This window comes from Cupriavidus sp. H18C1 (assembly GCF_049311595.1).
In the GTDB taxonomy this organism is placed as follows: domain Bacteria; phylum Pseudomonadota; class Gammaproteobacteria; order Burkholderiales; family Burkholderiaceae; genus Cupriavidus; species Cupriavidus cauae.
Map to the genome: position 1 here is coordinate 2,898,110 of NZ_CP186008.1, position 57,671 is coordinate 2,955,780.

Here is a 57,671-nt window from a genome sequence, read left to right on the forward strand (position 1 = left end):
TGATCGTCACCGAGGGACTACTGGCGGAGGACTTCATCGCGCAGCGCTGCGAGTCCAAGGCCTTCGGGCTGTGGCGCGAGTTCGTCGCCCGGCCGGAGAATTCCCCCGAGGCAATGGCCGAGGTCACCGGCGTGCCCGCGGACCAACTGCGCGGCGCCGCGCGGCTGTACGCGACCGGCGGCAATGCGGCGATCTACTACGGCCTGGGCGTCACCGAGCACGCGCAGGGCTCGACCGCGGTGATGGCCATCGCGAACCTCGCGATGGCGACCGGCAATATCGGCCGCGAGGGCGTCGGCGTCAATCCGCTGCGCGGGCAGAACAATGTGCAGGGGTCCTGCGATATCGGCTCGTTCCCGCACGAGCTGCCGGGCTATCGCCATGTCTCCGATTCGACCACGCGCGGCCTGTTCGAGCAGGCATGGCAGGTCGAGATCAGCCCCGAGCCGGGCCTGCGCATTCCCAATATGTTCGAGGCCGCGCTGGGCGGCAGCTTCAAGGGCCTGTACTGCCAGGGCGAGGACATCGTCCAGTCCGATCCAAATACGCAGCACGTGGCCGAGGCGCTGTCGTCGATGGAATGCATCGTGGTGCAGGACATCTTTCTGAACGAGACCGCGAAGTATGCGCACGTGTTCCTGCCCGGTTCCTCGTTCCTCGAGAAGGACGGCACCTTCACCAACGCGGAGCGCCGCATCTCGCGCGTGCGCAAGGTGATGCCGCCCAAGGCCGGCTATGCCGACTGGGAGGTGACGATGCTGCTGTCGAATGCGCTCGGCTATCCGATGGACTATCGCCATCCGTCCGAGATCATGGACGAAATCGCCCGGCTGACGCCGACGTTCTCCAGCGTCAGCTACGCGAAGCTCGACGAGCTCGGCAGCATCCAGTGGCCATGCAACGCGCAGGCGCCGGCCGGCACGCCGATCATGCATATCGACACCTTCGTGCGCGGCAAGGGCAAGTTCATCATCACGCAGTTCGTGCCGACCGAGGAGAAGGTGAACCGCCGGTTCCCGCTGATCCTGACCACCGGCCGCATCCTGTCGCAGTACAACGTCGGCGCGCAGACGCGGCGGACCGAGAACGTGCGCTGGCACGACGAGGACCGGCTCGAGATCCATCCGCACGACGCGCAGGAGCGCGGCATCGCCGACGGCGACTGGGTCGGCATCGTCAGCCGCGCCGGCGAGACGGTGCTGCGCGCGCGGGTCAGCGAGCGCATGCAGCCGGGCGTGGTCTATACGACGTTCCACTTCCCCGAGTCGGGCGCCAACGTGATCACCACCGACAACTCGGACTGGGCCACCAATTGCCCGGAGTACAAGGTCACCGCGGTGCAGGTGCTGCCGGTCGCGCAGCCATCCGAATGGCAGCAGCGCTATCGGGACTTCCATGCCGAGCAGTTGCGGCTGCTGCGGGCGGCCGGTGCGGTCGTGGAAGGCGAGAAGGCGGAGGCGGGCCATGCTGGTCTGTGAGCGCGGCGTGGTCGCGCGCGACGAGGCGTCTCTGTACGAGGCCGATCGGTATGAGGCCGCTTGGTACGAGGGGTGGTCGGTATGAGGACGATGGCGATCTGCCGATGCCGTACGCCACCGTCGAGGTCGCGCGTCCGGAAGGCGAGGGCGACGAGTTGGCGCTCGCCTTCGACGATGTCGCCGAGGAAGTGCCCGTCGCGCTCGAATACAACGGCATCTCGCACGCGGTGATGCTGGCCACGCCGGCCGACCTCGAGGACTTCGCGCTGGGCTTCAGCCTGACCGAAGGCATCGTCGCGAGCGCGCGCGACGTGTTCGAGATCGACACGCAGGTCGGCACGCAAGGGATCGCGGTGCAGCTGCGCATTGCCGGCGACGCCTTCGCGCGGATGAAGACGCGGCGCCGCGCCATGACGGGCCGCACCGGCTGCGGACTGTGCGGCGTGGAGTCGCTGTCGCAGGTGGCGCGCATGCCGGCGCCGGTGGCAAGCACCGCGCGCTTCGACGGCGCGCGCCTGCATGCGGGCTTTGCCGAGCTGCAGCGCCGCCAGGCGCTGCAGCGTCGTACCGGCGCGACCCATGCCGCCGCCTGGCTGCGGGCCGACGGCAGCGTGGCCTTGGTGCGCGAGGACGTCGGCCGCCACAACGCGCTCGACAAGCTGATCGGCGCGCTGGCGCGCACCGGCGAGCCGGTCGCCGACGGCGCGGCGCTGGTGACCAGCCGCGCCAGCTATGAGATGGTGGTCAAGGCCGCCAGCGCCGGCATCGGTGTGCTGGCCGCCGTCTCCGGTCCCACCGCGATGGCGGTCCGGCTCGCCGAACAGGCCGGCGTCACGCTGGCGGGGTTCGTCCGCCCCGGCCGCCATGTCGTCTACACCCATTCCGCGCGGCTGCTGCCGCCACGCTGCTGATCATGAATCTCGACAACCTGGTCAAGATGGCCAACCAGATCGGTACTTTCTTCGCCGCGATGCCGGACCGCGACGAGGCCTTGGCCGACATCGCCACCCACCTGCGCCGCTTCTGGGCGCCGCCGATGCGCCGGGCCTTGCTGGAGGGGGGTGGACAACGGTCGCGCGGATGCGGTCGCGCCGATCGTGCTGGCGGCGCTGGAGCGCCATCGGGGGGAGTTATAGGAAGCGGTCCGGCGCACCCGGACCGCATGGATGTCAGCGGACGACCTGCCGTCCGTTACGCTGCCTTGGCGTTGCGCGGCGCGACTTCCGCGCGAATGGTGTCGCCGACCCGCTGTTCGACGGTCTTCAAGTCGTAGGCTTGCTGCAGATTCAGCCAGGTCTCGGCGTCGCCGCCAAAATAGCGCGCCAGGCGCAGGCGATCTCGCTGGACACACCGGCATCGCCGCGTACGATCGCATCCATCTGTGCCGCCTCGATGCGCAATGCCTTCGCCAATTCCGCGATGGAAAGATCGAAGGGGGAGCAGATACTCCTCCCGCAGGATCTCGCCCGGATGAATCGGGCGCATGCCGTTGTGGAAACGGGCCATAGCGAGCTCCTCGCCTAGTCGTGGATCGATGGCCCGCATGGTAGTGTCTCTTGACGGCGCGCAGGCACGCGTTACTTCACCCGCTGCAAAATCTCCAAAATCACCAGCGTAAAAATCGTGGCGAGCAGCGCGGTGGCCTCGCGGCCCATGCCGGCGGCGACGCCGATGGCGGACACCATCCAGATGCTGGCGGCGGTGGTCAGGCCCTTGATGCTTTCTTCGCTGTTGAGCTTGATGATGGCGCCGGCGCCGAGGAAGCCGATGCCGGAGGCGATGCCCTGCAGCACGCGGCTCATGTCGGCCAGCGGCACGCCGGCCTGCAGCGGTACCAGCACGAACATCGCCGAGCCGAGCGCGACCAGCATATGGGTGCGCAGGCCGGCCGCCTTGCCGGCGGCTTCGCGCTCGTAGCCGATCATCGCGCCGAGCAGCATCGCCATGCCGAGCCGGACCACGACGCGGGTCGCTTCCTCGATGTCCGGAATGTCGGCGAACTCCGTGCGCAGCGCGCTCAGCATGTCTGACCAGATGCCATCCATCGTTGCCTCCCCGAGAGTCCGCCGTTGCGGCGTGGTGAACGGGTTCGGCGCAGGCGGAACCCGGCTGCCAGCAGGCTAGCATGGCGCGCCGGGCGGCGCCGTCGGGTGGGCGCTGACAGCGGTGCCGGAAGGGGGGAAACCCGTAGCTATCTCAGCCGTGCGAGCAGCGCGGGCAAGGAGAAAGACCTAGCGCAGCCGCAGCGGCTCGAGCAGCGCGGCATCGTACTGGTGCCGGTCGATGCGGCCCAGTTCCAGCATGCGCAGCAGGATATAGGCTTGCCGCTGCCGCGCGCGGCGGGGATTGACGACCGGGTTGTTGGCCGACGGCGCCTTGGGCAGGCCGGCCAGCATCGCGGATTCGGCCAGCGTCAGCTCGGCCAGCGGCTTGCCGAAATAGGTCCGCGCCGCCTGCGCGAAGCCATAGGCGCCTTCGCCGAGATAGACCTTGTTCATGTACAGCTCGAGGATCTCGTCCTTGCTGAAGGCCCCCTCGATGCGGTAGGCCAGCAGCGCCTCGTAGAGCTTGCGGGTATAGGTCTTTTCGCGCGACAGGAAGAAGTTGCGGGCGACCTGCATCGTGATGGTCGACGCGCCCTGAGACAGGTCGTCCGACAGATTGGCCAGGCCTGCGCGGATCACGCCGACGTAGTCGATGCCGTCATGCAGATAGAAGCGTTCGTCTTCGATGGCGACCACGGCTTGCGTCAGCGCGGGCGGCATCTTGTCCAGCGGCACGTAGCCGGCCGAGTGGCGGAACGCGGCGATGGCATCGAGCGGGGGCAATTGGCGGCCGGCGACCACCACCGCGAGCGTGCCGAGCAGCGCGCAGGTTGCCACCACCAGCACGAGCAAGCCGAGAAGATGCGACCAGAGACGTTTCATGGGCCGCTATTTTGCCAGCCTTGTGTGATGGAAACCGCGATGTGGGGTCGCCGGCCCAGTCTCGCTCGCGGGAGAGGGCCGGAGAGAGGGCGCGGGAGAGGACCCGTCGCCGCCGTCACCGCTTGAGCAATGCCGCCAGCAGGTCCGACTGCGTGATCAGCCCCAGCAGTCGCCGCTGCTCGTCGACCACCGGCATCAGGTGCCAGCCGCCGTCGGACATCGCGCCGGCCAGCTCGACGATGGGCTGGTCGGCGCGCGCGGTCGGCAGTTCGGTCAGCATCGCGTCGCGCACCAGGCCATCGGGGCGGCGTTGGCCCTTGGCGGGGTCGCCGACGAACAGGTCCGGCAGCGCGACCAGGCCGACCAGCCGGCGTTGGCGCGGCGACACCACGGGCAGCGCCTGCAGCCGGTGGCGGGTCAGCAGCGTCCATGCCTCGCCGATGCGCTGATCGGCGTGGACCGCGACCACGTCGCGCGACATGATGTCGCCGCAGCGCACGTCGCCGAAGCGGCGGCCGAACGCGCGCAGCTCGGCCGCGACCAGGATCTCCTCGAGATCATCGCGATCGACGTCGAGGAATTCGCCGCGCGCGGCCAGCACTTCGTCCAGGTCCGCACGCGTGAAGCCGACGCGCTGGCCCGGAGGCGGATCGCTGGTGCCGTGTCCCGCCACCGGGGGCGGCGGCCGATGCGGATAGCGGCGGCCGGTCAGGTTGTTGAACGACAGCGCGATCAGCAGCATCAGCATCGAATTGAGCGCGACCGGGAACAGCACGAAGGCATAGCCGAGCTTGGCCACCGCCGGGCCGCCGAACACCGCGGTGATGGCGACCGCGCCGGCCGGCGGATGCACGCAATGCAGATGGAACATCAGGCCGATCGCCAAAGCGACTGCCACGGCCGCGGCCAACCCCGGATCCGGAATCCAGCGGGCGCAGGTCACGCCCACCAGCGCCGCCAGCAGATTGCCCCCGATCACCGACCACGGCTGCGCCAGCGGGCTGGACGGCACGGCGAACAGCAGCACCGCGGAGGCGCCCATCGGCGCGATGAACCAGGGGTTGTGCCCGCCCAGCATATGCCGGCTGATCCACTCCGTGCAGGCCAGCGCGAATACCGCGCCGAGGCAGCTCTTGAACCGCTCACGGCTGCTTGCCGCCACCGGCATCGGAACGAAGGCGGCCAGCCAGCCGCGCCAGCGCAGCCGGACTTCGCCGGCCAAGGCTAGAAGGGGAGAGGTTCGGGAGGACATGAAGGCGCCAGCGCGTGCCGCGACGCAGCAAAAAAAGCGTCGCGCAAAAAAGCCGTCAATGTATCACGTGATGACATACCTTGCCGGCAGCGCCGCGACCCGGCTTGGTTCGGCGTGGCCGGGCGTGGCTCGGCTCGGCTTGGCCCAGCGGCCCAGCCCAACCGAGCCCAACCCGGCCTGGCTTGGCTCGGCCAGCACCGCCCAACGCGTCCCAACGCGTCCCAGCGCGTCCCAGCGCGGCCCCGCCCGACCGGCGCGGTAACATAGCGCCGTTCCGACACCCTCGCGCCGCCCGTGGCGGCGCCACCCTCATGCTCGAACTACAGGGCAAGATCTGGTTCCGCGCCGGCAGCCAGGACCTCGGCGGCAAGGACCGCATCGCGCTGCTCGCGGCGATCGCCGAACACGGCTCGATCACGGCGGCCGCCAAGGCGGTCGGACTCAGCTACAAGGCGGCGTGGGACGCGGTCGACGCGATGAACAACAGCGCCGGCGAGCCGCTGGTGGTGCGCGCGGCAGGCGGCAAGGGCGGCGGCGGCACCATGCTGAGCGCCGCGCGGCGAGGGGCTGGTGCGCACCTACCGCGCGCTCGAGGCCGAGCACCGCGCCTTCGTCGCGCAGCTGTCGCGCGTCAGCGAGCGGCTCGACGCGACGGCGGCCGACGCGCTGCAACACGACATCCATCTGATCCGGCGACTGATGATCAAGACCAGTGCACGCAACCGGCTGTTCGGCACCGTGACCCAGGTGCGGACCGGCGCGGTGAACGACGAGGTCACCCTGGCGCTGCCCGGGGACAGCAGGTGGTCGCCACGGTCACGCACGAAAGCGTCGAGACGCTGGGCCTGGCGCCGGGCAGCGAGGCGTTCGCGCTGGTCAAGGCGTCGTCCGTGCTGATCGGCGTGCCGTCGCCGGGACTGCGGCTGTCGGCGCGCAACCAGCTGCCGGGCACGGTGGCGCGCATCGTGCCCGGTGCGGTCAATGCCGAGGTCGTGCTCGCGCTCGATGGCGGCGCCACCATCGCGGCCATCGTCACCCATGCCGGGCTGGACGAGCTGGGCCTGACCGAGGGCGCGCCGGCGCTGGCGATCTTCAAGGCGTCGAGCGTGATCCTGGGGACGATGGACTGAGGTCCACGGTTTGTCCGTTTCCCGCTTGGGGGGAAGGCTGGGGGGAGGGCAAGCGGCGCTCGTAGGGCCGCCGCGGTTCGAGACCGCCCCTCTCCCCACCACGCCACTAAGCGCTCAAGCCCTGCGGCGCAAAGATCCGGCCGTCCCGGATCTCCATCACATGGTCTGCCAGCGCCGCGACATCGTCGGGATCGTGCGAGATGACCAGCATCGGCACCTCCAGGCTGGTCTGCAGCGCGCGCAGCTCGGCCCGCATGCGCGCGCGCAGCGCCGGGTCCAGCGCGGAGAACGGTTCGTCGAGCAGCACGATATCGGGCCGGGTCGCCAGCGCGCGTGCCAACGCCACGCGCTGCTTCTGTCCGCCGGAGATCTCTGCCGGATAGTGGCCGCGAACCTCGCGCAGGCCGAAGGCGTCGATCCAGCGTTCGGCATCGTCATGGCTCTTGCCGCGCGGCGGATTGCGCCAGCCGCGCGCCAGACCAAAGGCGACGTTCTGCGCGACGGTCAGATGCGGGAACAGCGCATAGTCCTGGAACAGATACGCGACGCGCCGCTGCTGCGGCCGCACGTCGATCCCTGCCGCTTCGTCGAACAGCGTGCGTTCGCCGAGCACGATGCGCCCGCGGTCCGGCCGCAGCAGGCCCGCGATCGCGCGCAGCGTCAGCGTCTTGCCGGCGCCCGAGGGGCCGAACAGCGCGATGCGGCGGCTGCTGGACGAGAAGCCGATATCCAGCGCGAAATGCCGGTCGGCGGTATCCAGCCGCTTGCTGACTTCGACCTGGAGCGTCATGGCCCGAGGTGCGGTGATGGGCACGGAGGCAGGCTGGGAGGCGGGCGGGGAGGCAGGCATGGTGACGGGCATGGTGGCAGGCAGTCGGCCTCCGTTCAACGCACCGGCTGGCGCGTGCTCGGCACCAGTCGGCCGGCGATCACCAGCAGCAGCACGCAGGTCAGCGAGGTGACCAGCACCAGCAGATTGGCGGTGTCGTCGTCGCCGGCCTGCACCGCCTCGTAGATCGCCACCGACAGCGTCTGCGTGCGGCCGGGCAGATTGCCGGCCACCATCAGCGTCGCGCCGAACTCGCCGAGCGCCCGGGCAAAAGCGAGCAGCACGCCGGCGGCGATGCCGCGCACCGCCAGCGGCAGCGTCACGCGAAAGACGATGCCGGCCTCGCCGACGCCCAGCACGCGCGCGGCATGCTCGAGCTGCGGATCGACGCCCTCGATGGCCGCACGCGCGGACTTCAGTACCAGCGGAAAGGCGACGATGGTGGCGGCCAGCACCGCGCCCTGCCAGGTGAAGACCAGTTCGATGCCCAGCGACGACAGCCACTCGCCGAACACGCCGCGGCGCCCGACCAGCACCAGCAGGTAATAGCCGAGCACGGTCGGCGGCAGCACCAGCGGCAGCGTCAGCACCGCGTCGACCAGATCGCGCAGCGGCGAGCGCCAGCGCGACAGCGCCACCGCGGCGGCGACGCCGAGCACCGCATTGATCGCGGTGGCCCAGCCGGCCACCTTCAGCGACAGTGCCAGCGGGACCCAGATCGATTCCATCAGCGGCATCAGCGGACCGGCGAAGTCGACGTTCAGCGCGGCCGGAAGCCGTGGCGCGCGAGCAGCGCCTGGCCTTCGGTCGACAGCACGAACGCGACGAAGCGCGCCGCCTCGTCCTTCTGGCGCGAGCGGGCGGTCACGGCGATCGGGTAGGTGACCGCCGTGCGCGTCGGCACCTGCGCGACGACGCGGACCCTGCCCGGCATTACGGCCGCATCGGTGGCGAAGACGAAGCCGGCATCGACCTCGCCGCGCGCGACATAGTCCAGGGCCTGCCGCACGTTCTGCGCCGGCACGCCCTTGGCCGAGACCGCCTGCCACAGCCGTGCATCCTCCAGCGCGTCGCGCGTGTAGCGGCCCACCGGCACCGAGGCCGGATTGCCGAAGGCCACGCGCCGCACGTCGTCGCGCAGCAGGTCGCGCGGCGAGGCGAGCTTCAGCGTGCTGTCGGCCGGCTCGATCAACACCAGCGCATTGGCGGCGAAATCGCGGCGCGAGCCCGGCACGATCATGTGTTCGGCCTGCGCCTTGTCCATGGCCTGCTGGTCGGCCGAGGCGAACACGTCGGCCGGCGCGCCCTGCACGATCTGCTGCATCAGCACGTCGGAGGCGCCGAAATTGAGCACCAGCTTCGTTCCCGGATGCGCCTGCTCATAGGCGGTGGCGACCGCGCGAAAGGCATTGGTCAGGCTGGCCGCGGCGGACACCACCAGTTCGGCGGCCGCCGCGGGGCGGGCCGGCAGGATCGCCAGCACGGCCAGCGCCGCCGCGGCGAAGGCGCCGGACAGACCCGAGCGGGCGCGGGCCGGCGCGGAGGCAATGGCGGGAGAACGACGAGCGGGCATGGCAGGTGTTCCGGATTGGGGAGTCGGTCGGGACAGCGGGCCGGGCCATCGAAGGCGCCCCGGCGCAGGGCGGGGCGCGCGGGGGACACCCGAGTCACATCGAGCGCAATATACGGCGGTATATAGCGATGCGTCAATGCACGCGGACGCAGGGCAGCCGATACGCCGGACGCGGTCAATCGGGCCCGGCTCAGGGCAGCTCGGGCACCAGCAGGTCTTCGAGGAAGTAGGCCGCCAGTTCGTGCCGGCCGCGCAGGCCGGCCTTGGCGTAGATGTTGGTGGCGTGCTGGCGCACCGTCTTCGGCTTGCTGTCGCGCACGCCGGCGATCTCTTCCAGCGACAGCCCCTTGATCAGCAGATAGGCCACCTCGCGCTCGCTGGTGGTCAGGTTCCAGCGATCGAACTGGCTGCTGATCGCATGCCGCATCTGCAGGCCGGCCTGATGCGCGGCCGCGTCGCGCTGCGCCAGCGTCCGCTCGGCCTCGCCCAGCGAGGCGCGCAGCTGGCGGATCTCCTGATCGGTGCGCAGCCGCTCGCGCGCCAGCATGAAGACGCCGGCCAGTGTGATCGAGGTGCCGATCGCATCGACGATCACGTGCTGCAGCCCTTCGGCCTCGTCGTAGTCGAACACCAGGTCGAAGCAGGCGTACAGCGCGATAAAGACGAACAGGTAGACGAAATGCCGTGGCATGGCTGGCACGAGGGCAGGGCGTGGAATCGGGGGATCGGGAAACTCGGGAAATCGCGCGCCGCGGCGTCCCCGGGGAACGCCGCGCCGCGGCATCGGGCGGGGCGGCAAGCCCGCCGAGAGGGTCTTACACGATCGGCGTCAGCACCTTGCCGGTATCGAGGAATGCGCGCAGATTGTCGAGCATCAGCGCCTGCATCGCGCCGCGCGTCTCGACCGTGCCGCTCGCCATATGCGGGGCCAGCACGACGTTGTCCAGCCCGATCAGCGCCGGCGGCACGCGCGGTTCGTCGCGAAACACGTCGAGCCCGGCGGCGCCCAGGCGCCCATCGCGCAGCGCCTCGACCATCGCATCCTCGTCGATCACGCTGCCGCGCGCGACATTGACCAGCACGCCCTTCGGCCCGAGCGCCTCGATGACCTGGCGCGACACCAACCCTTCGGTTTCGGGGCCGCCGACGCAGGTCACCACCAGGAAGTCCGCCCATGCGGCCAGCGCCAGCAGGTCGGGCTCATGGCGCCACGGCGCGCCTTCGCGCGGACGCCGGTTGTTGTAGGCGATCTCCATGTCGAAGCCCTGGGCGCGGCGCGCGACCTTCTCGCCGATGCGGCCCAGGCCCAGGATGCCCAGGCGCTTGCCGGACACCTTGCTCGTCAGTGGGAACGGGCCCTGGTGCCAGCGGCCGTCGCGCACGAAGCGGTCGCCGTGCGAGATGCCGCGGGCGGCATCGATCATCAGGCCGAAGGCGAGGTCCGCCACGCAGTCGTTGAGCACGTCCGGCGTATTGCTGACCTGGATGCCGCGCGCGCGGGCGGCGTCCAGCGCGATGCTGTCGTAGCCGACGCCGAAGCTGACGATCGCGGCCAGTTGCGGCAGCGCGTCGATCACCGCGGCGCTGCAGCCGTGCCGGGCCGAGGTGACCACCACGCGTGCCTGCGCGCCATGCTCGCGCAGCCAGGCGGGCCAGTCGTCCTGCTCCCACAGCGCGGCGGCGCCGTGGCGCTCCTGCAGCGTGGCGTTGAGGTGCGGCGCGAGCGGGCCGATCTGGATCAGGTCGATGGCAGGCATGGTGTGCTGGATACGGGAAAAAGACAGCAGAGTGTATCCTGCCGGACGGCCTCTTGTCCGTGCCGGCGGCCTCGCCGACGGGCTTGCCGCGCAGCACCATGCCGTCGCTTCCGCGAAAGGGGGAATCCAGCGTCTTCAAGCGCCACCGGGTCCCCGTATTCGCGTAGACGACCACGTTTGTCGGCAAACTGCGTCTCTACCGCCTATCCCGAATCCGAACCCCATGCCCACCGTCTACCTCGCCGGCCCCGATGTGTTCCGTCCCGATGCGATGGCCCATGGCCAGGCCCTGAAGGATCTTTGTGCGCAGCACGGTTTTACCGGTCTGTTCCCGCTGGACCATCAACTGCCATCCGGCCTGGCCGGCGAGGCCGCGGCGCGCTGGATCTACCAGGCCAATGTCGCGCTGATCCGCCGCGCGGATCTGGTGATGGCCAACCTGGACGAGTTTCGCGGGCCGGCCGAGCCGGATTCCGGCACGGCGTTCGAGGTGGGCTTCGCGGTCGCGCTGGGCAAGCCGGTGTGGGCCTATACCGGCGACCGCGGCACCATCGTCGAGCGCGCCGCGGTGGGCCATGACGCCGAGGGCAGGCCGCTCGATGCGCGTGGCTTTCATGTCGAGGACTTCGGCCTGGGCAAGAACCTGATGCTGGCCTGCTCGGTGCAGCTGGTGCAGGGCGGGCCGGCGCAGTGCCTGGCGGCGATGGCCGCGGCGGGCGCGGGCGCCCAGCGCTGAAGCTGCTGAACGCGCTGAAGCCGTTGAAGCCGTTGAAGCCACTGAAGCCACTGAAGCGGCTGAAGCGGCTGAAGCCGCTAAAGCCGCTAAAGCCGCTAAAGCCGCTAAAGCCGCTGAAGCCGTAAAGCGACTGGAGCGCTAAAGGGACTGACGGCCCCGCAGCCTCAAGGCTTGCTGCTGACCGTCGCCGGCTCCGTGCGCAACGACGCCACGCCGGCCGCGATCTGCGTGGCGGTGTCGGCCACCACCTGCCGCATCGCCGCGACCACGCCGGCCACGTCGTCGCCGCTGCCCGTGGCGGGCAGTTCGGCCTGCGTGCGCCCGGCCAGCGTGCGGCCATCGGGCAGGCGGCGCACGGTCCAGTTGACGGTGGCGCCGACGCGCGCGCCGGGCTGCGCATCGAGCCGCACCACCTCGGTGGTGATCCGGTACAGCGGCTGCACGCCGCTCAATCCCTGCTGATAGACATCGACCGCGCCCAGCACGATCTGCAGCCGCTGCGACAGCGCATCGCGCCACTCGTCGGGCAGCGGCGCCGACCAGCGTGCCGTGTCGAGCGGCGTCACGCGGCCGTCGGCTCCACCGATCACGATCTGCTGGCGATTGAGCCGTTCGGGCACGCGCGCCGGCGCGACCTCGATCCACAGCGGCTGGCTGGCGGTGCTTGTGCCCGTGCCCGTGCCCGTGGGCGAATTCGCGCCGCTGACCACCGCGGTGGCGGCCATCGCCGCGCCGGCCGCGACGGCCTCGCCGCCGTGCGCCAGCGTGTAGTAGCGCGGCTCCGACGACGACGCGCAGCCGCCGAGCAGCAGGGCGCCGGCGCAGGCGGTGGCAAACGTCGCGGCGCGCAGCCGGCGGGACAGGATAAGCGGGCCCTTCATCGTTGAGTCTCCGTCTTGCCGCGCAGCAGCGCTTCGGGATGGCGTTCGAGATAGTCGGTCAGCGTGCGCAGCGAGACCGCGGTGCGCGTCAGTTCCTGCAGCATACGGCGCGTGTCCTGCTGCAGCGGCGCGTCCGAGGCCAGCGTGCCGTTGGCCGACTGGATGGTGCGGCGCGCGTCCTGCAGGGCCGCCAGCACCTCGGGCGCGACATCGCCCTGCAGCTGCGCGACCAGCTTGTCCGCGCTGGCGAGCGTGGTATTCAGCTGCGCCACGGTCTTGCGCAGATCCTGGCCGATCTCATCGAACGGCACCTTCTCGATCTTGCCGACGATGCTGCCGAGCTTGGCCTGCAGTTCGTCAAGCGCGCCCGGCATGGTCGGCAGCTCGGCGATCGCGGTATCGGCCGGCGGCTTGACCGCCTTGGCATTGGGGAAGAAGTCGAGCGCCACGTACAGCTGGCCGGTCAGCAGGTTGCCGGTGCGCAGCTGCGCCCGCAGGCCGCGCTGGATCAGGCCCAGCATCAGCTGGCGGGCCCGCTCGCGATCGGCCAGGTCGCGCTCGCGGAAGCCCATCCGCGACGGATAGAGCTCGACCACCACCGGCAGCCGGAACGACTTGGTCTCGCGCACGTAATCGATGCCGATCGAGCGCACCTGGCCGACCACGACGCCGCGGAAGTCCACCGGCGCCCCGGGCGCGAGGCCGCGCACCGACTGCTCGAAGTTCAGCACGGCCAGCGTCGGCGCCAGTTCCTCCGGCTCCTTCATCGCGTCGGCCTGGTCGCCGGCCAGCAGGAACTGGGTGTTCTCCTTGGCGGCCTCGGTCACGTGCGAGTTGGGCGGCGCCTGGAAGGCGACCCCGCCGAGCAGCATCGTCACCAGCGACTGCGTATTGAGCTTGAAGCCGCCCGCATCGAGCTTCAGGTCGACGCCGCTGGCGTGCCAGAAGCGCGTGTCGGCGGTGACCAGTTCGTCGTAGGGCTTGTTGATGAAGACCCGCAGCGTGATGTCGCGGCCTGCCGGTTCGAGCTGATAGGCGACCACCTGGCCGACCTGCACGCGCCGGTAGTAGACCGGCGAGCCGATATCGAGCGAACCGAGGTCGGCGGCGCGCAGCACGAACTGCTTGCCGGAAGAATCGGTGGTGACTACCGGCGGCGTCTCCAGGCCGACGAACTCGCGCTGCGTCTCCTCGGACTTGCCGGCGTCGACGCCGACATAGGAGCCCGACAGCAGCGTCTCCAGCCCCGACACGCCGCTGACGGCCAGCCGCGGGCGCACCACCCAGAAGCGCGTGTCCTTGACCGCGAAGTTGTCCGCGTCCTTGGTCAGGTCGATCGTCGCGACCACATGCGAGCGGTCGGGCGCGAGCCGCACCGACTTGACCAGGCCAATATCGACGTCCTTGTAGCGCACCGGCGTCTTGCCCGGGGCCAGCCCCTCCGCGGTGCGGAACGTGACCTGGATCTCGGGGCCGCGCTGCGACAGCGTATGGAACAGCAGCGACAGCCCGACCACGGCGGCGACGATGGGAATCAGCCAGACCACCGACGGCAGCCAGCGCGCGCGGCGCCGGCGCGCCGGCTCGCGGGGCTGTGACGGCTGCGCGGGCGGAGGGGGAGGAGGAAAGGTTGTCCGGATCGGGCATCGATAAGAGTCCAGCGTGCGTCGGTGTTCGGTATGGGTTCGGTGTCGGTATTCGGAACGTATCCGGTATCGGTCTTCGGTATCCGTCTCGGCGGCTCAGTCGTTCGCCCGTGCCGAAGCGGGGGCGGCGCCGCCGTGCGCCTCTCGTGGCCCGTGGCCGTCGGCGTGGCTATCCGCGTGACCGTGCGTGCGACCTTGCGTGCGACCGTGCCCGCGACCGTCCGCGTGGTCGTGCGCATCCCACAGCAGGCGAGGATCGAACGACAGCGAGGCCAGCATGGTCAGCACCACCACCATGCCGAACGCCGCCGCGCCGGTGCCCGGGTCGACCTGCGCCAGCGCGCCGGCGCGCACCAGCGAGGCCAGCAGCGCCACCACGAAGATATCGAGCATCGACCAGCGGCCGATCAGCTCGACCAGCCCGTACAGCTTCGTCTGTTGCCGCAGCCGCCAGGTCGAGCGCAGATGCACCGACAGCAGCAGGAAGGTCAGGATCATCATCTTCAGCAGCGGCACCACGATGCTGGCGATCAGCACCACGATGGCGAGCATGCGCGAGCCCGACAGCCACAGATAGATGATCCCCGACAGGATCGTGTCCTCCTGCGTGCCGAGGATCGAGCGGGTGATCATGATCGGCAGCACGTTGGCCGGTATGTACAGGATGTAGGCCGCCAGCAGGAAGGCCCAGGTCCGCGTCAGGCTGGCCGGCTTGCGATGGTGCAGCGTCGCGCCGCAGCGGCGGCACGGCTCGCCCTCCTGGTCCAGCGGACTGAGCGCATCGCAGGCGTGGCAGGACAGCAGGCCCATCGACGTCGCGGTCGGTACCTCCGGCAGCGGCGTGCGTTCGTCGTCGTCCGCGAGTTCCTGCACCACGCCGACGACCACCTCGCGCGAGCGGCGCAGCGCGCGCTCGCGCACGGAGGGTTTGGGATCGCCGGCGCTCATCGCTGCGCCTCCCCCCTGGCGCCGCTCGGCGTGGCGCCACAGGTCGCGCGGATCGTAGGTCAGCATCGTCGCCAGCACGATCACCAGCGCACCGAACGACCACAGCGCGATGCCGGGCAGCACCTGTGCCATCGTCGACAGTTTCACGAGCGTGACCAGCACGCCCATCATGAAGACCTCGAGCATGCCCCACGGACGGGTCTGGCGGATGCCGCGCATGATGCGTTCGAAGCCCGGCGGGACGGTGCCGCGCATCAGCGGCACCAGCAGATAGGCCATCATCAGCATCTCGGCCAGCGGGAACACGATGGTGGTGGCGAACACCAGCAGCGCCACCAGCGTCATGTTGTCGGCCTGCAGCGCCTGCACGGCGCCCCATAGCGTGGTGCGCGTGCGCACGCCCTGCAGGTCCATCTCGACGATGGGATAGGCGTTCGACACGATGAACAGGATCAGCGCGGTCAGCACCAGCGGCAGCAGCCGCCGGTAGGCGCGCCGGCTCTCGTGGTACAGCTCGCCGCCGCAGCGCAGGCACTGCGCCCGCTCGCCGGGGCCGAGCACCAGGCGGCGGTAGACCGCGTCGCAATATTCGCAGGCCACCAGCCGGTCCAGCTCGGCGCGGTCGGTGACGGCAGGGCCCGGCGGGACCCGCTCCATCGACTTTTCAACCGGTTTGCCGGACGTCATTCGAACAGATCTCCAACTACCCGCCCTGGGGGGCGGGAAACACGTCAATATATCGGAATTTCGGGATGTGGCTTTGGAGTCACGGGTCGGCGCTTCGCCGCCGGATGTCGAACGCTGCTTTCCTTTTCTCTCCGCCCATCCCGGACAGAAGTCAGCGGCAATCCCCATCCCGCCGACCTGCGACCGCCCTCACAGCTTGTAGGTCGACAGCAGGATGCTGGTCTCCGTCGCCGCAATCCCGTCGATCAGCCGGATCCGATCCAGCGTCCGGTCGAACGCCTCCAGCGTGTCCGCGCGCAGCTCCGCGATGATGTCCCAGCGCCCGTTGGTGGTATGGAGCGTCTGCACGTTCGGCTCGCCGCGCAGCGCCTGCAATACCTTGCCGATGCGGTTGCCCTCCACCGAGATCGTCGTCAGCGCGCGGATGCGGTGCGGCTCGGACTCGGGCTTGAGCCGAACGGTATAGCCGACGATGACGCCGGCCTCCTGCAGCTTGTCGATCCGGTTCTGCACGGTCGCGCGCGACAGCCGCAGCGCCTTGGCCAGCGCGGTGGTCGGCGTGCGCGCATTGTCGCGCAGCAGTGCCAGCAGTTGGCGGTCGATATCGTCCATGGCGGCTCGCAGGTCTCGCGGCGGATGGCTTGGCAAAACGCCGGCCCATGCCGGCTCGCAGGTTCCCGGCGGATGGCTTGGCAAAACGCCGGCCCATGCCGGCATTCTGTCATAGGGACCGCGCTTTTTGCGCAGTTTGTGCGCTATCCGCTGGCGCGCGTGTGCACCACAATCCATTCCGACAATAGCCCGAACCGGAAGGAGCGCGCGTGATCACCGAACCCACCATCCTGCTTGTCGAGCCGACCCACTACGACGTGTCGTACAGCATCAATCCGTGGATGGATCCGCTGCGCTGGGCCGCCGATCCGCAGGGCATGCATCGGGGCGCGCTGCGCGCGTTCGCCGAGCTGCGCGACGCGCTGGAAGCGGCCGGCTTCGCGGTCGAGGTCGCCGCGGGCGAGCCCGGCCTGCCCGACATGGTGTTTCCCGCCAATGCCGCGGTGGTGCTCGACGGCCGCGCGCTGCTGGCGCGCTTTCGCTACCCGCAGCGGCAGGGGGAGGAAGCGCCGTTCGCGCGCCTGTTCGCCGGGCTGCGCGAGCGGGGCCTGCTCGACGAGGTGGCGACGCTGGCCGACGGCTGCTACCAGGAGGGCGCGGGCGACTGCATCTGGGACGCGGTACGGGGCCACTTCTGGGCCGGCTTCGGGCCGCGTTCGGCGCGCTGCGCGGCCGATGCGGTCGGTGCCTATTTCGGGCGCGAGGTAGTCGCGCTGGAGCTCGCTACCGCGCAGAGCTACCACCTCGACGTCTGCTTCTGCCCGCTGGCCGGCGGCGAGATCCTGTACTACCCGCCGGCCTTCACCGAGGCCTCGCTGCGCGAGCTGCACGCGCGGCTGCCGGCCAGCCAGCGCATCGAGGCCAGCGCCGACGACCTGCGGCATTTCAGCATCAACGCCGTCAATCTGCACGACCGCATCGTGATGGCGCGCACCACGCCTCGCCTGCGCGATGCGCTCGGCAAGCGCGGCTATCGCGTGCAGGAGGTCGATCTCGCGCCGTTCATGCTGTCGGGCGGCGGCGCCTATTGCATGACGCTGCGGCTCGATCGCAGCAGCGGCGCGCGGCAAGGCATCGAGCAAGCAGCCGGCGGCAGGGCCAGCGTCGCGGCGGCCTGACCGTACCGGCAGGGCCAGGCTTCAGCACAGAACCACAAGGAGACGACGATGAAGGAGACCGCGATGACCCGCTTCCTGGACGCGACGGCGGTGGCGGCCCTGGTGCGCAGCATCGGCGTGCAGACCGCGCTGCGGCAGCTGGCCGAACACGTGCGGCAGGACTTCCTGCGCTGGCACCGCTTCGAGAAGTCCGCGCGGCTGGCCAGCCATTCGCCGGTCGGCGTGATCGAGCTGATGCCGGTCACCGACGGCGAGCAGTACGCGTTCAAGTACGTCAACGGCCATCCGCGCAACGCCGCGCACGCGATGCCGACCGTGATGGCGTTCGGCGCGCTGGCCGAGGTGTCGACCGGTTTTCCGCTGCTGCTGGCCGACATGACGCTGGCGACCGCCTTGCGCACCGCGGCAACATCCGCAGTCGCCGCCAGGGCGATGGCTCCGCACGGCACCACCGCGATGGCGCTGATCGGCAATGGCGCGCAGGCAGAATTCCAGGTGCTGGCCTTCCACGCGATGCTCGGCGTGCGCGAGATCCGCGCCTATGACGTCGACCCGGCGGCGACCGCCAAGCTGCGGCGCAATCTGGCCGGCCTGACCGATACCGGCGCGCTGCGCATCCTGCCGATGGCGTCGATCGACGAAGCGCTGGCCGGCGCGCACATCGTCTCGACGGTGACCGCCGACAAGACCCGCGCCACCATCCTGCGCGACGGGCAGATCGCGCCCGGCGTGCATATCAACGCGGTCGGCGGCGACTGCCCCGGCAAGACCGAGCTCGACCCGGCATTGCTGCGGCGCGCGCGGGTCGCGGTCGAATACGAGCCGCAGTCGCGGCTGGAAGGCGAGATCCAGCAGATGCCGGCGGACTTCCCGGTCATCGAACTGTGGCGGATCCTGAATGGCGAGGTACCGGGCCGCACCGCGGTCGAGGACGTGACGCTGTTCGATTCGGTGGGCTTCGCGCTGGAAGACTATTCGACGCTGCGCTGGCTGCACGCCGCGGCCTGCGCGCGCCACGCGGGGCGCTATGTGGAACTGGTGGCGACACCGGACGAGTCGCGCGACCTCTATGGCTGGCTGATGCGGCAGGAGGAAGCCGAGGGCGCGCCGGTCGCGCGGCGGGCCGCCGCTTGATGGAGCCGCGCCAGCGACCTGGCTGAGCGACCGGGGTGAGCGGCGTGGCGGGGCGACTCGACTGGGCTGCTTGACTAAGCGGCTTGACTCAGGGTCTTGACTGGGCAACCGGCCCGAGCGCCAGCGCCGCCGGCGGTTCAGATCCACACCGCCGGATGGCGCATCAAGCGCTGCACCCGCACGAACGCCTCGACTTCGTCGTCGGTCGGCGCCTTCAGGAACACCATGATGCCCCAACGCTGCAAGGTCTCGGCCATGCCGCGCGCGGCCTCGTCGGGCGCCACCACGGCGAACAGCACATGGCGCGCGGTGCAGAACGACTGCAGCTTCTCCAGCGGCTCGAGATCGCTCTCGCGCAGGCGCTCGACCTGGCACAGCACCAGCGTCGGGTGCGAATCGCCGGCGCCCATATAGGTAATCAGGGTCGCCTTGCCGCGCGTCAGCACGGTCCTCTCGAACGGCGACCGGTGGCTCGACATGCCGGCGCAGGATCTGGGATCGGGCTTCATCGCGGGGCTTCCTGGCAGGGAACGGGCCGGGCCGGCCGCCGTGCGGCCGCTCCGGGCATCGCACCGCGAATCGTGGCCGCGGCGCTTTGCGCTGAGTATCCCCGTGGCGGTGGCCGCCGCTCTGTTCGCTAGCCGACAGAGGGCGCGGGCGGGGGCAGCGGCCGCAGGAGACTGCCGGCGGCGGCCTACAGCCCGTACTTCCTGACCTTGTCGAACAACGTCGTCTTGGCGACTCCGAGTGCCTCGCTGGCCCGGCTCAGATTCCCCTCATGCCGGCGCAGCGCATCCGCGATCAACGCCCGCTCGAACTGCTCCACCGCCTGCGCCAGCGGCAACAGCGCCGGTTCCTCGGTGCCCTGTTCGGGATTGCAGCCCAGCCCCAGCACATGCCGCTCGGCCAGGTTGCGCAGCTCGCGCACATTGCCGGGCCACGGGTAGGCGACCAGGCGCGCCAGCTCGGCGGGGGAGGCGGGACGCGCGTCGCGCTCGAAGCGCAGCGCCGCCTGCGCGACGAAGTGGTCAAAGAGCAGCGGCACGTCCTCGCGCCGCTCGCGCAGCGGCGGCAGTTCCAGCGTGATCACGTTGAGCCGGTAGTAGAGGTCGGCGCGGAACTGGCCGGCGTCAGCCAGGGCCTTGAGGTCCGCCTTGGTCGCCGCGACCACGCGCGCGTCGACCGGCACCGGCGTGTTGGAGCCGAGCCGTTCGACCACGCGCTCCTGCAGCACGCGCAGCAGCTTGATCTGCATCGACATCGGCATGCTCTCGATTTCGTCGAGGAACAGCGTGCCGCCCTCGGCGTGTTCGATCTTGCCGATACGGCGCTTGGCGGCGCCGGTGAAGGAGCCGGCCTCGTGCCCGAAGATCTCGCTCTCGAACAACTGCTCGGGCAGCCCGCCGCAGTTGATCGGCACGAAGTTGCGCGCGTGGCGGGTGCTGGCGTCGTGCAGGCAGCGCGCCACCAGCTCCTTGCCGGTGCCGGTCTCGCCGTGGATCAGCACGTTGGCGCTGGTGTCGGCGAGATCGGCGATCAGCCGGCGCAGCCGTTCCATCGCCGGCGACACGCCGATCAGCCGCGCGTCGAGCCGTTCGCGGCCGGCCAGCCGGTCGCGCAGTTCGGCGACCTCGAGGGCGAGGCGGCGCTGCTCCAGCGCGCGGCGCGCGACCTCGACCAGCCGCTCGGGGGGCGAAGGGCTTTTCCAGGAAATCGTAGGCGCCTTGCTTCATCGCCTGCACCGCCAGGCCGACGTCGCCATGGCCGGTGATCATCACCACGGGCAGCGCGGCGTCGCGAGCCTTGAGCTGCGCCAGCAGCGCCATGCCGTCGATGCCTGGCAGGCGGATGTCGCTGACCACGATGCCGGGGAAGTGCGGCGCCACCGTCTGCAGCGCGGCCTCGGCCGTGCCGACGGCGCGCGTGGCGATGCCTTCGAGCCGCAGCGCCTGTTCGCAGCCGAGCCGGACGTCGGGGTCGTCCTCGACGATCAGCACCGACAGGTCATTGAGTTTGGGCGCCATTGTGCGTCTCCTTGCCGGCCATCGGCAGCACCATCGTGAAGCAGGCGCCGCCGTCGGGATGATTGCTGGCGACCAGCGTGCCGCCGTATTCGTCCAGGATGCCTGCCGAGAGCGTCAGGCCGAGGCCCAGACCCTGTCCCGCCGGCTTGGTGGTGAAGAACGGTTCGAACAGCCGCGCGAACGCTTCCTCGGACAGGCCCGGACCGTTGTCGCGGATGGTGCAGCGGACCATGCCTTCGGCCACCGCCGCGCGCAGCTCGAGGCGGGCCGGCCTGGCAGCTTGCGCCGGCTCGGCCGCCATCGCGTCGAGCGCATTGCCGATCAGATTGACCAGCACCTGCTCGAGCCGGTTGGGATCGCAGGCGACCGCCAGCGTGCGGTCGACATCGCGCACGATCTGCGGCTGCACCGCCTGCACGCGCGTCTCCAGCAGGAACAGCGCGTTGTCGATCGCATCGGCCAGCAGCGCGCTGCCCTTGCCGTTGCGGCCGGGCTTGCGCGCGAAGGACTTGAGCGCGCCGGTGATGCGGCCCATCTTTTCGACCAGGCCGATGATCGTGCCGAGGTTCGCCTGCGCCGTGGCGAGGTCGCCGCGCGCGAGGAATTTCTGCGTATTGCCCGACAGCGTGCGCAGCGCGGCGAGCGGCTGGTTCAGCTCGTGCGCGATACCGGTCGACATCTGTCCGACCGCGGCCAGCTTGCCGGCTTGCAGCAGGCCGTCCTGCGCCTGGCGCAGTTCGCGCTCGGTGCGGATGCGCTCGGCGATCTCGGTCTGCAGCAGGTGGTTGGCGCTGGTCAGGTCGGCGGTCCGTTCGGCGACCTTGCGTTCGAGCTCGCTGTTGGCGGCCTCGAGCGCGGCGCGCGCGGCCAGCCGCTCGCTGACGATTCGCCGGCGCACGTTCCAGGCGGCGCCGAGCAGCAGCACGAAGGCGGTCAGCACGCCGCACAGCGCGGCGGTGTTCAGCGCCGCCATGCGTGCCTGCGACGTATCGGTCAGCAGCGTCAGCTGCCATTCGGTGCCGGGCAGCATCGCGTTCTGCTCGAGCATCGACGGACCGCGGCGCATGCGCACCAGCGCGTCGCCGTTGTTCATCGCCCGCACGCGGGTGAACTCCAGCGGCTCCAGCGGCGCGCGGTTGTACTGCAGGCTGCGGTTCAGCCGCTCGCGCTGCGCGGCGCTCAGCGGCCGGCGCGCGCGCAGCTTCCACGACGGCTCGGAGGCGAGGATCACCACGCCGTTCTCGTCGGACAGCAGCATCTGCATGTCGGCGCTTTGCCAGCGCTGCTCCAGCGGCTCGAGCCCGACCTTGACCACCGCGACGCCGCTGGGCCGCTGGCCGTTGCCATTGCCCAGCGGGGCCGACAGGTAGTAGCCCGATTCGTCGCGCGTGGTGCCGACGCCGTAGAAGCGGCCGAGCTGGCCATCGATGGCCGCCTGGAAGTAGGGGCGGAAGCTCAGGTCCTCGCCCAGGTAGCTGTCGGGACGCTGCCAGTTGCTGGTGGCGCGCACGCGTCCCTGGCGGTCCAGCACGAACACGGCCAGCGTGCCGGCGCGCGCATTGACCGCGGCCAGGTGCGCATTGGCAGCGGCAACCCGGGCGGGATCGTCGGGCCGTGCCAGCAGCGCGCTGATCTCGTCGTCCAGCGACAGCAGGCTCGGCACGAAGTCGTAGCGCGCCAGTTCGCTGGAGAGGGCCTGCCCGTAGAGCCGCAGCTGCACCTGCCCGCGCTCGGCCTGGCGGGCCAGCGCGGCATCGAAGGTATAACGGTAGCCCAGCCAGCCTGCCAGGCCCACCAGCCCGGCCAGTGCCAGCAGCGCGAGCAGCTGCGCGGGCGGCGGCCAGGCCGCGCTGGCGGTGGGGCGGGCGATGGTGCGCAGGGCGGGCCGGGCGGGAGGGGGGCGGCAGCAGCGGCGGCAGCGGTGGAGGCAGCAGCGGCGGCAGGGCCGGAAGGGGGGCGAAGACACGGCGGAAGACTGGCGGTTCGGCATGGCGGTTATCTGCATGCGCTCTCTTTTATCACACCCGGCGAGCCGGCCCGGACGCCGGCTCCGGCTTCGTTCCCCGGCTTCTTCTCCCGCTTCCGGAGCACGGTGGGGGAGAGGGCAAAACCCGAATGAAAAAGGCCCGGCCGCCGGATTGGCGGTCGGGCCCCTGGCACGCCCCGTGGAGCAGGCAGGGAGGCTACTTGCTCGCCAGGACCTGGACGGGTGCCAGGTCGGTAGCGCCGTCTTCAGCGGTGTCGTCCGCTTCTTCCGGCACCGGCGCGCCGATCGCGCCTTCGCTTTTGGCGACGACGGTCGTGGCAATGGCGTTACCGAGCACGTTGGTGACGGTACGGCCCATATCGAGGACATGGTCGATGCCCAGCACCAGCAGGATGCCGGCCTCCGGCAGACCGAACATCGGCAGCACGGCGGCGACCACCACCAGCGAGGCGCGCGGCACGCCCGCGATGCCCTTGCTGGTGACCAGCAGCACCAGCAGCATCGTGATCTGCTGGGTCAGCGTCAGCTCGATGCCGTAGACCTGCGCGACGAACAGCGCCGCGAACGAGGTGTACATGATCGAGCCGTCGAGGTTGAACGAGTAGCCGAGCGGCAGCACGAAGTTGGTGATGCGCTCCTTGACGCCGAAGCGGGTCAGCTGGTCGATCACCTTCGGATAGGCCGACTCGCTGCTGGCGGTGGCGAAGCCGATCATCAGCGGCGCGCGCAGCGTCTTGAGCAGGCGGAACACGTCGCGGCCGAGGAACAGGTAGCCGCCGAAGATCAGCGCCGCCCATAGCAGCGCCAGCGCCAGATACAGGCTGCCGAGCAGCTTGGCGTAGACCGTCAGCACGCCCAGGCCCTCGGCGGTGATCACCGCGGCGATGGCGCCGAACACGCCGACCGGCGCGAACGCCATCACGTAGTTCGTGACCTTCAGCATCACCTTGGCCAGGCCATCGATCGCCGCCAGCAGCGGCTTGCCCGGACCGTCCTTGACGGCGCCCAGCGCGAAGCCGAAGAACAGCGAGAACACCACGATCTGCAGGATCTCGTTGTTGGCCATCGCCTCGGCGATGCTCTTCGGGAACATGTGGGTGACGAAGTCGCGCAGGTTCAGCGCGCCGGTCTTCAGGTTCGAGGTGGCGTCGGCCGGCGGCAGCGGCAGGTTCATGCCATGGCCGGGCGTCAGCAGGTTGGCCATCACCAGGCCGAGCAGCAGCGAGGTCACCGACGCGATCACGAACCAGCCCATCGCCTTCAGGCCGATGCGACCCACCGCCTTGCCGTCGCCCATGCTGGCGATGCCGCTGACCAGCGTGGCGAACACCAGCGGGCCGATGATCATCTTGATCATCCGCAGGAACACGTCGGTCAGGATCGACAGATGGCCGGCGATCGATTTGGCCGCGGCGGCATCGGGCGCGAGATGGTGCGCGGTGGTGCCGGCCAGCAGGCCGAGCAGCATGGCGAACAGGATCAGGGTGGGCAGTCGGTTCAGTTTCATCGTGATTCAAACCTGAGGCGTCCGGCGCGGGCCGGACAGCTTGGGAAACGAAAGACGCGCAAGGCGGCGTACCGCCCCGCACAGGTCCACGGACGCCGGAGCGCCCGTGCGGCGACGCGGGCCGGCTTCAGGGCAGCCGTTGGGGACGCGGTCGGGGGCGCCGTGTGGGCCGGGCGGGCGGGGTGGGGGCAGCCATGTCGTTTCCTCCATCGTTGTGGCGCAGCCGGGGGCGGCGACGCTATAGATGGGGGGGCCTAGTTCGCACGAGGCGTGCCAGCTTGCGAAGGCGGAAAGTCGGCTGCAAGTGATTGAAACGAAAGGGAAAAGTTTGCCGCGTGAGTGGCCGCGTTCGGATTTCCGAGCGGGCGTGGTGTGGGCGTGTTCGGATTTCCGAACGGCGGATCCCGGGGCGGCCCTCAGGGCGCCGACGACACGCCGGCGTCGCGGCCGCCGCGCCGTTGCCCGCCGCGGTCCGGCCGCAGCGCCCGCGCCCGTTCGAGCACCCGATCCAGCGCCCGCGTGGACAGCCTCAGCGGCCACGGCACCTCGCGCCGGCAGAAGGCGATCTTGCGCACATGGCGGTCGACCTCCCACAGCCATGTCGTGTGGGCGGGGGAAATGGCCGACGTCGCCGGCCCGCAGGGTGCGCACCTGGCCGCCGGGGCTGGTCACGCGCACCTCGCCGTCGAGGATCAGCACGGTCTCCTCGACGCTGAAGCGCCAGGCGAACGCGCCGGCGCTGCATTCCCACAGATGGGTCGACGCCAGTCCGTCGCGCGCCATCGCATGGGTCGCGGCGCGCGCCTGCGGCCGGCCGGCGCGTACCCAATCCGGTTCGATCGGGCAGTCCTCCAGCGTCATCGCATCGATGCGGCTGAACACGCCTTCGACGCGGGCGTCGGGTGCGGGGGGCGGACCTGCGTGGCGGCATGGCGCGGTCTCCTGTCTTTTCCGGTAGCGCGGAGGGGCCCGCGCGGGCGTTGGCCCAGCGTAGCGACGCCGCACTTCCGGTCTCTGTGCGTTCACGCACGATGCCATCCCACCGTTGCGGATCAAGATCGAGTCGAGGTCCTTCCGATTCGCTTGCCCGGAAACTAAAGAAGCACGCATTCCGCGTGACTTTTGCAGTTGCACACGTCGTACATTCCCGCCATCCCGAGTTCGATAGTGCGCCGCACCATACGGTGCGTCGGTCTTGTGTCTGCACTGTATTTGCGATGTGCCGCCAGCGGGCGCTGGCGGCCGTTGCGGGGACGACCATCATGCCTACCACTGCCCTTGCACCCACCTTCGTATCGCCCTTCACGGGTTCGCTGCTGGCGGCCCCATCGCGACAGGGACCGTTGCCGCCGCCGGCGGCCGCCGGCAAGGTCGGCGCCGACGCCGCGGTGCTGGGCGCCGCGGTCTGCCGCATCACCGCCGACAAGGGGAGCAAGCCGATCGGCCGGCTCGGCAGCACCGAATGCCTGCTCTATCCGTTCTGGGGGCTGGTGGCCGCCGCGCTGACCGGCGTGCGCGGCGCGCAACTGCCCGCCATGCTGCGCAATGCCTCCGGCGCCGGCATCCTCGCCACCTGCAGCGTTCGGATCGGAGCCGCGATGCCGGTGCTGGTGGCGGTGGAGGCCGGCGTGGCGATCGCGCGATTCGTCAAGGTGGTCCGCAAGCGCGGCCGTCTGGACGCGCGCATCCGGGACACCGCGGACGACCACGCGCAATGCGAGTCGGCGCTGCGCCAGCGGCTGGCCTCGCGCACCGAGGCGGCGCTGCCCGCTCAACGCGCGATGCGACGGCAACAGCGGCAAGCGCTGCGCGACGACGGCAGCCTCGATGCCTTCCTGCTGCATCGCCACTCGCTGGCCGAGCGCGGCGACAACGCCGGCAAGCTGTTCAGCAGCGGGTTGACGCTGTCGCGCGACGCCGTCGTGCAGGGCGTCGCCGCCGCGACCGGTGTGCTGCAGGTGCTCAGCCGGATGCTGCCTGCCGTGGCGCTCGCTTTGCCCTGGACGGGCATCGCGGGATGCGCGGCGTCGGTGGCCATGTCGACGGCCCATATCGCCACCGGTGTCATGCAGTGGCGCGACTCGGCCAGGCAGCGCACGACGTTGCATCGGCGGCGCGAGGTCCTGCGGCGTTCGCCGCTGGCCACCGCCCTGGACGGCCTGGAGCGCAACGGCGCGGCGGCCACCGTCGGCAAGGCGCAGCCGCTATCCCCGCGGCAGCAGGGCATCGTCGGCGAGGCCGACCCCGTCCAGCTGCGGCAGACGGCGGACTTCTATCGCACCGTGATGCAGTACTGCGACGGCCAGATCGGCGGGGCGATCGAGTCAGCGACCAAGGACGTGCGCAAGGCCGGCCTGCGCATCGCGTACGGCGCCGGCACGCTGGGCGTCAACGGCGCCGTGCTGGGGCTGACGGTGGCCGCGTTGACCACGGTGACCGCGGCCACGGCCGGCACGGGTCTGATGGTGATCGGCGGGGCCCTGGGGCTGTGCTGGCTCGGCTTCGCGGTCTACCGGATGGTGAAGTGGGTCAATGCCCGGCGCGCGCTGCAGGACGCGGCGCTGACGGCCCAGCAGGTGCTGCAGCCCGCCGCCGGCAACGACGCCGCCACCGACAAGGCGATCGCCGCGGCCTGCGCGCAGCTCGATGCCGGCAACGCGGCCAATCACCGGCACGTGATCGCGGCCCGCGTGATGCAGCATCTGCAGGCGCGCGGTTCGGCGCAGGCGCTGGCCGAGCGCAGCCTGGCGCGCGCGCTGATGCGCACGCTCGGTGCCGACGCCGAAGTGGTGGCCGCGATCGAGGCCGCCCAGACACCCGATCAATGCCGGCTGGCGATCAAGCTGGTGCTGCGCCATCTCGACGGGCGCTGCATCGATCCGGCGTGCGGGCAGCAGGCCGCGCCGACGCGCGAGGCCGACGGCGCGTCGGAGCCGACGGTGCAGGGGCCGGACGATGCGCAAGGCGATGCGCGCATGCCGCTGTTGCACCGCAGAGCCGCCAGCGCCAGTGCGGGCTGATCGCGCCGGGCCGGCCGCGGCGGCCTGCGGCGATCGGCCGCGACGGCGCCGCGAGTCCGTCGCGACACCGCAGCGAGCCCGCCGCGATCCGCTGCTACTGCGACTGCGACTGCGACTGGCGCTGCGCCGTCTCGCCTGGCACGCCGCCCGCGCAGCGCGCCAGATAGTCCTCCAGCGGCATCGGCCGGCCGATCGCATAGCCCTGCGCATAGTCGACGCCGATCTCGCGCAGCACGTCCAGCGTGGCTTCGTCCTCGACCGATTCGGCCACGGTGCGGATGCCGAGCCGGTGCCCGATGTCGTTGATCGAACTGACGATCTCCCGGTCCACCGCGCTCGCGGCCAGATGCCGGATGAAGCTGCCGTCGATCTTCAGGTAGTCGACGGGGAACTGCTTCAGGTAGGCGAACGACGACAGGCCGGCGCCGAAATCGTCCAGCGCCATGGTGCAGCCGGCCTTGCGCATGTCGGCGACCAGCCGGTTGGCCGCGGCCATGTTGTTGATCAGCGCGGTCTCGGTGATCTCCAGCCGGATGCGGCTGGCCGGCAGCACCGAGTTCGACAGCTCGGCATGCAGGAACGGCAGCAGGAAGGGCTCGCCCAGCGAATTGGCCGACAGGTTGATCGACACCGACAGCCCGGGCACCGCCAGCAGCCGCGCGCCGAAATCGCGCAGCACATGCTGGATGACCCAGCGGTCGACATGGCCCATCAGGTCGTAGCGCTCGGCCGCCGGGATGAAGGCGCCGGGCATCACCAGGCTGCCGTGCTCATCCACCATGCGCACCAGGATCTCGATATGGGCCGCGGGTGACGATGCGGTCGGCGATGCCGGCATCGACGCAGAGGACGATGCAGCGGGCGATGCAGCGGGCGATGCGGTGGTCGATGCAGCCGCGGCCTCCGGCTCCGAGTCCGGCGCCAGCGCGCGGATCTCCTGCGCGAACAGCCGGAAGCGGTTGGCCTCCAGCGCCGAGTGGATGCCCGCGGCGACCTGCAGTTCGCGATGGTGGCGGCGCGCATCGCTCTCGTCGCGGCGATAGACCGAGACGCGATTGCGGCCCGCGGCCTTGGCGGCGTAGCAGGCCACGTCGGCGCGGCTCATCAGCTCGCCCAGCGGCGGCGCCTCGCGGTCGATCGCCGTGATGCCGACGCTCGCGCCGACATCGTAGACGCGGCCTTCCCACGGAAAACGCCGCGCGCGGATCGCATCGATGACCTTCAGGCAGACGCGCTCGCCCTGGTCCACCGAGCAGTTGCGCAGCAGCAGCGCGAACTCGTCGCCGCCCAGGCGCGCCAGCAGATCGCCCGGACGCACCTGGCTGCGGATCACGTGGCCCAGCTCGCGCAGCAGCACGTCGCCGGCCGCGTGGCCCGCCGTATCGTTGACGATCTTGAAGCGGTCCAGGTCGATGAAGCACAGCGCATGCTGCTGTTCGAACTCGCGCGCCGACTCGCAGGCCTCGCGCAGGCGCTGCTCGAACCAGATGCGGTTGGGCAGCCCGGTCAGCGCGTCATGCATCGCCGAATGCGCGAGCTTGCGCTGCAGCGCACGTGCGGTGGTGATGTCCTGGAACACCAGCACCGCGCCGATCACGTCGCCGCGCGGCGTCAGCACCGGCGCGGCGGAGTCCTGCACGTCGTGGCGTTCGCCATGGCGGCTGATCAGTACCGCGCCGTCTTCGAGATAGACCGGCCGCAGCGTCTGCAGGCACTTGGCGACCGGACACGCAATCGGCTGGCCGGTGGTCTCGTCGACCACGTGGAAGACCGTGGCCAGCGGCCGGCCGTCGGCCTCCGCCATGGTCCAGCCGGTCAGCTGCTCGGCGATCGGATTGATGAAGGTGATGCGCAGCGCGGCGTCGGTGCAGATCACCGCATCGCCGATCGATCGCAGCGTGATATGCAGGCGCTCCTTCTCCTCGAACAGCGCCTCGGTCAGCCGATGGTGCTCGGTGATGTCCCAGTTGGTGCCCACCATCGACAACGCCGTGCCGTCGTCGGCGCGCGAGACCACCGCCATCGCGCGGATATGCCGCACCTCGCCGTCGGGCCGCAGGATCCGGTACTGGGTATCGAAGGGCTGCGTGCCCTTGACGGCCTGGCGCATCTCGTGACGTGCGCGCACGACGTCGTCGGCGTGCACCATCGCGATCCAGCCGTCGAGGTCGGGCGCGCCATCGGCGGCCTCGGTGCCGTGCAGCGCGTGCATGCGGCGGTCCCATGACAGCGTGCCGGCGGCGATGTCCCATTCCCAGATGCCGACCCGGCCCGCTTCGACGGCCAGCTCGGTGCGCCGCGACAGCGCTTCGAGCCGCTGCTGCGCGAGCTTGTGTTCGTGGATGTCCTCGACCTGCGCGATGAAATGCAGCGGCGTGCCGGTGGCCTCGTCGCGCACCAGCGACACCGCCAGCAGCGTCCAGATGAAGTCCCCGTCCTTGCGGCGGTAGCGCTTTTCCATCCGGTAGCTGTCGATCTCGCCGGCGACCAGCCGTTCGAGCTGCGCCAGATCGGCGGCGAGGTCGTCCGGGTGCGTGATGTCCTGGAAGGCAATGCGGCCCAGTTCGGCCGCGCTGTAGCGGAACAGCTCGCACATCGCGCGGTTGACCTGCTGCCAGCGGCCGTCGAGGCTGACCAGCGCCATGCCGATCGCCGAATGCTGCATCGCCTGCCGAAAGCGCCGTTCGCTGCCGCGCAGCTCGCTGCGGTCGCGCCGATTCTGCTCGCTCAGGTAGGCGATGCAGACCGGGAACACCAGGATCAGGCTGGTCGACAGCTTCATCGCATGGGTCAGGAATGCCGGCGCGTCGACCAGGCCGGCCTGTGCCGCCGCCAGTCCCAGCATCACCGTGACCAGCATCGACAGCAGCGTCAGCAGCGCGGTGGTGAAGGGGTTGGTGAACAGCGCGGCGACCACCAGCGGCAGCGACAGCACGCCGAAGGGGTCGTGGGTCTGCAGTACCGACAGGCCGCCCACCGTGGCGGTCAACAGCAGCAGCCCCGCCACGCGCGGCAGCCGCGTGCGGGCGAAGGTGTCGCGCAGGCGCTCGCGCGAGTAGGTGACCGACAGCGGCACCAGCATCAGCATGCCCATGGCGTCGGCGCTCCACCAGGTCGACCAGATGTCGCCGAAAGGCCGGCCATAGGCGTCAGAGATGGCGGCGGCGCCGATGGTGGCGCCGATCACCGGGGCCAGCGTGCAGGTCGCCCCCCAGCATCAGCGCGAAGCGGGCCAGCGGCACCGCACTGGCCCGGCCGACGCCGCCGCTGATGCTCGGCGCCAGCCACGCGACGAACAGGATCTCGGCGATATTGGAAGCGCCCAGTATCAGCGCCAGCCACCACGGGTCGCCGAACATCGCGTTGGCGGCAATGCCCGCCGCCAGCATGCCGGCCAGCATCCAGGCGCGCTCGCGCGGCCGCTGGTGCAGCATCACGCCGGCACCGAACGCGGTGGCCAGCCAGACGATGGCGGCGTTGCCGGGATAGCGCGTCAGCGCGATGCCGGCGATCGCCAGCAGGAAGAACAGCGCGGACGCAAGCGAGACGCGCTGCCAGCGGGGCAAGGCGGGCAGGGACGGAGCTTCCTGAGCGGACGTCATGGGAACGTGTGTTGGCGCATGGCGTGGTGCCGGCGGCGGGCGGACAAGGTGCGGGAGCAGGGCGGCTTCCCGTGCCGTCCGGCGCGGTGCCGGGCAACGGGGGCCACGCCGGACGCGGGTCCGGCAGCATCGGGCGACTATAGCGACAGGCCGATGCCGGCCAAGCGCCGATAAGGCGCGAAGTCGGGGCGCATTTGGGGATGGCGCTCGGCGGCGTTTTGAGGTAGGGGCCGTGCGGATTGGCGGCGGAAGGGGGGGACGGAAGGACGGCGGAGGGCGGCGGAGGGCGGCGGAAGGGCGGCGGAAGGGCGGCGGAAGGGCGGTGGAAGGGCGGTGGAATGGCGGCGGTATTGCCGCGGTATTGCCGCGGTATTGCGGCGATTACCTTGCAGGTCATCGCATTGCGCGCGGCCAGCGACGATGATGAAGCCATCGCAACCGCCATTCGTTTTTCCCTTCGCCTTCCCTTCACCCTACGGAGATCGACCATGCAAACCGTCCAACCGACCCGCCTGCTGCGCCATGTCCTTCTCGCCGACGCCATCGTCAGCGGCCTGATGGGCCTGCTGATGGTGTTCGACGCCAACGTGCTGTCCCACTGGTTCGCCATTCCGGCGTCCTGGCTGCGCTATGCCGGCCTGGTGCTGCTGCCCTATGCCGCCATCGTCGGCCTGCTTGCGACGCGCAATCCGATGCCGCGCGCGCTGGTGCTGGCGGTGATCGCCTGCAATGCGCTGTGGGCGATCGACTGCATGCTGCTGCTGGCCGCCGGCTGGCTGTCGCCGACCTGGCTGGGCAGCGCCTTCGTGCTGCTGCAGGCCTGGGGCGTGGCGGTGTTCGCCTGCCTGCAGTGGGTGGGCCTGCGCCGCGCGCAGGGCCAGCGCAGCGCGATGGCCTGAGCGCTCGGGCTCGACGCCTTTGCCCGACACCTTGTCCTACACCGCCCGCCGACGCGGGCGGTTTTTTATGCCTCCGCTTATCACGGCCCCGGCGTTATCCATAATTATCCGTCGTGGGTATAATTATACCGACCACGTATAATTCGGTGTAATGCCATGAAGCTCACGGACCTCTGGCACTTCCCCCGGCCTCAACTCGCCCGGTCGTACCTGGCGGCGCTGAACGCGGGAATCCTTGTCTCGTTGACCATCTTCGCGCCACGGCGCACGGGCAAGACCGTGTTCCTGCGGCATGACCTAACCCCTGCCGCGGAGAAGGACGGCTACCTCGTCGTATATGTCGATCTCTGGCAGACCAGGCAAACTCCTGGTGCCGCACTATTGCACGCCCTGGAGACTGCCAAGACGCCGAGGACGTTCGCCGGCAGGTTGAAGGCGAAACTGTCGCCGTCGATCAAGTCCATCAAGGGGAAGGCATCCGTCGGCGCCGGATCCGTCGAGGGGACGATCGAGTTGGGTGACGAGAAGGGGCGGCTGGCCGTCGACATGGCGCTGCGACTGGATGACCTGCTTGGCCGCCTGACAAACGACAGTCAGGTTCTGCTGCTGATCGACGAGGCCCAGTCTCTGGGGCGCAGTGAGGAGGGCGAGGATGTGGCGCGTGCCCTTCGCACGGCTCTGACCAAGTACAACAAACGGCTCCGCGTAGTGTTCACCGGCTCGTCGCGCACCCAACTGGGTCACGTCTTTACCGATACGCGGGCTCCGCTCTACTCGGCAGGCCACCCGCTGCAGGACTTTCCGCTGTTGGACGACGATTTTGTCGAGTTCGTCGCCAAGCAGTTTGCCGCCTCCACCGGCCGCACACTCGATCTGAAGAAGGCAAAGGCAGCGTTCAAGCAGTTCCATCAGCGACCGGAGCCGCTGCTCGAAGTCGCCGTGACGCTGATGATGCAGCCGAAGATGAGCTTTGCCAAGGCGGTTGCCCTACAACTGGAGAAGCTGGCGCTGGCCGAGAATCACGAGGCCACGTGGGTGAACTTGAGCGCCCTGGAACGTCTCTTGGTAAAAGAGTTTGCGAACAACCCAGCCGTCAAGCCTTTCGCACGCTCCCTGCTCGCAGCCTTCAGGGAGCAACTTGGAATCGAGGTCCTTGGCGCTGCCCACGTGCAGAAGGCGCTCGCACGCCTCGACGAGAAGGGCCTCGTGTCAAAGTCGCCTCGGGGCTTGTACGAATTCGAGAACGAGAACTTTGGCGCCTGGGTTCGGAACCTGGCGGATGCTCCCTAGTACGCGCAATAGCCATTCCGTTGCCCGCTATCGGTGGCTTTACACCACTTGCCCACGGTTCATTGGCTCAATGTATGCTCCGCCCGGCTGACCGCATCATCGTGAATTTGGCCTGGTCCCGGGCGTCCCGCGCAGGCGGGGATCCAGCGTCTTTCCCGGCAGCGCGACCAATCTGACACCAGGCTGTCATCAACCTTGCGCTCCGCTGACAGCATCGATTTCGCGCCAAACAAACGCGCGACTTTGCACTATGCTTGCGTCGTTTTCGCGCGCCACCGGCATTCCGCCCCCCTGTCGCGGCGCGCGTGGGCGGCGGTTCGACAAGGGGGGCGGCATGACAAGGAACGATCCCCATGACGACGCTGGAAATCAACGGCAAGCCGATGCAGGTCGACGCCGATCCGAGCACGCCGCTGCTGTGGGCGCTGCGCGATCAGCTGCATATGACCGGGACCAAGTTCGGCTGCGGCATCGCGGCCTGCGGCGCCTGCACGGTGCACATGAACGGCCAGCCGATCCGCGCCTGCGTGACGCCGATCTCCGCGCTGCAGGGCGCGCGTATCACGACGATCGAAGGCGCCGGCACCGACAAGGTCGGCCGCGCGGTGCTCGATGCCTGGGTCAGGAACGATGTGTCGCAGTGCGGCTATTGCCAGAACGGGCAGGTGATGAGCGCGATCGGGCTGCTGCGCAACAAGCGCAAGCCGAGCGATGCCGATATCGACCAGGCGATGGCGGGCAATCTGTGCCGCTGCGGCACGTACCAGCGCATCCGCGCCGCCATCAAGGACGCCGCCCAGACGCTGGGCTGATTCGCAGCGGATTGGTCCGGGAGACACCATGCAAATGCAACGACTTGGCGCGCGCATTGCCGCGCTATCCGGCGGCGCCGGCGACGGCCCGCATGAGGCCCATGACGCGTACGGCGGCGATGGCGCGCCGGCGGCCGGCATCGACCGGCGCACCTTCCTGAAGCTGACCGGCATGGCCGGCGGCGGACTGGCGCTGGGCATCGCGCCGCTGAGCGCGGCCCGTGCCGACGAGGGCGCCGCATCCGCCGCCCCCCACCGCGAAGGGCGCGGCCGCCGCGCCGCAGGCCTTCATCGTGATCGCGCCGGACAACACCGTGACGATCGCCGTCAACCGGCTTGAGTTCGGCCAGGGGGTGCACACCGCGCTGCCGATGGCGCTGGCCGAGGAGCTCGACGTCGACTGGCGCAACGTGCGCGCGGTGCTGGCGCCGGCCGGCGATCCGTACAAGGACCCCGCGATGGGGATCCAGATGACCGGAGGCTCGACCGCGGTCAAGCACTCGTACCAGCAGTACCGCGAGCTCGGCGCCCGTGCCCGCGCGATGCTGGTGGCCGCGGCCGCGCAGCAGTGGCAGGTCGAGCCGTCCGCGTGCACCGCCGCGCAAGGCGTGGTCACCGCCGGCAGTCGCCGCGCGACCTACGGCGAGCTCGCGCAGGCGGCGATGGCGCTGCCGGTGCCGCAGCAGGTCACGCTGAAGGACCCGTCGCGCTTCACGCTGATCGGCAAGCCGACGCCGCGGCTGGACACGCGCGGCAAGCTGGACGGCTCCGTGGGCTTCGGCATCGATACGCAGCTCGACAACCTGATGGTCGCCGTGGTCGCGCGGCCGCCGCGCTTCGGCGGCAAGGTGCGCCGCTTCAATGCCGACGCGGCGCGCGCGATCAAGGGCGTGGCCGAGGTGCTGGAGGTGCCGACCGATGGCGGCGGCACCGGCGTCGCGGTGATTGCCAACGGCTATTGGCCGGCCAAGCAGGGGCGCGATGCGCTGCAGGCCGAATGGGACGACAGCGGCTCGACGGTCTCGACCGCGGCGCTGTACGAGGAATACGCGAAGCTGGCGCGCCAGCCCGGCAGGACGCCGCGCGCCGACGCGTTCGACCTGGCGGGCGCCGCGCGCACCGTCGAGGCCGAGTACCGCTTCCCGTATCTGGCGCACGCGCCGATGGAGCCCCTGAACTGCACGATGCAGGCCGAGATGGCCGGCGGCAAGCCGACGCGCGTCAAGGTCTGGGCCGGCACGCAGTTCCAGACGGTCGACCACGGCGCGCTGGCCAAGGCCTTCGGCCTGGCGCCCGAGCAGGTCTCGGTGGTCACGATGATGGCCGGCGGCGGCTTCGGCCGGCGGGCGGTGCCGACCTCCGACTATCTGGTCGAGGCCGCGCAAGTGATGCGCGCCTGGGTCGCCAAGGGCCATCGCGAGCCGGTCAAGGTCATCTGGAGCCGCGAGGACGACATCCGTGGCGGCTACTACCGGCCGTTGCATCTGCACCGCGCGCGCATCGGCGTCGACGCGCGGGGCAAGGTGCTGGGCTGGGAGCACGCGATCGTGGGCCAGTCGCTGACGATGGGCTCGCCGTTCGAGGCCTTCCTCGTCAAGGACGGCGTCGACCACACCATGACCGAGGGCATCGTCGACCATGACTATGGCTTCCCGATGAGGCTGTCGGTCCATCACCCGAAGGTGCAGGTTCCCGTGCTGTGGTGGCGCTCGGTCGGCCATACGCACACGGCCTTCGTCAAGGAGACGCTGATCGACGAACTGGCCGCGGTGGCGAAGCAGGACCCGGTGGCCTACCGGCTCGCGCAGCTCGATCCGGTCAAGGGGGCACGGCAGCGCGCGGCGCTGCAGCTGGCGGTCGAGAAGTCGGGCTACGGCAAGCGCAAGCTGCCGGCCGGGCGTGCCTGGGGCGTCGCCGTGCACCAGTCGTTCGATTCGGCGGTGGCCTATGTGGTCGAGGTCTCGCTGCGGAACGGGCAGCCGCACGTGCATCGCGTGACCGCCGGCGTGCATGCCAACCGCGTGGTCAACCCGCTGTCGGCGCGCGCGCAGATCGAGGGCGGCTGCGTGTTCGGCCTGGCGATGATCCGGCCCGGCTTTGCCATCGAGATCGACAACGGTGCGGTGAAGAACAGCAACTTCGGCGACTTCCCGCCGGTGCGCATCAACGATGCGCCGCCGGTGGAGGTGCACTTCGTGCCGTCCGACGATCCGCCCACCGGGCTGGGCGAGCCGGGCGTGCCGGTGATCGCGCCGGCGGTGGCCAACGCGGTGTTCAAGCTGACCGGCAAGCGCCAGCGGCAGTTGCCGTTCGTGATGGCGTAGGCGAGGGTGGCAGCGTCGCGGAAAGCGCGACGTAGAAGCGCGACGTAGAAGCGCGACGTAAGAGCGCGACGTAGAAGCACGACGTGGAAGCACGACGTGGAAGCGCGGCAGTAGAAGGCAGAAGCGGCCTGCCCTGGTTGGGCCGGCCGCTTCCGCTTCCGTGCGCCTGTGTTGCGTGACGGCGGTTATAGCGCCAGGTAATGCGCCATCAGCCGCGGCATCGACATCAGCCGGACCGTTTCGGCGCCGTCCGCGTTCGGCAGCGCGACGCGGAGGAGCCCGGAGGCGTGGGCCGACAGTCCGCCCTGGCGCGCGACCGGCATCGTGCGCGTCAGCGAGATCGAGCCCGACACCGCCCGCTGCCCGGTGGCCGAATCTTCGAAGACCAGAGGCTGCGGCGTGTCGATCTCGACCGCCATGCTCATGCCGCGCAGCTTCAGCGCCGCCTTGCCCGTGCCCGAGCCGACATCGCTGCTGGCATCGAGCCGCACCTGCATGCCCTGCGTCATCGTGGTGGCGCTGCCGCCGGGACGCGTCATCGTGAAGTACTGGCTGTCGATGCGCACCAGCGGCGTGGTGCCCGCCACCAGCGGCCCGCCGGCGCTGGCCGGATCCCCGAAGGCCAGCCAGTCGGTCCACATGCCTGCCGCCTGCAGCAGCGGCTGCGGGGCGGTCGCGTCCGCGCTCGACAGCGTGACGTCGAACTGCACCTGTCCGCTCGCGCCGAAGACGCCGGGTTCTCCCGCGAAATACGTCACCGTCATCCGGCCCGAGCGCGCCAGCGCCATGCCCGACAGCGGCTCGCGCGTCAGGCATTGGCTGTAGTCGAGCGTGAAGACATCGCCGTGGTCGAGCATGCCGTTGGGCGTGGCATCCTCGTAGGCGATCGTGACCTCGCCCTGCGTACGATCGCCGACGGTGCAGGAATAGGTGATCGAACCCTTCGTCCGCGCCTCGTTCAGCCGCGCCGGTGTTTCGGCGCGCAGCAGCAGCGGCAGGGCGGCAGCGCGCATGGTGGCGGTCAGGTCTTCGCTGTCTACCGGCGCGAGCCTGGCGATTTCGGCAGTGCGGGCGGCCACGTCCGGTTGGACCGGCATATGACTCTGCATCAGTACCGTGGCGCGGTCCGCGACCGCCCCGAGATTCGTCGCGTCCCTGGCCGCGCGCGGATCGAGCAGCCAGGCGTGGAGGGCCAAGTCCACGTAGCCTTTGGTCCAGTCGCTGACGTACTCGGGCGATCGGCCCGCCCTGTTCTCGTGGATGGCCTTGGCAAACATCGCCGCGAAGTTGGCGAAGCTGTTGTCCGATATCGCGGCCAGGCCGGCAGCGGTGGCATGCTGCTGTTCGCGCAGCGCGTGCAGCGTTGCCGCGACGACGCCGGAGGTATCGGACGGCAGCGCCGAATTGCCCGACAGCGGCCGCGAAATCGGCGTGGGCACCACGCGGGCATAATCGGGCGGCAGCAGCAACGCCTTGGCGATCTCCGGCTCGAGCTCTTGCTTCATCCGATCGATGGCGGCCGTCATTTCCCGCTTGAGCCGGGCGACCTCTTCGCCGTTCGCCGTCTGGATCGCTTCCTGATTCGCGCGCAGCGAGTCCACCACCGGCGACGGCAGATGCAGCAACAGCTCGTCCAGCATGCTGACCGGCTTCGTACCCTGGACCTTGCAGATGTCGGCTACCAGCGCGCGAATCTTCTCGGAGGGGCCCAGAGCCTGCGGCTTGCCGGTGGCCTCGTCGAAGAATTGCGCGGAGGGGCCGCCGCTGACCGTGATCAGGCCCGGACCGCAGTCGGCCTCGGGAACCGTCAGCGTGATCTGCCCGACGTCGCCGATCGTGCCCGAGGCGATGACGCCCGCGCCGCCCAGTCCCCGAACCGACACCAGGCCATGCAATAACGTGCCCAGATGCGGCTGTACCGTCAGCGAATAGGTGACCGGCGCGGGCGGCGTGCCGTTGTTGCCGCCGGTATTGCCGTTGCCGGCGTGGCCGCCGCCCCCCATCGCCATCGCCGCCGCATGCCGCAAGCGTAGCGACCGCGATGGCCGCCAGCGCGCGCAGCGCGGTGCGCGCTGTGTTGCCTTGCTTCATTTCCCTTCTCCCGTCCAAGGCATCGATGCGGCGCGCCCGTTGGGGGCGACGGCCCGATGCCGACCCGTTGTTGTGTATGGCTCTGCTATGGCCTTGCTATGGCTCTGATATGACCCTGCGTCGGCGGTGCGCTGCAATATCGCGCCCCGCGCCGGCGCCGCGTAGGCTAGCACAACGGCTGCGTGTGTCATCCCCCCGAACGCGGCTTGCCATTGCCGGATGTGGCGCCTAATGTACGGACATGGACCCCAAGCAGGAAGCCACCTTGAGCTATGCCTTGCTGACCGATCCGGCGCGTGCCGACATCTGCCGCGCGCTGCTGGAGGCCGGCGAGGACGGCATGCCCGCCGCCGACCTGGCCGCGGCGGTCGGCCTGAACCTGCGCCGCGCGGGCCGGATCTTCCAGGAGCTGCTGCAGGCCGACATCGTGGCGCTGACCGTGCGGGACCGGCAGGTGTGCTACAGCCTGAAGGCCCGGCGGGAAATCCGGCAGGCCCTGGGATATATCGAGGATTCCGGGCTGCTGTCGTAGCTTCCCAAGCGCGGCTGCGCCGCCAGCCTCTCGCCCGAGCTTCTTGCCAAGCCCGTTCCCAAGCCTCTTCCCCGGGCACGTTTTCCGCTTTCCCGATCCATCGCGCCGAACCCCCGTCGGAAAAAATTACCGCGCCCGCGCAGGATTTGCGCATCGGGCCCGCGGCGGCGCCGCGTCCATATCGATGGGGCTTCGGACGACACCGCAGATGCCGCCAGACAGGCATGGAAGCTGCATCGATGGGCGGATGACAACCGTCATTGCCAGCGTGCCCATGAATGTGAACGTCCGTGCCACCGTACCGCCCGGGGCCATGCCCGGCCCGCAAGCCGACCCCTCGCAGACCGTCGAAGCGACGCGCGACACCTCGCTCTGGTGGAAGAGCGCCGTGGTCTACCAGATCTACCCGCGCTCCTTCGCCGATGCGAACGGCGACGGCGTCGGCGACCTGGCCGGCATCATCGAGCGGCTGGACCATGTGCGCGCGCTGGGCGCCGACACCATCTGGATCTCGCCGATCTATCGCTCGCCGATGGCCGACGCGGGCTACGACATCAGCGACTACTGCGATGTCGATCCGGTGTTCGGCTCGCTGGCCGATGCCGACCGTCTGATCGGCGAGGCGCATGCGCGCGGCCTGCGCGTGCTGCTCGACTTCGTGCCGAACCACACGTCGGACCAGCATCCGTGGTTCATCGAATCGCGCTCGTCGCGCGACAACCCGAAGCGCGACTGGTACATCTGGCGCGACCAGCCCAACGACTGGCGCGCGGCGCTGGGCGCCGGCAGCGCCTGGACCTGGGACGAGGCCACCGGCCAGTACTACCTGCACCTGTTCCTGCCGCAGCAGCCGGACCTGAACTGGCGCAATCCCGAGGTCGTGCAGGCCATGCACGGCGTGCTGCGTTTCTGGCTCGACCGCGGCGTCGACGGTTTTCGCATCGACGTCGCCCACTGCACCGGCAAGGACCCGACCTTCGCCGATCATCCGCGCTGCCTGGCCGGCGAGCCGCTGGCCGACTTCAACGACGACCCGTACAGCCACGAGGTGCTGCGCGGCATCCGCAAGCTGGTCGACAGCTATCCCGGCGACCGCGTGCTGGTCGGCGAGGTCAATATCCGTTCGACCGCCACCGTGGTGCAGTACTACGGCGCCGGCGACGAGCTGCACATGTCGTTCAACTTCCCGCCGCTCGATGCGCCCTGGGACCCGGTGGTGTTCCGCACCTGCATCCGCGAGGTCGATGCGCTGCTGCAGCCGGCGCAGGCGTGGCCGACCTGGGTGCTGTCGAATCACGACAACGAGCGCCATCGCACCCGCTACGGCGGCTCGATGCGCCGCGCGCGCGCCGCCGCCGTGATGCTGCTGACGCTGCGCGGCACGCCGTTCATTTTCCAGGGCGAGGAACTGGGGCTCGAGGACGTCGTGGTCGAGCCGGCCCAACGCGTCGACCCCGGCGGACGCGACGGTCCGCGCGGACCGATCCCGTGGGATTTCGCGCCGCCGCATGGCTGGCGCGCGGCCCGCACCTGGCTGCCGTTCCCGCCCGAGGCCGCGACGCTGTCGGTGCAGTCGCAATGGTCGCAGCCCTCGTCGATGCTGCATCTGTACCGCACGCTGATCGCCACGCGCCGGGCCAGCCCGGCGCTGCGCCTGGGCAGCTGGGAGGAATTGCCGTCGCCGCCCGAGGTGCTGGCCTATCGCCGCCGGCATGGCGACGACAAGCGCGTGGTCTGCATCAACTTCGCCGACCGGCCGTTGCCGGTCGATCTCGAGGGCGACTGGCGCGTCGCGATCGACAGCCTGCCGGAAGGGCCGGACCGCCGCTTCGACGGCATGCTGCGGCCGGAGCAGGGCGTCCTGCTGGAGCCGCTGCATCGGCCACGGCCGCAACAGCAGCAACAGCAGCAACAGCAGCAACAGCAGCAACAGCAGCAACAGCAGCAACAGCAGCAACAGCAGCAGCCACCGCGGCCGTGATCGATGCGGGCGGCGCGGCACCGCGCGCCCGAGGTCGCCGTTCAATCGTCAGCAAGGAGAGTCCATGCGTTCGCTCTGGTACCGCAATGCGATCATCTACCAAATCGACGTCAGCGTATTTCGCGACGGCAATAACGACGGGTGGGGCGATCTCCAGGGTTTGACGGCGCATCTCGAATACCTGCGCGGGCTCGGCGTGACCTGCATCTGGCTGTCGCCGTTCTACCAGTCGCCGTTTCGCGATGGCGGCTACGACGTCACCGACCATCTCGCGGTCGACCCGCGCTTCGGCGACCTGGCCGACATGGTGGCGCTGCTGGAGAAGGCGGAGGAACTCGGTATCCGCGTGATGGTGGAACTGGTGGCGCACCACACGTCGGATCAGCACCGCTGGTTCCAGGCGGCGCGGCGCGACCGCAATTCGCCGTACCGCGACTACTACGTCTGGGCCGACGAGCCGGAGGAGACCCACGTCAAGCCGATCTTCCCGACCGTCGAGGACAGCGTCTGGACCTGGGACGAGGAGGCGGGGCAATACTATCGGCACGCCTTCTATTCGCATCAGCCCGACCTCAATATCGCCAACCCGGCGGTGCGCGCCGAGATCGAGGACATCATGTCGTTCTGGCTGCGGCTGGGCGTCTCGGGATTCCGCATCGACGCGGCGGGGCACATGATCGACGGGGCGAAGGAGGCGGACCCGCGCGACGACGGCTTCTGGCTGCTGAACGACCTGCGCGCGTTCGCGACGCTGCGCCGCTCCGACGCGGTGCTGCTCGGCGAGGTCGACGTGCCCGCCCAGGACTACGCGCGCTACTTCGGCAAGGGCCATCGGCTGACGCTGGTGTCCAACTTCTTCCTGAACAACTTCCTGTTTCTTGCGCTGGCGCGCGAGCGCGCCGAGCCGATCGAACGCGCGCTGCGCGAGCAGCCCGAGCCGCCCGAGCGCGCGCAATACGCGGTATGGGTGCGCAATCACGACGAGCTGGATCTCGAACGCCTCAGCGAGGCAGAGCGCGAGGAGGTGATGCAGCGCTTCGCGCCGGACGAGGACATGCGCGTCTACAACCGCGGCATCCGCCGCCGGCTGCCGCCGATGCTCGATGGCGACCAGCGCCGCATCGCGCAGGTCCATGCGCTGCTGTTCTCGCTGCCGGGCACGCCGATCCTGCGCTACGGCGAGGAGATCGGCATGGGCGAGGACCTGTCGCTGAAGGAGCGCCATGCCGTGCGCACCGCGATGCAATGGTCCGACGAGGTCAATGGCGGCTTTTCGCCGGCCGATCCCGGCTCGCTGCCGGTGCCGGTGATCCGCGAGGGGCCGTTCGCCTACGACAAGGTCAACATCTACGACCAATTGCTGCGCGACGATTCGCTGCTGGCCAAGACGGGCAAGATGATCCGCGCGCGCCTCGGCATGCCGGAGATCGGTTACGGGGAATGCACGGTGATGGACGTGGGCTGCCCGGCGGTGCTGGCGCTGCGGCACGAGCTGGATGGGCAGGTGGTCTTCACCTTCGCCAATCTGTCCGGCAAGGACGTCGAGGTGGGGCTGCCCGATGTCGAGGTCGGGGAGCTGCGCGACATGCTGGTCGACGGCCCGTATCCGCCGCCGCAGAACGGGGCCCATGCGCTGAAGCTGCGTGCCTACGGCTATCGCTGGCTGCGGCAGCGGCCGTGCTTTGCGCCGTGATCGTCGACACGGTGGACGGCCTGGACACTGCCAATCCCGCCACTGGCGAACAACAAAGGAGAAACCGATGGAAGCGATCGGACAACGGCGCTGGGTGATTGCCGAAGGCTATCTGCCGCCGACCGACCCGGCCGCGAGCCGGCAGTTGAACAGCCACGAGGCGGCCTGCCTGCTCAATACCGGCGATACCGAGGCCAATGTCACCGTGACGATCTTCTATGCCGACCGCGAGCCCGTGGGCCCCTACCGGCTGACGGTACCGGCTCGCCGCACGCTGCATCTGCGCTTCAACGATCTGCGCGACCCCGAGCCGATCCCGGAGGACACCGACTACGCCAGCGTGATCGAGTCCGATGTGCCGATCGTCGTGCAGCACACCCGGCTCGATTCGCGCCAGGCCGCGCTCGCGTTGATGACCACGCTGGCGTATCCGGCCCCGGCAGCGGCCGGCTGAAGGCCAACTGACGGCCAGATGACGACCCGAAGACGGCCGGCCCATCCCCATCCCGCCCAGGAGTCCGCCATGCCCTTGATCGGCTATCACGCCTCGCACGAACAGTTCTCGCCGGGCGATCTGCTGCGCTACGCGCGCGCCGCGCAGCTGGCCGGCTTTACCGCGCTCAGCTGCTCCGACCACTTCCATCCGTGGAGCGAGCGGCAAGGAGAGAGCGGCCATTCCTGGTCCTGGCTCGGCGCCGCGATGGCGACGGTCGACCTGCCGACCGGCGTGGTGGCATGCCCGTTCGGCCGCTACCACCCGGCCGTGGTCGCGCAGGCCGCGGCGACGCTGGAGGCCATGTTTCCCGGCCGCTTCTGGATCGCGCTGGGCACCGGCGAGGCGCTGAACGAACACATCACCGGCCGGCCGTGGCCATCGAAGCCCGAGCGGCAGGCCATGCTGAGCGAATCGGTGGACGCGATGCGCGCGCTGTGGCGCGGCGAGGAGGTGACGCACCGCGGCAGCATCGTGGTCGATCGCGCGCGGCTCTATACGCTGCCGCAGCGTCCGCCGCCGATCTTCGCCGCGGCGCTGACCGAGCAGACCGCGCGTTGGGCGGGGCAGTGGGCCGACGGCCTGATCACGATCTCGGGGCCGCGCGAGACCATGCGCGCGGTGATCGACGCCTTCCGCGAGGGCGGCGGCGAGGCCAAGCCGGTCCATATCCAGGCCAAGATCGCCTATGCCGACCCGACCCAGGGCGACGAGGCGGCGCGCCGGATGGCCTACGAGCAGTGGCGCACCAATGTGTTCGACAGCGAAACGGCGGCAAATCTGGCGACCCCCCGCCGAATTCGATGCCCGCGCGCGGACGGTGTCGCCGGACGACATCGAGCGGGCGGTCCGCATCTCCTGCGACGCCGCCCAGCAGGCGGCCTGGCTGGCCGAGGACCTGGCGATGGGCGCCGACGCGGTCTTCCTGCACAACGTCTGCGGCAACCAGCAGGCCTGGATCGACGCCTGCGCGCAGACGGTCTTGCCGCAGCTGCGGGGCGGGGTGTGAGAGCTTTCCCGTCTCCTCCGTGAAGGGGCCGGTGTCTCGAGTCGAAAGGCGAAAATCGCCGGGTCCCCGCTTGCAAGGGGGGACGACGGTAGAGGGAGGTCGCCTCCCCGGGGCGACATCCGCCTGAAAAAATACCGGCCGCACAATATAAGAGACAATGCCCGTCCGGCCTTGCCCGGCGCGGGGGGCGCGACGTTTTTCCTTCCTTTATGCGGGTAAACCCGTATTCAGACCTCGTCTTGAAAACCCGAAACCCCGTCCCTATAATTAGCACTCGCCGGGTGCGAGTGCTAACAGCGTGCTGTAGCCTGCATCCGGCGTCCGATTTCAAGGGTCTCCGCACTCCCGCGGTGGCCACTTTGCAAATAAATGCTCACTTGTACTAAGGAGTCCGTATGAATCTGCGTCCTTTGCACGACCGCGTGATCGTCAAGCGTCTGGACAACGAAACCAAGACCGCTTCCGGCATCGTGATTCCCGACAATGCTGCCGAGAAGCCCGATCAGGGTGAGGTGCTGGCCGTCGGCCCGGGCAAGAAGGATGACAAGGGCGCGTCGATCGCCCTCGACGTCAAGGTGGGTGACCGCGTGCTGTTCGGCAAGTACGCCGGCCAGAGCGTGAAGGTGGATGGCCAGGAACTGCTGGTCATGCGCGAAGAAGACATCATGGCGGTCATCAACAAGTGATGTCGCTGTCCGGGCGCCGCGCGTCCGGAACCCCTGGGCGCCCGGCTCCGCCGCGGCGGCGATCGCGCCCGGGACATTTCCCGTACAGAATTCTGGAGATCTAGAACATGGCAGCTAAAGACGTAGTGTTCGGCGACAGCGCTCGCCACAAGATGGTCGAAGGCGTGAACATCCTGGCCAACGCGGTCAAGGTGACCCTGGGTCCGAAGGGCCGCAACGTGGTGCTCGAGCGCAGCTTCGGCGGCCCGACCGTGACCAAGGACGGTGTGTCGGTCGCCAAGGAAATCGAGCTGAAGGACAAGCTGCAGAACATGGGCGCCCAGATGGTCAAGGAAGTCGCTTCCAAGACCAGCGACAACGCCGGTGACGGTACCACCACCGCGACGGTGCTGGCCCAGTCGATCGTGCGCGAAGGCATGAAGTACGTTGCCGCCGGCATGAACCCGATGGACCTGAAGCGCGGCATCGACAAGGCCGTTGGTTCGGCTGTCGAAGAGCTCAAGAAGCTGAGCAAGCCGACCACGACCAGCAAGGAAATCGCCCAGGTTGGCGCGATCTCGGCCAACAGCGACGAAGTGATCGGCAAGCTGATCGCCGAAGCGATGGACAAGGTCGGCAAGGAAGGCGTGATCACCGTCGAAGACGGCAAGTCGCTGGCCGACGAGCTGGAAGTCGTCGAGGGCATGCAGTTCGACCGCGGCTACCTGTCGCCGTACTTCATCAACAACCCGGACAAGCAAGTCGTCCAGCTCGACAACCCGTTCGTGCTGCTGTTCGACAAGAAGATCTCGAACATCCGCGACCTGCTGCCGGTGCTGGAGCAAGTCGCCAAGTCGAGCCGTCCGCTGCTGATCATCGCCGAAGACGTCGAAGGCGAAGCGCTGGCGACCCTGGTGGTCAACAACATCCGTGGCATCCTGAAGACCGCCGCCGTCAAGGCGCCTGGCTTCGGCGACCGTCGCAAGGCCATGCTGGAAGACATCGCCATCCTGACCGGCGGCACCGTGATCGCCGAGGAAGTCGGCCTGACGCTGGAAAAGGCGACCCTGCAGGACCTGGGTCAAGCCAAGCGTGTCGAGATCGGCAAGGAAAACACCATCATCATCGACGGTGCCGGTGACGCCGCCGCGATCGAAGGCCGTGTCAAGCAGATCCGTGCCCAGATCGAGGAAGCGACCTCGGACTACGACCGCGAAAAGCTGCAAGAGCGCGTGGCCAAGCTGGCCGGCGGTGTTGCGGTGATCAAGGTCGGTGCCGCCACCGAAGTCGAAATGAAGGAAAAGAAGGCACGCGTCGAAGACGCGCTGCACGCCACCCGCGCTGCCGTTGAAGAAGGCATCGTCCCGGGCGGCGGCGTGGCCCTGCTGCGTGCCCGCGCTGCGATCTCGAGCCTGACCGGCGACAACGCCGACCAGAATGCCGGCATCAAGATCGTGCTGCGCGCGATGGAAGAGCCGCTGCGCCAGATCGTGCTGAACGCCGGCGAGGAAGCCTCGGTCGTCGTGGCCAAGGTCATCGAAGGCAAGGGCAACTTCGGCTACAACGCCGCCAGCGGCGAGTACGGCGACCTGGTCGAGATGGGCGTGCTGGATCCGACCAAGGTGACCCGCACCGCGCTGCAGAACGCCGCTTCGGTCGCGTCGCTGATGCTGACCACCGACTGCGCGATCGCCGAAACGCCGAAGGAAGAGTCGGCGCCGGCAATGCCGGGCGGCATGGGTGGCATGGGCGGCATGGACGGCATGATGTAATCACGCCGGCCGTCGGCTTCGGCCGACTGCCCAGACTGCCGAGACGGCGCGAGCCGTCGCTTCAGTCGAAACCCCCACGGGTGCAAGCCCGTGGGGGGTTTTTGTTTGGGGAAAGCGACCGCGGTGGCGAGGTATCGGATCTTCCCTCCGCTCCGGCAGGAGAGGGCGCCAAGACGTTCGGTGTCCAGTTCGTGTCGGGCGCTCTCACACCTCAACCACATATCCCCGTTTGCGCATGCCCGTGCTGATGAAGTTTGGCTTAGGGCGAGCAGCGGTGATCGGTTTCTTGTGGAGTGGTTCGTCAGATAATCGTTCTTCGGTCCCGCTTCTCCTGGGACGAAAGTTCTGCAACGCCAATACTAATACCCTGAACGGACTCAGAACTCGTGCAAGTGTCGGGGGCGCCTGAGCGGCTCCTTACGACGGACTTCCTACGACGGTCTCCATCTCGGCGAGGTGTACTGGATCAAGTTCTCTCATCCACTCGAAGATCAGTGCAATGACGTTTCGGCTCTCTCCATGGAGGTTCTCGGAAGCGTCCGAGTCAATCTCAATGTAGTCACTATGCGAGTACTTGTTGATGAACCTGTAGATGCGCTCTTTGGTTTCGACCGTTGTCGTCTTGCAACCTTCTAACGCTGCGGCCATCAAGCTTGCAATGTCGCCACGCTGGCGCGGAAACTTGAATGAAAGAAAAGCTTCAAGGAGTTTTCGCGCGAGATTCGCTGAAAGGAAAGAATCTTCAATAGACAACGATTCATGTTCGCGGAACTGGTGCAGCCGGGAGAAAATATAGTGATACTCGGAATGGTATCTCACCAGCGTTTCATTCGCGTTCTTGAGTTGCGAGCAACGCGGCAGAGCATTGTCGGTCTCCAGCACATAGAAGAAGGCGCTTGGTCCCTTGCCTTTTTGCGCGCGATTGCTATTGGTTTTGGCGTACCAATCGCGCACAAGTTTGTAGAAATTGAAATTGTGCGTGAGAACGAAGAGCTGCTTTGCCTTCTCGCAATTTGCGCGCAGGTATGAGTAGGCATGAAAGAGGTAGTTCGAGTCGAAGCTGGAGATGGGATCGTCGACAACGATGATGGAATCCTCGATGCGGTTGTCGTTCTCGGTCAACTTCGTAATGAAATAGACAAAGGCGATGGCTGTCTTTTCCCCCTCGCTGAGGTTCCCGTCATGTTGGGACCCGTTGTGGCGAACGATTTCGTATCCGCCGGTTGCCGGTTTAAAACGCAGTGAGATTTCGCTGCGACCTAAAAATCGGTGGAGCGCCGCATTGAACTGTTCCGCGCCAATGCCGGCACTCGACAGGGATTGCTCGAGTCGTCCAACTTGTTGTTCGAGATTTTGGCGCAGTCTGGCTCTGCCTTCGCGTTTCGCTTCCGTGGCCGTCCGATCCATGCATTTTTCAAAGTATCCGAAGTCACGCGCCTCAACAGCAGCGTAATGCAATTCGAGCCGCTCCTTACTCTTCTTCGTCTCTTCGCGGAAGTTGGACGTTTTCTTGTTGTGGGCAGACACCTGGGCGATCACGGCGCTCATGCCTGCTTGAACGCTCGCAATCAGCTCTCGAGGTATGGGGAAGACTTGGAGCTTGACATTGAACTGATTGGTGATCTTTTCGCGAAGTGTATCGTGCCACTTGACTATACAGTTGTTAAGCTTCTGCACCGCCGCCCGAAGCTCGGTGGCAGCCGTTTCGTATGCGCCGCGAAACTCGTCATAAAGATCCGATTCAGAAGGCAAATTTGATACGTCGATATACTGGCTATTCAACCACGTGTCCGCGGCGCTAAGACGTGCTTGAAAGTTCTTGTACTCTTCGTTGAAATGAGCTTGCAGCTCATGCAATCTCGAAGGGTGAAGATCGCCGCCGCAAAACTCGCAGACTTCGCTGGAAAGGTTTTGATGCAGTTCAATGCCGTTCGCGACCCACGCCTGCAATTCAGAGTGCTGAGCGAGGCGAGAAATTGCGGCATTAACCGCGCTCGTTCGAAGGAGGTCGCTTAGGCGCTCGTGTGCTTTGGTAAATCCATCGAACTGCACCTGGTTAAGAGATAGCTCTATGTTCGGACGGTGCTCCGGCCTTGCGGCCCGCGTCAAAGCCGCTAGCTCCTCTGTCGGGAGAATAGAAGACAGGTCTTTCACTGCAGTGGCATGACTGCGCAGAAAGTCTTCGAGCTTGGTTTTGTTGTAATTGAAGTAACGACTGTCGTTTACGTCGATAACCTGAAGGCTCGTTTTAGTTCTCTTTGCGCTCTCCGTTAGGAACTTTGAGATGGATGCGTCAAGTTCACGGACTTTCTTGAGTTGCTCCTGTTCTTCATTGATGACTTGTTCGAGCTGTTTGTGGAGAGCCTCAAGCGACTTCTTTTCTTCGATTTTTTCTTTGGCTACCAGTAAAATTCCCTTTACGGACTTATCCCAATCAATGTTTCTTTTAATAAACCCATGATTGAAGGTGTGAATGTTTAGAGAGCAACCGGGTATTGTTGCACTGGTAATTGGGTCGCCGTCTGTCAAATCAATCTGCAGATCGGCGTTGTGAAATCGTGTGTGCGACAATGGCGTTCGTAGCTGCAATGTCTCGAACACCGTTGAGAGTGTGGATTTCCCACTGCCATTCCATCCGTAAATTAGATTTAGCTTGCCAAACGGCTGCGTTTTTGTACCATCGAAGCTTTGAAAGATGCCGTAATTGGTCAGTTTTCGAATCGACTTAATGGTAGTCATGGAACAGGCAAATTGCTTGCTGGGTGACAGGAGCTACCATTATGGCCCGCGGGTGGTGCGACGATTACCCTACTGCTGGGGGGGAGTTTCTCAGCATCAAAACTGTAACTCGCAGATAGGAGTTCGTGGAGCATTTGCGGACTGGCTAGCAGTACTGCGCAGTGTGGCGTCCTCGGCGAATTCCGGCGCGCTATCGGAGTCCGTATTTAAATCCATCTTTATCAGTCGTGAGTACAACGCCCGGGCGGCATGGACGGCATGATCTAATTGATGCCGGCCGTCGGCTTTGGCCGAGTGCCTAGACTGCGCGAATCGCTTCAGTCGAAACCCCACGGGTGCAAGCCCGTGGGGTTTTGTTTGTGGGAAGGGATGTTGAGCGGAAGAGCGGAGTCGATCTTCACACGGCGTCACACCTCCACCACATACCCCCAATCGAACTTCGCATTCTCCAGCGCCCCGTCGCCGCGCCGCACATAGCCGCGCGGGTTGCAGACCACGCGCGCGCGGTCGACGCGGTAGTCGAAGCTGGTATGCGTATGGCCATGGATCCACAGGTCGGCGCGCTGGACCAGGTCGGGCCGGCGCGAGATGAATCCGGCCGAGGCCAGGTCGTGCGCATAGCGCGGGTCGAGGCTGCCGAGGTCCGGCGCATGGTGGGTGACCACCACGGTCGCGCCATCGAAGGGCTTGTCGAGCTCGCCGGCCAGCCACGCCGACTCGGCCCGGTGGCGCGCCAGCGCGTCGGCGGGCGTGAAGCGGCGGATGCCACTGTGCCGGCCGCCGCGGCCGTCCGCGCTGTCATCCGCGCCGCCGTCCGCGCTGTCGTCCTCGACCGAGATCAGCCGGTGGTCGAGCATCACCTTGGCGCAGGCCTGCATCGCGTCGTCGATGCGCTCGCGGCCGAACAGCGCGTAGTCCGCCCACCACGTCGTGCCCAGCACGCGCACCGGCGCCTGGCCGGGCAGCTCGAACACCGCCACGCTGCTGGTCAGCAGATGCACCTGCCGATGGGCGACCGCGGCGGCGGCCATTTGCGCGTCGACCCGGGTGAAGGTGCTGTCGTAGTACTCGTGATTGCCCGGCACATAGACGATCGGCCCGCGCAGGTGCCGCGCCGCCCAGTCGATGCCATGGCGGCCGTTGGCGATGTCCCCCGGCGAGCACGACGACATCGGCCTCGCAGTCGGGGACCGTTTCGGGGGTATGGTGTTCCAGATGCAGATCGCTCAGAACGCGTAGCTTCATGCCGCCTCCAGCCGGCCTCCAGACGGGCCTGTGCCATTGGAGTGTTCAGCATGCGGCGGGACCGGTCAAGTGCAAGCGCTGCCGCGCTGCGGCAGCGAAAAAGCCCGGACCGGGTCCGGGCAAAGGCTGTCCGCACTGCCTGGGGTGATGGCGGCCAGCCGAGGGCCGAAGCCCGGCGGCGTTATCCGCCCTGTCCGGTCATGGTCGGCAGCAGCACGCGCACGATCTGGATGAAGGCGGGGCCGAGCAGCACCACCAGCAGCGAGGGGAAGATCAGGAAGATCAGCGGGAACAGCAGCTTCAGCGCGATCTTGGCCGCCTGTTCCTCGGCCAGCATCCGCCGCTTGGTGCGCAGCATGTCGGACAGCACCCGCAGCGATTCGCCCAGGCTGGTGCCGAAGCGGTCGGCCTGTACCAGCATCGCGGCGAAGCGCTCGACGTCCTCGACGCCGGTGCGCAGCGCCAGATTGGACAGCGCCTTTTCCTTGGAGAAACCCGAACGCATCTCCAGCAGCATCAGCTCCAGCTCGCCCGCCAGCACGGGGCAGCGCAGCGACAGTTCGCTGGCGACCCGCATCAGCGCCGCGTCCAGGCCGAGCCCGGCCTCGACGCAGACGGTCAGCAGGTCGATCGCATCGGGAAACTCCTCGAACACGGCGCGCTTGCGCTGGGCGATCCGGCGCGCGAGCAGCGCGTTGGGCAGGTAGTAGCCGACCGCGCAGATCGCGATCAGCAGCACCGCCAGCAGTGCGCCGTCGCTCGCCAGCGGCGTGCCGACCGTCGCCACCAGCGCCGCCAGCGGCAGCGCCAGCGCGAGCACGGTCTTGGCGGCGAAGTACAGCGTGGGAGCGGCGGTGCCGCGCCAGCCGGCGTTCATGAAGCGCACCCGCAGCGCGGAGCTCTCCCAACCTTCCTTCGGCAGCGCCAGGCGCGACACCGGCCTGGCCCACTGGCTCAGCCGCGCGGCCCAGTCGTTGCCGACCGGTGTTCCCGCCGTCCCCGCGGTGCCCGTGCCGGCGCCGCCAAGCCGCTCCAGCCGCGCGCGCAGCCGGTTCGGCGAACACACCAGCATCAATCCGAGCGCCGCGCCGAAGGCGGCGACGAACACCAGGCCCAGCAACAGCCATTGTTGTGTCTGCATGGCTTGCATGATTTCTCCTATACCCGGATGCGGATGATCTTGCGCATCCACAGCACGCCCAGCGCCATCATCCCCAGCGCGGTGCCGGCCATGCGGATGCCGGCCGGGTCCTGCCACAGCACGTCGAGAAAGCCCGGGTTCAGCACCGAGATCAGCCCGGCGGTGCCGAAGGGCAGCAGGCCGAGGATCCATGCCGACAGCCGGCCCTCCGCGGACAGCACGCGGATCTTGTCGAACAGCTTGAGCCGCTCGCGCACCAGCCGGCTGATGGTGTCGAGGACCTCGGCCAGGTTGCCGCCGCTGTCGCGCTGGATCAGCACGGCGATGACGAAGTAGCGCAGGTCGCCGACCGGCACCCGTATCGCCAGGCTGGTCAGCGCATCGTCGAGCGAGACGCCGTAGTTGATCTCTTCGAAGGCGAGGCGGAACTCGGGGCCGAGCGGGGCCTTCATCTCCTGGCCGACGGTGCCGAGCGCGCCGGCGAAGGGAATGCCCGGCGCGCAGCGAGCGGCCGATCATGTCGATCGCGTCGGGCAGCTGCGCCTCCATGCGCTTCAGGCGCCGTTGGCGCTGCGCCAGCGTACGCAGGCAGGGCAGCGCGGCGGCCAGCAGCGCGCCGCCGGCCGCCAGCGAGAACGGCAGCGGCAGCAGCGACAGCGCGGCGAACGCGATCAGCAGGCTGGCGGCACTGAAGCCCAGCAGTTGCCCGACCGACCAGCTGCTGCCCGACTGCTGCAGCCAGCGGTCCAGCGCCGCCACCCGCGGCACCCGCATCAGCAGGCGCTGCATCCGCGGGCTGCCGGCCAGCATCCGCTCCTTCAGGATCGACATCTGCTCGCGGCCGAGCTGGCCGCCGGCCGACAGCGCGCGGATGCGCGCGTCGATGCGGCGTGCCGAGGCGCCATGATGGCTGTTCCACCACAGGTAGACGGCCTCGATGGCCAGCACCACCGCGATGAACAGCAGCACGCCGAAGCGCGTACAGCGCGTAGTGTCCCAGTTGTCCCAGTTGCCCGAATTGGCCAAGGTCCATGATCGCTCTCCGTCAGTCCGGCAGGTCTAGATCTCGAAACGCCGCGCGGGATCGTAGGTCTCGTCCGGCAGCCCCACGCCGTAGACGCGCAGCCGCTCGGCGAAGCGCGGATAGACGCCGGTCGCGCGGAAGTGCCCGCGCACGGTGCCGTCCTGTCCCACGCCGGTGCGCTGGAAGGTGAAGATCTCCTGCATGTTGATCACGTCGCCCTCCATCCCGGTGATCTCCTGGATGCTGACGATCTTGCGGCTGCCGTCGGTCAGGCGCGCGGCCTGCACGATCACCGTGATGGCCGAGGCGATCTGCTGCCGGATCGCTTTCGCGGGCACGTTCATGCCCGCCATGCCGACCATGTTCTCCAGCCGCGTCAGCGCATCGCGCGGCGTGTTGGCGTGGATGGTGGTCAGCGAGCCCTCGTGCCCGGTGTTCATCGCGTTGAGCATGTCGAGCGCCTCGGCGCCGCGCACCTCGCCGAGGATGATGCGATCGGGCCGCATGCGCAGCGCGTTGCGCACCAGCGAGCGCTGCGTGATCTCGCCCTTGCCCTCGATGTTGGGCGGGCGCGTTTCCAGCCGCAGCACATGGGGCTGCCGCAGTTGCAGCTCGGCGGCGTCCTCGATGGTCACCACGCGCTCGTCGGCCGGGATGAAGCCCGACACGATGTTCAGCAGCGTGGTCTTGCCGCTGCCGGTGCCGCCCGACACCACCAGGTTGACCTTGGCGTGCGCCAGGGCCTGCAGCAGCTGCGCCATCGGCGGCGTCAGGCTGTGGTACGCGATCAGGTCCGCGACCTGCAGCGGATTGACGGCGAAGCGGCGGATCGACAGCAGCGGACCGTCGATCGCCGACGGGGGGATGATGGCGTTGACGCGCGAGCCGTCGGGCAGGCGCGCGTCGACCATCGGGCTGGTCTCGTCGATGCGGCGCCCGACGCGCGAGACGATCTTCTCGATCACCTTCATCAGGTGCGCGTCGTCGTAGAACGTGATGTCGGTCAGTTCAAGCTTGCCGCGCCGCTCGACATAGGTCTGGCGCGCGGTATTGACCAGGATGTCGGACACGGTGGGGTCGCGCAGCAGCGGCTCGAGCGGGCCGAAGCCGAACATCTCGTCGTAGATCTCGCCGATCAGCTGCCGGCGTTCGGCGTCGTTGAGCAGGACCTTGTCCTCGTCGACGATGGCGCCGACCAGCAGGCCGATCTCGTGCCGGACCTGCTCGAGCGGGATGCGCGCCAGCCGCTCGAGCTCGACGCGCTCGAGCACGGTCTCGTGCACGGCACGCTTGAGCGCGCGATAGCCGCTGCCCGCCGGCAGCGTGGCGGCCGGGTGGCCGTTGACGGGCAGGGCGGTGAAGCCCGGGCTGGCGTTCGACAGTTGTTCGCGGATCGACATGGCGGTCTCCGGCTGAAGCGGTTGGCGTGGTGGCGCGGGTGGCGCGGCTGGCGTGATGACGTACGAGGCGGCGGTGTCCTGATGCGAAGTCGCGGTCGGTTTCGCCGCGCTCACGCGGCCTTGACCCGCAGCAGCAGCCGGCGCAACGACGACGGCTCGCCGCCCGCGCGCGCTTCGGGCTCCGCCGCGGCCAGTTGCGTGGCGAGCGACTGCAGCGCGCGCGCGATGGCGCTGCGCCGGTGCATCGCCAGCACCGGCTCCCCGTGGCTGATCGCCGCGTTCGCCGCGGCGGCGTCCTCGGGCAGCGCCTGCCAGACCGGGGCGCCGCAGATCTGCTCCAGCGCGGCGCGGTCCAGTTCGTTGCGGCGATCGTCGCGGTTCAGCAGCAGGCGCACCTTGTCGTCGGGATAGTGCAGCGCCCGCAGGATGTCGAGCAGGCGCCGGCCGGTGCGGGCATGCGCGATGGTCGGCTGCAGCACCACGCCGATGCGGTCGCTGCGGTCCAGCACGCCGATCGACACCGGATCGATGGCCTGGCCGGCGTCGACCAGCACGAAGTCGTAGTGCGGCAGCGCCAGCGACAGGATCCATTCGACCTGTTCCTTGCGCACCGATGCCGCCTTGATCGGATCGGCCGCGCCGGCCAGCACGTCGAAGCCCTCGGCCACCGGGGTCAGGCACGCTTCGAGGAAGGCCGCATCCATGCGTTCGATCTGCGCGCAGACGTCGGGCAGCGTCGCCGGCGGCGTGCGGTCGCAGATCGTGTGGACCAGGTCGCCGAACTGCCGGTTCAGGTCCAGCGCCAGCACGCGCTTGCCCTGCGCGGCCAGCGCATGTCCCAGGTTGCCGGTCAGGAAGCTGACGCCGGCGCCGCCCTTGCACGACAGCAGCGACACCAGCCGCGCGCTGCGGCGGCGCCGCTGCGTGCTGGCCGCCTGCAGCCGGCGCAGCGCGTCGCCGAGCTGGTTCTGCTCCAGCGGCCAGGCCAGCACGTCGCGGATGCCTGTGCGCAGCGCCTGGATCAGCAGCTCGGGCTCGACCGCATCGGTGACCAGGATGCAGGGCAGCTCCGGATGTTGCTGCCGCATGGTCTCGATGCCCTGCATCTGCGCCGGGCCTATCCTGTCGTGCGCGATCACCAGCATGTCGGCCAGCGCCAGCTGGCTCGCATGCGACGCGATGCGCGCCGGCGCCTCGCTCAGCGCCAGCGTCTGGAACGACCCGCACTGCGCGCACAGCCGCGCGATCTCGGCCAGCCGTTCGGTTTGCTCGGAGGCGATCAGAATCGTCAGCATGACGGCTTCTCCTGTTCGTTGTCCTGTGCGCCGGGGCGGGCGCCGCAATGCTTGCCCACGTTCAGCTGCAGACCGGCCCGCCGGTCGCGCTGTTCATGCTTTCGCGCGACAGCGTGGTGGCGAAGGGCGGCACCGGCAGCGTCATCGGAATCATTGGCACGAGCGTGCGCACGGTCAGGCCGGTGACGCGGACCGTCACGCTGGCGCAGCTGGCGCGCGCGGTATCGGGATCGCTGTCGCAGCCGGCGGGCTCGTAGTCGAGCGCGATGTTCGACGGCGACAGCTGCGGCATCAGCGTCGCCATGCGGGTCTTGATGATCGCGGCATTGGCATCGCAGACCACGGCCATGCGGGCGCCCCAGCGCGTCGCTTCGCTGGCGGTGTTCCAGTGGAACAGCACGCGCGCCATTTCGACGACGCCGATCAGCAGCGTGAAGAACAGCATCGCGACGATCGCGAACTCGACCACGGTGGCGCCGCGCTGGCGCGGCCGACGCGGCGGCGACCGCCGTTGCGGCCGTGCTTGCGACCGGTGTGGCGACCGGTGTGGCGACCGGTGTGGCGACGCCATCGGCGCGGATGGGCGGACAGCGGGTTTCATAGCACTTGCCTCATCACGGTGATCACATCGGAGAAGACGAGCCCGCTGGCGTCGATCAGCGGCTGGATCGGCGTGTAGGCGAAGCCGCTGATCTTGACCGCCACCAGGTTGACGGTGCCCGCCGGGACGCCGGCGCCGGCACCGTTGTCGTAGGTATTGACGTTGGCGAAGGCCATGCCGGGGCAGCCGCTCGCGTCGACGCGGTCGCAGATCACCACCATCGACGTGCTCAGGCCGCCGACCAGCGGGCTGCCGGTGCAGCCGGTATTGCCATGCACCGCCAGGCATTTGGCCTGCGCGGCGGGGTAGCCGGCGTCGTCGGGCGAGAACTGCGACAGGTAGCGCGTGGCGCCGCGCGTGGCCTTGGTCAGCGCGTCGTACTGGTAGATCGCGCGGCCGAATTCGGCGACGCCGCACAGCATCAGCAGCAGCGGGATCAATAGGATGGCGAACTCGACGGCGGCCACGCCGCGCTGGCGTTCGCGTGCGCCGGCGCGGCGCAGTCGGCGCGGACCGCGGCGCAGGTTGTGGCGCGGTCCATGGCGCGCCGCATTGCCGGCAGCGGAGCGGGGGATCGGCGTCTTCACGATGGCCTCCTGTCGCTTGTCGATGTGGCGGGCCGCTACTGCACCAGGACCGGCACCAGCGGGCCGGGTCCGCTGCCGAGGCCGGGGATGCCCTGCGTCGCGCACGGGCTGCCCATCGAGCTCGACACGCCGCGATATTCGAGCCGCACCGAGTTGATGTTGCCGCCCCATTGCATCGGCTCGATCATCAGCAGGCAGGCCCATTCGAGCACGCTGGCCTTGTGCGTGCCGGACACCGCGAAGCCGCTGCAGTCCACCACCGGAGCCAGCACCATGCGCCGGTCGGCGCCGCCCTGATGCGCGGCGGTGCTCGACGGCGATCCCTTGGTGTCGATCATCGCGATGCTGTCGCCCTGGTAGGGCGCGAAGGTCTTGCGCCTGGCGGTGAAGTCCGGATAGGCATTGGCCTTGGCCGGCCAGGTGGTGTCGTTGTAGGCGTGGCCGGTGAAGTCCGGCACGCCGGCGACCTTGCCGGCCTTGACGATGCCGAAGCGGCTGTTCCATTCGTCCGCCAGCGACGACTTGTTGCCGGTGGTGCCGATCTCGGTGCCGAGGGCCGGCAGATTGCATTGGCCCGAGCCCTTGAGCTGCTCGGCCAGGCTCTTGGTGCCGCTGCCGCCCGCCAGATCCGCCCAGCCGAAATTGCCGCCGCCATACTCGCCCTTGTTGCCCGCGTCGAGCTTGGACACCAGCCACTGGCCCACGGTGTAGGGCGGTTCGGGCGGGCTGATGGTGTCGGGCTTGCAGATGAACACCGGGATCGCGCACGCCGTCTGCGCGGCGCCCACGGTAGCCACGGCGAACGACGACACCGTGCTCGGCCCCACGTTGCCGCCCGGCAGCAGGTTCAGCACCTGGGCGAACCAGTTGGCGATGCCGGCGCGCGAGGCGGCGCACTTGACGTATTTGATGGTGTCCAGCGCATAGGGCACGCTGCTCTTCGGATAGAAGGGGTTGGCCAGCGCGTCGCTGTAGGTCACGCTGCTGTCGGCGGCGAACTGCACCGACTCGCTCTGGAACAGCGCCAGGTTGCGATAGCCGGCGGTGATGCCGGCCGCCTCGGACACCGCCAGCGGCGTGGCGCCGGTCAGGTCGCGCGCCGCCGCCAGTGCGCAGGCATCGGCGCCGTTCTGCAGTTCGCTCCTGGCCACGTAGAGCTTGCCCAGGTCCAGCGCCAGGCCGAGGAAGCCGACCATCGCCACCAGCGCGAGCGCGACGACGATCGCTACC

Annotated in this window: 41 protein-coding genes and 8 pseudogenes (2 of these 49 running past the window's edge); 19 read left to right on the forward strand and 30 right to left on the reverse strand. The window is 68.8% G+C overall.

The window, feature by feature from the left end:
* From fdhF to OJJOAM_RS13470, 3 genes and pseudogenes are all read left to right on the forward strand, one after another.
* Window positions 1-1,478 carry the 3' portion of a formate dehydrogenase subunit alpha gene (fdhF, locus tag OJJOAM_RS13460; protein ID WP_422648235.1) on the forward strand. 1,402 nt of this gene lie to the left of the window's left edge, so the window shows 1,478 of its 2,880 coding nt (coding positions 1,403-2,880); the start codon falls outside the window, past its left edge; the stop codon is at window positions 1,476-1,478.
* A gap of 104 nt (window positions 1,479-1,582) precedes the next feature.
* Window positions 1,583-2,389 (forward strand): formate dehydrogenase accessory sulfurtransferase FdhD, encoded by an 807-nt coding sequence (fdhD, locus tag OJJOAM_RS13465; protein WP_422648236.1) that lies wholly within the window; start codon window positions 1,583-1,585, stop codon window positions 2,387-2,389.
* Window positions 2,390-2,391: 2 nt separating this feature from the next.
* Window positions 2,392-2,614: pseudogene (locus tag OJJOAM_RS13470) on the forward strand (formate dehydrogenase subunit delta).
* Between the two features lie 55 nt (window positions 2,615-2,669).
* Here the strand turns inward: OJJOAM_RS13470 and OJJOAM_RS13475 are convergent.
* The 4 genes from OJJOAM_RS13475 to OJJOAM_RS13490 form a co-directional block, all read right to left on the reverse strand.
* The gene (locus tag OJJOAM_RS13475) at window positions 2,670-2,984 is read right to left on the reverse strand and encodes a transcriptional regulator (RefSeq protein ID WP_422648237.1); all 315 of its coding nucleotides are present in this window, start codon (window positions 2,982-2,984) and stop codon (window positions 2,670-2,672) included.
* Between the two features lie 71 nt (window positions 2,985-3,055).
* Window positions 3,056-3,523, reverse strand: coding sequence for an MgtC/SapB family protein (locus OJJOAM_RS13480; RefSeq protein ID WP_053822307.1), 468 nt, complete (start codon window positions 3,521-3,523; stop codon window positions 3,056-3,058).
* Between the two features lie 186 nt (window positions 3,524-3,709).
* On the reverse strand, window positions 3,710-4,405 hold the full coding sequence (locus tag OJJOAM_RS13485) for a transglycosylase domain-containing protein (RefSeq protein ID WP_422648238.1): 696 nt from the start codon (window positions 4,403-4,405) through the stop codon (window positions 3,710-3,712).
* 115 nt (window positions 4,406-4,520) lie between these two features.
* The gene (locus OJJOAM_RS13490; protein WP_422648239.1) at window positions 4,521-5,657 is read right to left on the reverse strand and encodes an HPP family protein; all 1,137 of its coding nucleotides are present in this window, start codon (window positions 5,655-5,657) and stop codon (window positions 4,521-4,523) included.
* A 311-nt stretch (window positions 5,658-5,968) separates the two neighbouring features.
* Between OJJOAM_RS13490 and OJJOAM_RS13495 the strand changes: the two are divergent.
* Window positions 5,969-6,787 (forward strand): annotated as a pseudogene (locus tag OJJOAM_RS13495) (TOBE domain-containing protein).
* Window positions 6,788-6,893: 106 nt separating this feature from the next.
* Here OJJOAM_RS13495 and OJJOAM_RS13500 read toward each other — a convergent pair.
* The 5 genes from OJJOAM_RS13500 to OJJOAM_RS13520 form a co-directional block, all read right to left on the reverse strand.
* Window positions 6,894-7,577: a sulfate/molybdate ABC transporter ATP-binding protein gene (locus OJJOAM_RS13500; protein ID WP_422648240.1), complete on the reverse strand. Its 684-nt coding sequence runs from the start codon at window positions 7,575-7,577 to the stop codon at window positions 6,894-6,896.
* 95 nt (window positions 7,578-7,672) lie between these two features.
* Entirely contained in the window at window positions 7,673-8,344 is a 672-nt protein-coding gene (gene modB, locus OJJOAM_RS13505) for a molybdate ABC transporter permease subunit (protein ID WP_422649591.1), read from the reverse strand.
* Window positions 8,345-8,376: 32 nt separating this feature from the next.
* Window positions 8,377-9,189 (reverse strand): molybdate ABC transporter substrate-binding protein, encoded by an 813-nt coding sequence (gene modA, locus OJJOAM_RS13510; RefSeq protein ID WP_422648241.1) that lies wholly within the window; start codon window positions 9,187-9,189, stop codon window positions 8,377-8,379.
* A 190-nt stretch (window positions 9,190-9,379) separates the two neighbouring features.
* The gene (locus OJJOAM_RS13515) at window positions 9,380-9,880 is read right to left on the reverse strand and encodes a helix-turn-helix transcriptional regulator (RefSeq protein WP_422648242.1); all 501 of its coding nucleotides are present in this window, start codon (window positions 9,878-9,880) and stop codon (window positions 9,380-9,382) included.
* Between the two features lie 124 nt (window positions 9,881-10,004).
* Entirely contained in the window at window positions 10,005-10,946 is a 942-nt protein-coding gene (locus OJJOAM_RS13520) for a 2-hydroxyacid dehydrogenase (RefSeq protein ID WP_422648243.1), read from the reverse strand.
* A gap of 223 nt (window positions 10,947-11,169) precedes the next feature.
* On the opposite strand from OJJOAM_RS13520, the gene OJJOAM_RS13525 reads away from it, so the two are divergent.
* On the forward strand, window positions 11,170-11,682 hold the full coding sequence (locus OJJOAM_RS13525; protein ID WP_422648244.1) for a nucleoside 2-deoxyribosyltransferase: 513 nt from the start codon (window positions 11,170-11,172) through the stop codon (window positions 11,680-11,682).
* Between the two features lie 164 nt (window positions 11,683-11,846).
* Here the strand turns inward: OJJOAM_RS13525 and OJJOAM_RS13530 are convergent, their stop codons facing one another.
* The 4 genes from OJJOAM_RS13530 to OJJOAM_RS13545 form a co-directional block, all read right to left on the reverse strand.
* Window positions 11,847-12,563 (reverse strand): PqiC family protein, encoded by a 717-nt coding sequence (locus OJJOAM_RS13530; RefSeq protein WP_422648245.1) that lies wholly within the window; start codon window positions 12,561-12,563, stop codon window positions 11,847-11,849.
* Window positions 12,560-14,203: an intermembrane transport protein PqiB gene (locus OJJOAM_RS13535; RefSeq protein ID WP_422649592.1), complete on the reverse strand. Its 1,644-nt coding sequence runs from the start codon at window positions 14,201-14,203 to the stop codon at window positions 12,560-12,562. The genes OJJOAM_RS13530 and OJJOAM_RS13535 overlap by 4 nt, the downstream gene beginning before the upstream one ends.
* A gap of 102 nt (window positions 14,204-14,305) precedes the next feature.
* On the reverse strand, window positions 14,306-15,844 hold the full coding sequence (locus OJJOAM_RS13540) for a paraquat-inducible protein A (RefSeq protein ID WP_422648246.1): 1,539 nt from the start codon (window positions 15,842-15,844) through the stop codon (window positions 14,306-14,308).
* 189 nt (window positions 15,845-16,033) lie between these two features.
* Window positions 16,034-16,456 carry an Lrp/AsnC family transcriptional regulator gene (locus OJJOAM_RS13545; RefSeq protein ID WP_422648247.1) on the reverse strand — a complete coding sequence of 141 codons (423 nt, stop codon included), beginning with the start codon at window positions 16,454-16,456 and terminating at the stop codon, window positions 16,034-16,036.
* Window positions 16,457-16,665: 209 nt separating this feature from the next.
* Here OJJOAM_RS13545 and OJJOAM_RS13550 point away from each other — a divergent pair, with 209 nt between their 5' ends.
* Window positions 16,666-17,574, forward strand: coding sequence for a dimethylarginine dimethylaminohydrolase family protein (locus tag OJJOAM_RS13550; RefSeq protein ID WP_422648248.1), 909 nt, complete (start codon window positions 16,666-16,668; stop codon window positions 17,572-17,574).
* Window positions 17,575-17,622: 48 nt separating this feature from the next.
* Window positions 17,623-18,708 (forward strand): ornithine cyclodeaminase, encoded by a 1,086-nt coding sequence (locus OJJOAM_RS13555; protein WP_422648249.1) that lies wholly within the window; start codon window positions 17,623-17,625, stop codon window positions 18,706-18,708.
* A gap of 137 nt (window positions 18,709-18,845) precedes the next feature.
* Here OJJOAM_RS13555 and OJJOAM_RS13560 read toward each other — a convergent pair whose 3' ends face one another.
* The 6 genes and pseudogenes from OJJOAM_RS13560 to OJJOAM_RS13585 form a co-directional block, all read right to left on the reverse strand.
* Window positions 18,846-19,187 (reverse strand): hypothetical protein, encoded by a 342-nt coding sequence (locus tag OJJOAM_RS13560; RefSeq protein ID WP_422648250.1) that lies wholly within the window; start codon window positions 19,185-19,187, stop codon window positions 18,846-18,848.
* 215 nt (window positions 19,188-19,402) lie between these two features.
* A pseudogene (locus tag OJJOAM_RS13565) lies at window positions 19,403-20,732 on the reverse strand (sigma-54-dependent transcriptional regulator).
* A complete protein-coding gene (locus OJJOAM_RS13570; RefSeq protein ID WP_422649593.1) occupies window positions 20,713-22,602 on the reverse strand; it encodes a sensor histidine kinase in 1,890 nt (629 codons plus the stop codon). The pseudogene OJJOAM_RS13565 and the gene OJJOAM_RS13570 overlap by 20 nt, the downstream one beginning before the upstream one ends.
* Before the next feature lie 313 nt (window positions 22,603-22,915).
* Complete coding sequence (locus OJJOAM_RS13575) at window positions 22,916-24,226, reverse strand: dicarboxylate/amino acid:cation symporter (RefSeq protein ID WP_422648251.1); 1,311 nt, start codon at window positions 24,224-24,226, stop codon at window positions 22,916-22,918.
* 416 nt (window positions 24,227-24,642) lie between these two features.
* Window positions 24,643-24,801: a hypothetical protein gene (locus OJJOAM_RS13580; RefSeq protein ID WP_422649642.1), complete on the reverse strand. Its 159-nt coding sequence runs from the start codon at window positions 24,799-24,801 to the stop codon at window positions 24,643-24,645.
* A gap of 97 nt (window positions 24,802-24,898) precedes the next feature.
* Window positions 24,899-25,336, reverse strand: a pseudogene (locus tag OJJOAM_RS13585) (cupin domain-containing protein); the annotation flags it as partial.
* Window positions 25,337-25,488: 152 nt separating this feature from the next.
* On the opposite strand from OJJOAM_RS13585, the gene OJJOAM_RS13590 reads away from it, so the two are divergent.
* Window positions 25,489-27,246 (forward strand): hypothetical protein, encoded by a 1,758-nt coding sequence (locus OJJOAM_RS13590; protein ID WP_422648252.1) that lies wholly within the window; start codon window positions 25,489-25,491, stop codon window positions 27,244-27,246.
* Between the two features lie 94 nt (window positions 27,247-27,340).
* On the opposite strand, the pseudogene OJJOAM_RS13595 reads toward OJJOAM_RS13590, so the two are convergent.
* A pseudogene (locus OJJOAM_RS13595) lies at window positions 27,341-30,848 on the reverse strand (diguanylate cyclase).
* Between the two features lie 488 nt (window positions 30,849-31,336).
* Here OJJOAM_RS13595 and OJJOAM_RS13600 point away from each other — a divergent pair.
* The 4 genes and pseudogenes from OJJOAM_RS13600 to OJJOAM_RS13615 all read left to right on the forward strand — a co-directional run bounded on the left by OJJOAM_RS13600 (window position 31,337) and on the right by OJJOAM_RS13615 (window position 36,173).
* The gene (locus OJJOAM_RS13600; protein WP_265632716.1) at window positions 31,337-31,747 is read left to right on the forward strand and encodes a hypothetical protein; all 411 of its coding nucleotides are present in this window, start codon (window positions 31,337-31,339) and stop codon (window positions 31,745-31,747) included.
* A gap of 156 nt (window positions 31,748-31,903) precedes the next feature.
* Window positions 31,904-33,037, forward strand: coding sequence for a hypothetical protein (locus OJJOAM_RS13605; protein ID WP_422648253.1), 1,134 nt, complete (start codon window positions 31,904-31,906; stop codon window positions 33,035-33,037).
* A 353-nt stretch (window positions 33,038-33,390) separates the two neighbouring features.
* A complete protein-coding gene (locus OJJOAM_RS13610) occupies window positions 33,391-33,849 on the forward strand; it encodes a (2Fe-2S)-binding protein (protein WP_422648254.1) in 459 nt (152 codons plus the stop codon).
* A 34-nt stretch (window positions 33,850-33,883) separates the two neighbouring features.
* Window positions 33,884-36,173: pseudogene (locus OJJOAM_RS13615) on the forward strand (molybdopterin cofactor-binding domain-containing protein).
* A gap of 185 nt (window positions 36,174-36,358) precedes the next feature.
* Here OJJOAM_RS13615 and OJJOAM_RS13620 read toward each other — a convergent pair.
* Window positions 36,359-38,182 carry a hypothetical protein gene (locus OJJOAM_RS13620; protein WP_422648255.1) on the reverse strand — a complete coding sequence of 608 codons (1,824 nt, stop codon included), beginning with the start codon at window positions 38,180-38,182 and terminating at the stop codon, window positions 36,359-36,361.
* A 323-nt stretch (window positions 38,183-38,505) separates the two neighbouring features.
* Between OJJOAM_RS13620 and OJJOAM_RS13625 the strand changes: the two genes are divergently transcribed.
* The 7 genes from OJJOAM_RS13625 (at window position 38,506) to groL (ending at window position 46,409) form a co-directional block, all read left to right on the forward strand.
* Window positions 38,506-38,796, forward strand: a complete 291-nt coding sequence (locus OJJOAM_RS13625) for a winged helix-turn-helix domain-containing protein (protein WP_149316893.1) — start codon at window positions 38,506-38,508, stop codon at window positions 38,794-38,796.
* Between the two features lie 313 nt (window positions 38,797-39,109).
* The gene (locus OJJOAM_RS13630) at window positions 39,110-40,777 is read left to right on the forward strand and encodes an alpha-amylase family glycosyl hydrolase (protein ID WP_422648256.1); all 1,668 of its coding nucleotides are present in this window, start codon (window positions 39,110-39,112) and stop codon (window positions 40,775-40,777) included.
* Window positions 40,778-40,841: 64 nt separating this feature from the next.
* A complete protein-coding gene (locus OJJOAM_RS13635) occupies window positions 40,842-42,470 on the forward strand; it encodes an alpha-amylase family protein (RefSeq protein WP_422648257.1) in 1,629 nt (542 codons plus the stop codon).
* Window positions 42,471-42,537: 67 nt separating this feature from the next.
* The gene (locus tag OJJOAM_RS13640; RefSeq protein ID WP_422648258.1) at window positions 42,538-42,924 is read left to right on the forward strand and encodes a sensory rhodopsin transducer; all 387 of its coding nucleotides are present in this window, start codon (window positions 42,538-42,540) and stop codon (window positions 42,922-42,924) included.
* 69 nt (window positions 42,925-42,993) lie between these two features.
* Window positions 42,994-43,995, forward strand: coding sequence for a TIGR03557 family F420-dependent LLM class oxidoreductase (locus OJJOAM_RS13645; RefSeq protein WP_422648259.1), 1,002 nt, complete (start codon window positions 42,994-42,996; stop codon window positions 43,993-43,995).
* Between the two features lie 372 nt (window positions 43,996-44,367).
* The gene (groES, locus tag OJJOAM_RS13650; RefSeq protein ID WP_149316897.1) at window positions 44,368-44,658 is read left to right on the forward strand and encodes a co-chaperone GroES; all 291 of its coding nucleotides are present in this window, start codon (window positions 44,368-44,370) and stop codon (window positions 44,656-44,658) included.
* 107 nt (window positions 44,659-44,765) lie between these two features.
* Window positions 44,766-46,409, forward strand: a complete 1,644-nt coding sequence (gene groL, locus OJJOAM_RS13655; protein WP_149316898.1) for a chaperonin GroEL — start codon at window positions 44,766-44,768, stop codon at window positions 46,407-46,409.
* 417 nt (window positions 46,410-46,826) lie between these two features.
* Here the strand turns inward: groL and OJJOAM_RS13660 are convergent, their stop codons facing one another.
* The 9 genes and pseudogenes from OJJOAM_RS13660 to OJJOAM_RS13700 form a co-directional block, all read right to left on the reverse strand.
* Window positions 46,827-49,148 (reverse strand): AAA family ATPase, encoded by a 2,322-nt coding sequence (locus OJJOAM_RS13660; RefSeq protein ID WP_422648260.1) that lies wholly within the window; start codon window positions 49,146-49,148, stop codon window positions 46,827-46,829.
* Window positions 49,149-49,555: 407 nt separating this feature from the next.
* A pseudogene (locus tag OJJOAM_RS13665) lies at window positions 49,556-50,393 on the reverse strand (metallophosphoesterase).
* Between the two features lie 181 nt (window positions 50,394-50,574).
* Window positions 50,575-51,555 carry a type II secretion system F family protein gene (locus OJJOAM_RS13670; RefSeq protein WP_422649594.1) on the reverse strand — a complete coding sequence of 327 codons (981 nt, stop codon included), beginning with the start codon at window positions 51,553-51,555 and terminating at the stop codon, window positions 50,575-50,577.
* Window positions 51,552-52,560: pseudogene (locus OJJOAM_RS13675) on the reverse strand (type II secretion system F family protein). Before OJJOAM_RS13675 ends, OJJOAM_RS13670 begins: the two are co-directional and overlap by 4 nt.
* Window positions 52,561-52,593: 33 nt before the next feature.
* On the reverse strand, window positions 52,594-53,958 hold the full coding sequence (locus tag OJJOAM_RS13680) for a CpaF family protein (RefSeq protein ID WP_422648261.1): 1,365 nt from the start codon (window positions 53,956-53,958) through the stop codon (window positions 52,594-52,596).
* Between the two features lie 110 nt (window positions 53,959-54,068).
* Complete coding sequence (locus OJJOAM_RS13685; protein WP_422648262.1) at window positions 54,069-55,253, reverse strand: AAA family ATPase; 1,185 nt, start codon at window positions 55,251-55,253, stop codon at window positions 54,069-54,071.
* Window positions 55,254-55,314: 61 nt separating this feature from the next.
* Window positions 55,315-55,722 carry a TadE/TadG family type IV pilus assembly protein gene (locus tag OJJOAM_RS13690; RefSeq protein ID WP_422648263.1) on the reverse strand — a complete coding sequence of 136 codons (408 nt, stop codon included), beginning with the start codon at window positions 55,720-55,722 and terminating at the stop codon, window positions 55,315-55,317.
* Between the two features lie 128 nt (window positions 55,723-55,850).
* Complete coding sequence (locus OJJOAM_RS13695) at window positions 55,851-56,357, reverse strand: TadE/TadG family type IV pilus assembly protein (RefSeq protein ID WP_422649595.1); 507 nt, start codon at window positions 56,355-56,357, stop codon at window positions 55,851-55,853.
* Between the two features lie 119 nt (window positions 56,358-56,476).
* Window positions 56,477-57,671 carry the 3' portion of a pilus assembly protein TadG-related protein gene (locus OJJOAM_RS13700; RefSeq protein ID WP_422648264.1) on the reverse strand. Its footprint extends 68 nt past the window's final position, so the window shows 1,195 of its 1,263 coding nt (coding positions 69-1,263); its start codon lies beyond the right edge, outside the window — the gene reads right to left on this strand; the stop codon is at window positions 56,477-56,479.

Bases quoted from the DNA above. Each gene is read 5' to 3' on its own strand.
- OJJOAM_RS13545 (WP_422648247.1), bottom strand. From the start codon at position 16,456: ATGGACGATATCGACCGCCAACTGCTGGCACTGCTGCGCGACAATGCG.
- OJJOAM_RS13540 (WP_422648246.1), bottom strand. From the start codon at position 15,844: ATGACGTCCGGCAAACCGGTTGAAAAGTCGATGGAGCGGGTCCCGCCG.
- OJJOAM_RS13610 (WP_422648254.1), top strand. From the start codon at position 33,391: ATGACGACGCTGGAAATCAACGGCAAGCCGATGCAGGTCGACGCCGAT.
- OJJOAM_RS13620 (WP_422648255.1), bottom strand. From the start codon at position 38,182: ATGGCGATGGGGGGCGGCGGCCACGCCGGCAACGGCAATACCGGCGGC.
- OJJOAM_RS13575 (WP_422648251.1), bottom strand. From the start codon at position 24,226: ATGAAACTGAACCGACTGCCCACCCTGATCCTGTTCGCCATGCTGCTC.
- OJJOAM_RS13600 (WP_265632716.1), top strand. From the start codon at position 31,337: ATGCAAACCGTCCAACCGACCCGCCTGCTGCGCCATGTCCTTCTCGCC.
- OJJOAM_RS13555 (WP_422648249.1), top strand. From the start codon at position 17,623: ATGAAGGAGACCGCGATGACCCGCTTCCTGGACGCGACGGCGGTGGCG.
- groL (WP_149316898.1), top strand. From the start codon at position 44,766: ATGGCAGCTAAAGACGTAGTGTTCGGCGACAGCGCTCGCCACAAGATG.
- OJJOAM_RS13475 (WP_422648237.1), bottom strand. From the start codon at position 2,984: ATGGCCCGTTTCCACAACGGCATGCGCCCGATTCATCCGGGCGAGATC.
- OJJOAM_RS13630 (WP_422648256.1), top strand. From the start codon at position 39,110: ATGCCCGGCCCGCAAGCCGACCCCTCGCAGACCGTCGAAGCGACGCGC.
- OJJOAM_RS13590 (WP_422648252.1), top strand. From the start codon at position 25,489: ATGCCTACCACTGCCCTTGCACCCACCTTCGTATCGCCCTTCACGGGT.
- OJJOAM_RS13680 (WP_422648261.1), bottom strand. From the start codon at position 53,958: ATGTCGATCCGCGAACAACTGTCGAACGCCAGCCCGGGCTTCACCGCC.
- modB (WP_422649591.1), bottom strand. From the start codon at position 8,344: ATGGAATCGATCTGGGTCCCGCTGGCACTGTCGCTGAAGGTGGCCGGC.
- OJJOAM_RS13640 (WP_422648258.1), top strand. From the start codon at position 42,538: ATGGAAGCGATCGGACAACGGCGCTGGGTGATTGCCGAAGGCTATCTG.
- OJJOAM_RS13480 (WP_053822307.1), bottom strand. From the start codon at position 3,523: ATGGATGGCATCTGGTCAGACATGCTGAGCGCGCTGCGCACGGAGTTC.
- OJJOAM_RS13530 (WP_422648245.1), bottom strand. From the start codon at position 12,563: ATGAAGGGCCCGCTTATCCTGTCCCGCCGGCTGCGCGCCGCGACGTTT.
- OJJOAM_RS13490 (WP_422648239.1), bottom strand. From the start codon at position 5,657: ATGTCCTCCCGAACCTCTCCCCTTCTAGCCTTGGCCGGCGAAGTCCGG.
- modA (WP_422648241.1), bottom strand. From the start codon at position 9,189: ATGCCCGCTCGTCGTTCTCCCGCCATTGCCTCCGCGCCGGCCCGCGCC.
- OJJOAM_RS13635 (WP_422648257.1), top strand. From the start codon at position 40,842: ATGCGTTCGCTCTGGTACCGCAATGCGATCATCTACCAAATCGACGTC.
- OJJOAM_RS13625 (WP_149316893.1), top strand. From the start codon at position 38,506: ATGGACCCCAAGCAGGAAGCCACCTTGAGCTATGCCTTGCTGACCGAT.
- OJJOAM_RS13525 (WP_422648244.1), top strand. From the start codon at position 11,170: ATGCCCACCGTCTACCTCGCCGGCCCCGATGTGTTCCGTCCCGATGCG.
- OJJOAM_RS13660 (WP_422648260.1), bottom strand. From the start codon at position 49,148: ATGACTACCATTAAGTCGATTCGAAAACTGACCAATTACGGCATCTTT.
- OJJOAM_RS13645 (WP_422648259.1), top strand. From the start codon at position 42,994: ATGCCCTTGATCGGCTATCACGCCTCGCACGAACAGTTCTCGCCGGGC.
- OJJOAM_RS13560 (WP_422648250.1), bottom strand. From the start codon at position 19,187: ATGTCGAGCCACCGGTCGCCGTTCGAGAGGACCGTGCTGACGCGCGGC.
- fdhD (WP_422648236.1), top strand. From the start codon at position 1,583: ATGCCGTACGCCACCGTCGAGGTCGCGCGTCCGGAAGGCGAGGGCGAC.
- OJJOAM_RS13500 (WP_422648240.1), bottom strand. From the start codon at position 7,577: ATGACGCTCCAGGTCGAAGTCAGCAAGCGGCTGGATACCGCCGACCGG.
- OJJOAM_RS13685 (WP_422648262.1), bottom strand. From the start codon at position 55,253: ATGCTGACGATTCTGATCGCCTCCGAGCAAACCGAACGGCTGGCCGAG.
- OJJOAM_RS13520 (WP_422648243.1), bottom strand. From the start codon at position 10,946: ATGCCTGCCATCGACCTGATCCAGATCGGCCCGCTCGCGCCGCACCTC.
- OJJOAM_RS13515 (WP_422648242.1), bottom strand. From the start codon at position 9,880: ATGCCACGGCATTTCGTCTACCTGTTCGTCTTTATCGCGCTGTACGCC.
- OJJOAM_RS13605 (WP_422648253.1), top strand. From the start codon at position 31,904: ATGAAGCTCACGGACCTCTGGCACTTCCCCCGGCCTCAACTCGCCCGG.
- groES (WP_149316897.1), top strand. From the start codon at position 44,368: ATGAATCTGCGTCCTTTGCACGACCGCGTGATCGTCAAGCGTCTGGAC.
- OJJOAM_RS13485 (WP_422648238.1), bottom strand. From the start codon at position 4,405: ATGAAACGTCTCTGGTCGCATCTTCTCGGCTTGCTCGTGCTGGTGGTG.